The sequence below is a fragment of the Bradyrhizobium sp. genome (assembly GCF_035652035.1).
In the GTDB taxonomy this organism is placed as follows: Bacteria; Pseudomonadota; Alphaproteobacteria; order Rhizobiales; family Xanthobacteraceae; genus Bradyrhizobium.
Genome location: NZ_DASREO010000097.1, coordinates 1 through 56,497 on the forward strand (window position 1 = coordinate 1; position 56,497 = coordinate 56,497).

The 56,497-nt window shown below is 61.6% G+C and carries 56 protein-coding genes and 3 tRNA genes (1 of these 59 cut by a window edge); 13 read left to right on the forward strand and 46 right to left on the reverse strand.

Going from position 1 to position 56,497, the window contains the following annotated elements:
• From uppS to VFB05_RS26195, 16 genes are all read right to left on the reverse strand, one after another.
• Positions 1-545: polyprenyl diphosphate synthase (gene uppS, locus VFB05_RS26120; RefSeq protein WP_325017797.1), on the reverse strand; the 545-nt coding region annotated here is incomplete at its 3' end.
• Positions 546-610: 65 nt separating this feature from the next.
• The gene (gene frr, locus VFB05_RS26125) at positions 611-1,174 is read right to left on the reverse strand and encodes a ribosome recycling factor (RefSeq protein ID WP_325017799.1); all 564 of its coding nucleotides are present in this window, start codon (positions 1,172-1,174) and stop codon (positions 611-613) included.
• Positions 1,175-1,247: 73 nt separating this feature from the next.
• Entirely contained in the window at positions 1,248-1,964 is a 717-nt protein-coding gene (pyrH, locus tag VFB05_RS26130) for a UMP kinase (RefSeq protein ID WP_325017801.1), read from the reverse strand.
• 236 nt (positions 1,965-2,200) lie between these two features.
• A complete protein-coding gene (gene tsf / locus VFB05_RS26135; RefSeq protein ID WP_325017804.1) occupies positions 2,201-3,124 on the reverse strand; it encodes a translation elongation factor Ts in 924 nt (307 codons plus the stop codon).
• 124 nt (positions 3,125-3,248) lie between these two features.
• Positions 3,249-4,244, reverse strand: coding sequence for a 30S ribosomal protein S2 (locus VFB05_RS26140; RefSeq protein ID WP_325017806.1), 996 nt, complete (start codon positions 4,242-4,244; stop codon positions 3,249-3,251).
• A gap of 250 nt (positions 4,245-4,494) precedes the next feature.
• Entirely contained in the window at positions 4,495-5,022 is a 528-nt protein-coding gene (locus VFB05_RS26145; protein ID WP_325017809.1) for a DUF2846 domain-containing protein, read from the reverse strand.
• Positions 5,023-5,136: 114 nt separating this feature from the next.
• Positions 5,137-6,099 (reverse strand): FHA domain-containing protein, encoded by a 963-nt coding sequence (locus tag VFB05_RS26150; protein WP_325017811.1) that lies wholly within the window; start codon positions 6,097-6,099, stop codon positions 5,137-5,139.
• Complete coding sequence (locus VFB05_RS26155; RefSeq protein ID WP_325017813.1) at positions 6,096-7,418, reverse strand: serine protease; 1,323 nt, start codon at positions 7,416-7,418, stop codon at positions 6,096-6,098. Before VFB05_RS26155 ends, VFB05_RS26150 begins: the two co-directional genes overlap by 4 nt.
• Before the next feature lie 160 nt (positions 7,419-7,578).
• The gene (locus VFB05_RS26160; RefSeq protein ID WP_325017815.1) at positions 7,579-8,310 is read right to left on the reverse strand and encodes a carbonic anhydrase; all 732 of its coding nucleotides are present in this window, start codon (positions 8,308-8,310) and stop codon (positions 7,579-7,581) included.
• Between the two features lie 76 nt (positions 8,311-8,386).
• Positions 8,387-11,863: a DNA polymerase III subunit alpha gene (gene dnaE / locus VFB05_RS26165; protein ID WP_325017818.1), complete on the reverse strand. Its 3,477-nt coding sequence runs from the start codon at positions 11,861-11,863 to the stop codon at positions 8,387-8,389.
• Between the two features lie 475 nt (positions 11,864-12,338).
• On the reverse strand, positions 12,339-13,070 hold the full coding sequence (locus VFB05_RS26170; protein ID WP_325017820.1) for an outer membrane protein: 732 nt from the start codon (positions 13,068-13,070) through the stop codon (positions 12,339-12,341).
• A 290-nt stretch (positions 13,071-13,360) separates the two neighbouring features.
• Entirely contained in the window at positions 13,361-13,564 is a 204-nt protein-coding gene (locus VFB05_RS26175; protein ID WP_325017822.1) for a hypothetical protein, read from the reverse strand.
• Positions 13,565-13,715: 151 nt separating this feature from the next.
• A complete protein-coding gene (locus tag VFB05_RS26180) occupies positions 13,716-14,414 on the reverse strand; it encodes an ABC transporter ATP-binding protein (RefSeq protein ID WP_325017824.1) in 699 nt (232 codons plus the stop codon).
• Positions 14,415-14,422: 8 nt separating this feature from the next.
• The gene (locus tag VFB05_RS26185; protein WP_325017826.1) at positions 14,423-15,703 is read right to left on the reverse strand and encodes a lipoprotein-releasing ABC transporter permease subunit; all 1,281 of its coding nucleotides are present in this window, start codon (positions 15,701-15,703) and stop codon (positions 14,423-14,425) included.
• Positions 15,704-15,786: 83 nt separating this feature from the next.
• Positions 15,787-17,103 (reverse strand): proline--tRNA ligase, encoded by a 1,317-nt coding sequence (gene proS, locus VFB05_RS26190; protein ID WP_325017828.1) that lies wholly within the window; start codon positions 17,101-17,103, stop codon positions 15,787-15,789.
• A gap of 140 nt (positions 17,104-17,243) precedes the next feature.
• Positions 17,244-17,768, reverse strand: coding sequence for a copper chaperone PCu(A)C (locus VFB05_RS26195; RefSeq protein ID WP_325017830.1), 525 nt, complete (start codon positions 17,766-17,768; stop codon positions 17,244-17,246).
• A 170-nt stretch (positions 17,769-17,938) separates the two neighbouring features.
• Here VFB05_RS26195 and VFB05_RS26200 point away from each other — a divergent pair, with 170 nt between their 5' ends.
• The 5 genes from VFB05_RS26200 (at position 17,939) to VFB05_RS26220 (ending at position 21,390) form a co-directional block, all read left to right on the forward strand.
• Complete coding sequence (locus VFB05_RS26200) at positions 17,939-18,322, forward strand: hypothetical protein (RefSeq protein ID WP_325017832.1); 384 nt, start codon at positions 17,939-17,941, stop codon at positions 18,320-18,322.
• A 63-nt stretch (positions 18,323-18,385) separates the two neighbouring features.
• Entirely contained in the window at positions 18,386-19,342 is a 957-nt protein-coding gene (locus VFB05_RS26205; RefSeq protein ID WP_325017834.1) for a hypothetical protein, read from the forward strand.
• A gap of 9 nt (positions 19,343-19,351) precedes the next feature.
• A complete protein-coding gene (locus VFB05_RS26210; protein ID WP_325017836.1) occupies positions 19,352-19,705 on the forward strand; it encodes a copper resistance CopC family protein in 354 nt (117 codons plus the stop codon).
• Between the two features lie 86 nt (positions 19,706-19,791).
• Positions 19,792-20,778 (forward strand): copper homeostasis membrane protein CopD, encoded by a 987-nt coding sequence (gene copD, locus VFB05_RS26215; RefSeq protein WP_325017838.1) that lies wholly within the window; start codon positions 19,792-19,794, stop codon positions 20,776-20,778.
• Positions 20,779-20,994: 216 nt separating this feature from the next.
• Entirely contained in the window at positions 20,995-21,390 is a 396-nt protein-coding gene (locus tag VFB05_RS26220; RefSeq protein ID WP_325017840.1) for a c-type cytochrome, read from the forward strand.
• Between the two features lie 512 nt (positions 21,391-21,902).
• On the opposite strand, the gene VFB05_RS26225 is transcribed toward VFB05_RS26220, so the two are convergent.
• From VFB05_RS26225 to mce, 3 genes are read right to left on the reverse strand one after another with little or no spacing between them, the layout of a single operon-like run.
• Complete coding sequence (locus tag VFB05_RS26225) at positions 21,903-22,250, reverse strand: hypothetical protein (RefSeq protein ID WP_325017842.1); 348 nt, start codon at positions 22,248-22,250, stop codon at positions 21,903-21,905.
• A gap of 28 nt (positions 22,251-22,278) precedes the next feature.
• Positions 22,279-22,554 (reverse strand): DUF1467 family protein, encoded by a 276-nt coding sequence (locus VFB05_RS26230; protein ID WP_325017844.1) that lies wholly within the window; start codon positions 22,552-22,554, stop codon positions 22,279-22,281.
• A gap of 7 nt (positions 22,555-22,561) precedes the next feature.
• The gene (mce, locus tag VFB05_RS26235) at positions 22,562-22,963 is read right to left on the reverse strand and encodes a methylmalonyl-CoA epimerase (protein WP_325017846.1); all 402 of its coding nucleotides are present in this window, start codon (positions 22,961-22,963) and stop codon (positions 22,562-22,564) included.
• 239 nt (positions 22,964-23,202) lie between these two features.
• Here mce and VFB05_RS26240 point away from each other — a divergent pair, with 239 nt between their 5' ends.
• A complete protein-coding gene (locus VFB05_RS26240) occupies positions 23,203-24,291 on the forward strand; it encodes an IS630 family transposase (RefSeq protein ID WP_325017848.1) in 1,089 nt (362 codons plus the stop codon).
• 40 nt (positions 24,292-24,331) lie between these two features.
• Here VFB05_RS26240 and VFB05_RS26245 read toward each other — a convergent pair whose 3' ends face one another.
• From VFB05_RS26245 to VFB05_RS26330, 18 genes are read right to left on the reverse strand one after another with little or no spacing between them, the layout of a single operon-like run.
• On the reverse strand, positions 24,332-26,002 hold the full coding sequence (locus VFB05_RS26245) for a ribonuclease J (protein WP_325017850.1): 1,671 nt from the start codon (positions 26,000-26,002) through the stop codon (positions 24,332-24,334).
• Positions 26,002-26,814: a biotin--[acetyl-CoA-carboxylase] ligase gene (locus VFB05_RS26250; RefSeq protein ID WP_325017853.1), complete on the reverse strand. Its 813-nt coding sequence runs from the start codon at positions 26,812-26,814 to the stop codon at positions 26,002-26,004. Before VFB05_RS26250 ends, VFB05_RS26245 begins: the two co-directional genes overlap by 1 nt.
• The gene (gene nuoN / locus VFB05_RS26255) at positions 26,815-28,251 is read right to left on the reverse strand and encodes an NADH-quinone oxidoreductase subunit NuoN (protein ID WP_325017855.1); all 1,437 of its coding nucleotides are present in this window, start codon (positions 28,249-28,251) and stop codon (positions 26,815-26,817) included. It abuts the gene before it with no gap.
• A 16-nt stretch (positions 28,252-28,267) separates the two neighbouring features.
• Positions 28,268-29,776 (reverse strand): NADH-quinone oxidoreductase subunit M, encoded by a 1,509-nt coding sequence (locus tag VFB05_RS26260; protein WP_325017857.1) that lies wholly within the window; start codon positions 29,774-29,776, stop codon positions 28,268-28,270.
• Between the two features lie 3 nt (positions 29,777-29,779).
• Positions 29,780-31,837, reverse strand: coding sequence for an NADH-quinone oxidoreductase subunit L (gene nuoL / locus VFB05_RS26265; protein ID WP_325017859.1), 2,058 nt, complete (start codon positions 31,835-31,837; stop codon positions 29,780-29,782).
• An 8-nt stretch (positions 31,838-31,845) separates the two neighbouring features.
• Positions 31,846-32,154, reverse strand: coding sequence for an NADH-quinone oxidoreductase subunit NuoK (gene nuoK / locus VFB05_RS26270; protein ID WP_325017861.1), 309 nt, complete (start codon positions 32,152-32,154; stop codon positions 31,846-31,848).
• Positions 32,151-32,789, reverse strand: coding sequence for an NADH-quinone oxidoreductase subunit J (locus tag VFB05_RS26275; RefSeq protein WP_325017863.1), 639 nt, complete (start codon positions 32,787-32,789; stop codon positions 32,151-32,153). Before VFB05_RS26275 ends, nuoK begins: the two co-directional genes overlap by 4 nt.
• Positions 32,790-32,799: 10 nt before the next feature.
• Positions 32,800-33,288, reverse strand: coding sequence for an NADH-quinone oxidoreductase subunit NuoI (gene nuoI, locus VFB05_RS26280; protein ID WP_325017974.1), 489 nt, complete (start codon positions 33,286-33,288; stop codon positions 32,800-32,802).
• A 13-nt stretch (positions 33,289-33,301) separates the two neighbouring features.
• Positions 33,302-34,360: an NADH-quinone oxidoreductase subunit NuoH gene (nuoH, locus tag VFB05_RS26285; RefSeq protein WP_325017866.1), complete on the reverse strand. Its 1,059-nt coding sequence runs from the start codon at positions 34,358-34,360 to the stop codon at positions 33,302-33,304.
• A gap of 4 nt (positions 34,361-34,364) precedes the next feature.
• Positions 34,365-36,440 carry an NADH-quinone oxidoreductase subunit NuoG gene (gene nuoG, locus VFB05_RS26290; protein ID WP_325017868.1) on the reverse strand — a complete coding sequence of 692 codons (2,076 nt, stop codon included), beginning with the start codon at positions 36,438-36,440 and terminating at the stop codon, positions 34,365-34,367.
• Positions 36,441-36,447: 7 nt separating this feature from the next.
• A complete protein-coding gene (locus tag VFB05_RS26295) occupies positions 36,448-36,936 on the reverse strand; it encodes a hypothetical protein (RefSeq protein ID WP_325017870.1) in 489 nt (162 codons plus the stop codon).
• Between the two features lie 5 nt (positions 36,937-36,941).
• Entirely contained in the window at positions 36,942-38,267 is a 1,326-nt protein-coding gene (gene nuoF, locus VFB05_RS26300) for an NADH-quinone oxidoreductase subunit NuoF (RefSeq protein ID WP_325017872.1), read from the reverse strand.
• Positions 38,267-38,878 carry an NADH-quinone oxidoreductase subunit NuoE gene (nuoE, locus tag VFB05_RS26305; protein ID WP_325017874.1) on the reverse strand — a complete coding sequence of 204 codons (612 nt, stop codon included), beginning with the start codon at positions 38,876-38,878 and terminating at the stop codon, positions 38,267-38,269. Before nuoE ends, nuoF begins: the two co-directional genes overlap by 1 nt.
• A gap of 13 nt (positions 38,879-38,891) precedes the next feature.
• Complete coding sequence (locus VFB05_RS26310; RefSeq protein WP_325017976.1) at positions 38,892-39,854, reverse strand: FkbM family methyltransferase; 963 nt, start codon at positions 39,852-39,854, stop codon at positions 38,892-38,894.
• Positions 39,854-41,050 (reverse strand): NADH-quinone oxidoreductase subunit D, encoded by a 1,197-nt coding sequence (locus VFB05_RS26315; protein ID WP_325017876.1) that lies wholly within the window; start codon positions 41,048-41,050, stop codon positions 39,854-39,856. Before VFB05_RS26315 ends, VFB05_RS26310 begins: the two co-directional genes overlap by 1 nt.
• Positions 41,047-41,664 carry an NADH-quinone oxidoreductase subunit C gene (locus tag VFB05_RS26320; protein WP_325017878.1) on the reverse strand — a complete coding sequence of 206 codons (618 nt, stop codon included), beginning with the start codon at positions 41,662-41,664 and terminating at the stop codon, positions 41,047-41,049. Before VFB05_RS26320 ends, VFB05_RS26315 begins: the two co-directional genes overlap by 4 nt.
• A gap of 13 nt (positions 41,665-41,677) precedes the next feature.
• Positions 41,678-42,274: an NADH-quinone oxidoreductase subunit B family protein gene (locus tag VFB05_RS26325; RefSeq protein ID WP_325017880.1), complete on the reverse strand. Its 597-nt coding sequence runs from the start codon at positions 42,272-42,274 to the stop codon at positions 41,678-41,680.
• Positions 42,265-42,630, reverse strand: coding sequence for an NADH-quinone oxidoreductase subunit A (locus VFB05_RS26330; RefSeq protein WP_325017978.1), 366 nt, complete (start codon positions 42,628-42,630; stop codon positions 42,265-42,267). Before VFB05_RS26330 ends, VFB05_RS26325 begins: the two co-directional genes overlap by 10 nt.
• A 337-nt stretch (positions 42,631-42,967) precedes the next feature.
• Between VFB05_RS26330 and VFB05_RS26335 the strand changes: the two genes are divergently transcribed.
• Entirely contained in the window at positions 42,968-43,162 is a 195-nt protein-coding gene (locus VFB05_RS26335; RefSeq protein ID WP_325017882.1) for a hypothetical protein, read from the forward strand.
• A gap of 173 nt (positions 43,163-43,335) precedes the next feature.
• On the opposite strand, the gene VFB05_RS26340 is transcribed toward VFB05_RS26335, so the two are convergent.
• Positions 43,336-43,635 carry an HU family DNA-binding protein gene (locus VFB05_RS26340; protein WP_325017885.1) on the reverse strand — a complete coding sequence of 100 codons (300 nt, stop codon included), beginning with the start codon at positions 43,633-43,635 and terminating at the stop codon, positions 43,336-43,338.
• A gap of 229 nt (positions 43,636-43,864) precedes the next feature.
• On the opposite strand from VFB05_RS26340, the gene VFB05_RS26345 reads away from it, so the two are divergent.
• The 3 genes from VFB05_RS26345 to VFB05_RS26355 all read left to right on the forward strand — a co-directional run bounded on the left by VFB05_RS26345 (position 43,865) and on the right by VFB05_RS26355 (position 46,771).
• Positions 43,865-43,941: transfer RNA gene (locus VFB05_RS26345), tRNA-Asp, on the forward strand.
• A gap of 641 nt (positions 43,942-44,582) precedes the next feature.
• Positions 44,583-45,842 (forward strand): peptidase T, encoded by a 1,260-nt coding sequence (gene pepT, locus VFB05_RS26350; protein WP_325017887.1) that lies wholly within the window; start codon positions 44,583-44,585, stop codon positions 45,840-45,842.
• Between the two features lie 29 nt (positions 45,843-45,871).
• Positions 45,872-46,771, forward strand: a complete 900-nt coding sequence (locus tag VFB05_RS26355) for a cobaltochelatase CobT-related protein (protein WP_325017890.1) — start codon at positions 45,872-45,874, stop codon at positions 46,769-46,771.
• 21 nt (positions 46,772-46,792) lie between these two features.
• On the opposite strand, the gene VFB05_RS26360 is transcribed toward VFB05_RS26355, so the two are convergent.
• On the reverse strand, positions 46,793-47,650 hold the full coding sequence (locus tag VFB05_RS26360) for a class I SAM-dependent methyltransferase (protein ID WP_325017891.1): 858 nt from the start codon (positions 47,648-47,650) through the stop codon (positions 46,793-46,795).
• A gap of 81 nt (positions 47,651-47,731) precedes the next feature.
• Positions 47,732-49,114: a cytochrome P450 gene (locus VFB05_RS26365; protein ID WP_325017893.1), complete on the reverse strand. Its 1,383-nt coding sequence runs from the start codon at positions 49,112-49,114 to the stop codon at positions 47,732-47,734.
• Positions 49,115-49,431: 317 nt separating this feature from the next.
• On the opposite strand from VFB05_RS26365, the gene VFB05_RS26370 reads away from it, so the two are divergent.
• Positions 49,432-50,286 carry a transporter gene (locus tag VFB05_RS26370; protein WP_325017896.1) on the forward strand — a complete coding sequence of 285 codons (855 nt, stop codon included), beginning with the start codon at positions 49,432-49,434 and terminating at the stop codon, positions 50,284-50,286.
• Between the two features lie 161 nt (positions 50,287-50,447).
• Complete coding sequence (locus tag VFB05_RS26375) at positions 50,448-50,696, forward strand: hypothetical protein (protein ID WP_325017898.1); 249 nt, start codon at positions 50,448-50,450, stop codon at positions 50,694-50,696.
• A gap of 64 nt (positions 50,697-50,760) precedes the next feature.
• Here VFB05_RS26375 and VFB05_RS26380 read toward each other — a convergent pair whose 3' ends face one another.
• The 4 genes from VFB05_RS26380 to VFB05_RS26395 form a co-directional block, all read right to left on the reverse strand.
• Positions 50,761-51,012, reverse strand: a complete 252-nt coding sequence (locus VFB05_RS26380; RefSeq protein WP_325017900.1) for a hypothetical protein — start codon at positions 51,010-51,012, stop codon at positions 50,761-50,763.
• A 344-nt stretch (positions 51,013-51,356) separates the two neighbouring features.
• A tRNA-Val gene (locus VFB05_RS26385) sits at positions 51,357-51,427 on the reverse strand.
• 7 nt (positions 51,428-51,434) lie between these two features.
• On the reverse strand, positions 51,435-52,556 hold the full coding sequence (locus tag VFB05_RS26390) for a hypothetical protein (RefSeq protein ID WP_325017902.1): 1,122 nt from the start codon (positions 52,554-52,556) through the stop codon (positions 51,435-51,437).
• 112 nt (positions 52,557-52,668) lie between these two features.
• Positions 52,669-54,162 (reverse strand): cache domain-containing protein, encoded by a 1,494-nt coding sequence (locus VFB05_RS26395; RefSeq protein WP_325017904.1) that lies wholly within the window; start codon positions 54,160-54,162, stop codon positions 52,669-52,671.
• Between the two features lie 369 nt (positions 54,163-54,531).
• Here VFB05_RS26395 and VFB05_RS26400 point away from each other — a divergent pair, with 369 nt between their 5' ends.
• On the forward strand, positions 54,532-54,735 hold the full coding sequence (locus VFB05_RS26400; RefSeq protein WP_325017906.1) for a hypothetical protein: 204 nt from the start codon (positions 54,532-54,534) through the stop codon (positions 54,733-54,735).
• 48 nt (positions 54,736-54,783) lie between these two features.
• Here VFB05_RS26400 and VFB05_RS26405 read toward each other — a convergent pair.
• Positions 54,784-54,860: transfer RNA gene (locus VFB05_RS26405), tRNA-Val, on the reverse strand.
• A gap of 137 nt (positions 54,861-54,997) precedes the next feature.
• Positions 54,998-56,497, reverse strand: partial view of an endopeptidase La gene (gene lon, locus VFB05_RS26410; protein ID WP_325017908.1) — the 3' portion only. It continues 930 nt past the right edge of the window; 1,500 of the gene's 2,430 nt are visible here — the last part of the coding sequence; the start codon falls outside the window, past its right edge; the stop codon is at positions 54,998-55,000.

The following is a 56,497-nucleotide window of genomic DNA, read 5'->3' on the forward strand; positions in this document are numbered from 1 at the left end:
TCGAGATAGCGGCCGAGCGCATCGGCATCGATTGACGATGCATCGCGCTTGCCTTCCGCCACTTCGACAGCGAGGCGCTGCGCGGCGCGGGCGATTTCCTGCCGCGATCCATAATTGAACGCGACGATCAGATGCATGCGATCATTGCCGCGCGTCAGATCCTCGGCCTCCTTGAGAAGCGCGCAAATATCCGGCTCAAGGCCCTCGCGCTCGCCGACCACGCGGACGCGGACGCCGTCGCGATGCAACGTCGCGAGGTCATTGCGAATAAATCGCCGCAACAACCCGAACAGGTCGCCGATTTCGGAAGCCGGCCGCGACCAGTTTTCCGAGCTGAAGGAGAAAATGGTCAGATAACGAATGCCGAGTTCGCCGGCGGCGCGGACGACATGACGCAAGGCCTCGACGCCGCGGCGATGACCTTCCACGCGGGGAAGGCCGCGCGCCGCGGCCCATCGTCCGTTGCCATCCATGATGATCGCAACGTGCAAGGGAGCGCCCCCTCGATCCGGTCCTTCTGTCACGGGCGCTGCGGCATTCGACATCAATCAATCCCTCAAGGCGCGACTTCTAACATGAATGTTTTGGCCGATCGCACCCGAACAAAAGGCTAAACGGTAAGGATTTCTTTTTCCTTTGCCGCCAGCAGCTGATCGATTTCCGAGACCGTGCTGTCGGTCGCCTTCTGCACCTCGTTTGCATGGCGCTCCTGATCGTCTTCGGACATCTCGTGATTCTTTTCGAGCTTCTTGAGCACGTCGAGACCGTCGCGCCGCACGTGCCTGACCGCGACCTTGGCGGCCTCCGCATATTTGTGAGCGACTTTGACCAGTTCCTTGCGGCGATCCTCGTTCAGTTCGGGAATCCGCAAGCGAAGCACCTGCCCCTCGGTTGCCGGACTGAGTCCGAGATTGGAATCGACGATCGCCTTTTCCACCGCCTTGACCATCGATTTGTCCCACACCTGCACCGACAACAGGCGCGGCTCGGGCACGCTGATGGTCGCCAGCTGATTGAGCGGCATGTGCGAGCCATAAGCCTCGACCTGGACCGGTTCCAGCATGGAGGCGGCGGCGCGCCCCGTTCGCAGGCCGCCGAGTTCGTGCTTGAGCGATTGCGTGGCGCCCTGCATGCGGCGCTTCAGTTCATTGATGTCAAAATTACCGGCGGACATGACGCTCTCCTCCTGAATACGATTGCCGTGGCGCTGGGCCTGCCTGTTTTGCGCTGCAAAACAACAAAGACGGCTAACCGGCGACGATCGTGCCGCGACCGGTACCACTCAGAATGGCGCCGATTGAACCCGGTTCGGCAATCGAAAACACGATGATAGGCAGCGACGTCTCCCGGGCAAGCGCAAATGCGGTCGCATCCATGACCTTATAACCGCCGCCGATGGCCTCCGAATGGGTCAGGCGATCAAATCGCTTGGCGGACGGGTCCTTTTTCGGATCGGCGCTGTAGACGCCATCGACGTTGGTGGCTTTCAGCACCGCCTCCGCGCCGATTTCGGCCGCGCGCAACACCGCGGTGGTGTCGGTCGTAAAAAACGGGTTTCCGGTTCCACCGCCGAGCAGGACGATACGTCCCTCGGCGAGGTACTTGTGCGTCGCACTGCGGGTGAAAAGCTCGGCAACCTGCGGCATGACATGCGCCGAGAGAGCGCGCGCCGGCGCGCCCTGGCGCTCGATCGCAGCCTCCAGCGCCAGGCAGTTCATCACGGTTGCCAGCATGCCCATGGTGTCGCCGGTTGGCCGCGAGACACCACGCGAGGATACGTCCACGCCGCGCACGAGGTTGCCGCCACCAACGACGACGGCAATTTCGACCCCGAGACCCTTGGCCGCGATCAGGTCTTTGGCAACACGGTCAATCGTCGGTTGGTCGAACCCCGACGGGTTCGCCCCGGCAAAATATTCGCCGGACAGTTTGATCACGACGCGACGATAGACCGGCCCTGCCATCTGCTAATCGCTTTCCCTATCCCGCCTAGAACTCCGATTCCGAAGTTCGCAAACTATCATGGCGACCTCCGATGCGAACTTCGGAATCAAAGGAGCTCTAGCAAGTCAATCACTTCTAGTGCGGCTTTGAATTTGAAGTTCCTGCGACGAGCTCGCTGTGAAACTGATTTGAACTTCAAATTCGCCGCACTAACAGCTCCCGGCGCAAACAGGCCGCAAGCACTATTCCCAGGCGGTTATTTCTGGCCGCTGGCGGCCGCAACTTCGGCCGCGAAGTCGGTTTCCTGCTTCTCGATTCCTTCACCGAGAGCATAGCGCAAAAATCCGGCAACCTTGACCGGGCCGCCGACCTTACCCTCAGCTTCCTTCAGCGCCTGGGCAACCGACTTGCCGCTGTCGTGAATGAAGGCCTGCTCGAGGAGGCAAACCTCCTTGTAGTAGGTCTTCAAGCCGGACTCGACGATCTTTTCGATCACGTTTTCCGGCTTGCCCTGCTGACGATATTTGTCCGCGAGCACGTCCTTCTCGCGCTTGACCGTCGCCGGATCGAGCCCGGCCGGCTCGATAGCAAGCGGGTTGGCGGCTGCGACATGCATCGCAAGCTGCTTGCCGAGCACGGCGAGTTCGTCGGTCTTGCCGGACGATTCCAGCGCGACGATCACACCCATCTTGCCGGCGCCTTCGACCACCGCATTGTGCACGTAGCTCGACACAACGCCCTTGGCGACTTCGAGCGAAGCGGCACGGCGCAGCGTCATGTTCTCGCCAATGGTGGCGATCGCATCCGAGATCGCCTGTTCGACCGTGACGGCGCCGACCTTGGCCGCCTTGATCTTTTCGACATCAGCGCCGACGTCGAGCGCAACCTGCGCGACCATCTTGACAAGGCCCTGGAAGTGCTCGTTGCGAGCGACGAAGTCGGTCTCCGAGTTGACCTCGACGACGACGCCCTTGGTGCCTTTGGTGACGGCTGCAATCAGCCCCTCGGCTGCGACGCGGCCTGCTTTCTTGGCAGCTTTCGACAGGCCCTTCTTGCGCAGCCAATCCTGCGCGGCCTGCATGTCGCCACCCGTCTCAGTCAGTGCCGCCTTGCAATCCATCATGCCCGCGCCGGTGGATTCGCGCAGGTCCTTCACCATCGCCGCCGAGATTGTCGCCATGTCGCTATCGTCCTTTGCCTGTGACGGCGGTGGCAGTCGGATCGACCTCCGCTACCTACCGTCACCGATGCCGTAAACTGGAATATGCCTGTCATGCCGGCCGGTTTTTCCGGCCGGCATCTTGTTATTCCGCTTCAGCGGTCAGGGCCTTGGCCTGGGAAACCCAAGCGTCGGCACGGGCCGGAAGACCGACCTCTTCGCCGATCTTGTGGGCCGTATCGTGATCGAGCTCGGCAAGCTGCCAGTAGTGGAAGATGCCGAGATCGTTCAGCTTCTTCTCGATGGTGCCGGACACGCCGGTGAGCTTCTTGAGATTGTCCGGCGCGCCGCGCGGACCGGCCAGGCCCTGGAAACCAGCCGGCGCAGCAGCCGGAGTTTCCTCACGTGCCGGATGAGCCGAAGCGCCGATATCGATGCCGGCATCGCCCTGTGCACGGGAAATGCCGTCGATCGCCGCGCGTGCCACCAGATCGCAATAGAGCGAGATCGCACGCCCAGCGTCGTCGTTGCCGGGCACGACATAGGTGATGCCCTTCGGATCGGAATTGGTATCGACGATCGCCGCCACCGGAATGTTCAGCCGCTGGGCTTCCTGGATCGCGATGTCTTCCTTGTTGGTGTCGATCACGAAGATCATGTCCGGCAGGCCGCCCATGTCCTTGATGCCGCCGAGCGAGCGGTCGAGCTTGTCGCGCTCGCGCTGCAACGTCAGCCGCTCCTTCTTGGTGTAGGCGTTGGCATCGCCGGAATTGAGCACCTCGTCGAGGTGCCGCAGGCGCTTGATCGAGGCGGAAATCGTCTTCCAGTTGGTCAGCGTGCCGCCGAGCCAGCGCGAGTTGACGAAATACTGCGCCGAACGCTTCGCAGCCTCGGCAACACCGTCCTGGGCCTGCCGCTTGGTGCCGACGAACAGGATGCGGCCGCCCTTGGCGACGGTGTCGCTCACGGCCTGCAACGCGCGATGCATCATCGGCACGGTCTGCGCGAGGTCGATGATGTGGATGTTGTTGCGCGCACCAAAAATGTAGTCGGCCATTTTCGGATTCCAGCGGTGCGACTGGTGGCCAAAGTGGACGCCAGCCTCAAGCAGCTGACGCATAGAAAAATCGGGTAGTGCCATGACTTAAGTTCTCCGGTTGGTTCCTCCGGAAACGTGTGAGCAGGCGAGCCTAATGGCCCGGCTGCCACCGGACGGCCTTGTGAGCCATGTTTCCGTGTGAGATGGCGCGCTATATAGCCGGATTTTCGCGAGAAGCAAGGAAATACGGGGCTTTTCGAACCCAAATCGGCGGCCAAACGGCCGGAAACCGCCCAATTGGCATTTCACCGCCTAAATCGGGCCGAAACCGCCCTTGGCGCCGTTCGTCAGCTCAAGAAGACCCCGGCTCGAGCTCAGCAAGCGCGGTTCTCGCCGTGGATTCGTCCAGCGGAATGAGCTGGGCCGGCCCCTGCCCCTCCTTGTCGGAGGTCGCCACGGTCGTCACCAGCATCCCCGCCAACCCCGCCACGACAGCGCCGCCGGTCACCGCATCGTGCCGCTCGCTCGACCGCACGAGGAAATAGTAGGTGCGGCCGGGAGCCGTCATGATCTCGCGTCTGGTCTCACCCGGAAACAGAGCCTCGGTAGCAACCAGCTGATGCCGGCCCGCCGGACGGTCAGCGTAGACGTAGGTGCCGACGATCACCTTCCCGATCGGATTTCCATCGATTGCGATTTGGCAGGCACAAAGCGCCATACTAAGCCCCTGGCGCTTCTCCTGAAACACCACGACCCGCGATTGCCCTGCGCGCGGCGGTCCCACCTTCTGGGCGACGGACATATAGTCGGTGCCAACGCCATCGCTCACACAGCCCGACAGGAGCACCGTTCCTGCCAACATCACCGCACGTCTCAACATCACGCCCCCGAAACATCACCCCCTAGCAAATAAGCAGATGCTCCTTCTGGTTGCAACCGCTTCGAGCACACCGTGGACCCCGCGCAACTACGGAGCAGGCTGTAAGGTCAAAAATCAGCGCGTCGTTTCGCTCGGCTTGATTTGACGGCGGTCCGCATCGAGATCGGCCCTGAGGCCGGCAACGTTTTTGAAAAAGACGTCCGGCGTGCGCAGCGGCACGGTGCGAAACTCCGGCGGCAGCATGAGGCGGGCCGTGGTTTGCCGCCCAATGTCGGAGAAGGCCTCGGAGCGCTGCAGCGTCTGCGCGCCGATCGCGAGAACGAGAACGACCACCACGATGGTGGCCTTCAGCCAGGCCCCCCGCGCACTGATGGCGCGCAAATGCAGGAAGCATGCGGCAGCCAGGATCGTCCATGTCGCCGCATACTCGTAGTCGCCCGGCACCGGCAAGGTCAGTCCGAAGGCGGCGTATTTGGCAAACTCGTTGTAGAGCAGCGAAACCAGCACGGCCACGAGCGCGATCATGAGGTTGCGCAGAAACTGCGAGCGCCCGGCAAGCAACCGTGAGACCAGCGCCCAGATGCCGACCCAGACCAGCAGCACGCCGGCCATCGTCAGCATTGGCGTCATGTAATTCGACAACCGCGGCTCGCCCGTCTGGGCGAGCCAGACCCGCAGCACGATGAATGCAAACACGATCACCGTCATGGCGGCGACCATGACCGTCGACAGCGCGCCGCGCTCTGCGATCACCTTGCGTTCGGGCTCGACGGCATGATCGCGGTCGCGAACTCGCAGCAGCGTCTGGCCAATCCGGAACGGCGCATCCCCGTCGATCGCAAGGCGCGTGAGCGGACCTTTGCCGCCGTCGAGGAAAATGCCGTTGGCGGTCCCTAGGTCCTCTGCGGTCAATTGTCCCGCCTCGTCGCGCGATATACGCAGATGACGGGCGGCGACATAGGGGTCGTCGATGATGACATCGTTGTCATAGCCGCGGCCGATGCTGGCCGCCTCGCCAGCAATCCGGGTTCGGCTGACGACGTCGCGATGACGAGAGAGAATTTCGACCCAGATCATTTGTTCACCCGAACCGCGTCGAGGAACCGCCGGCCGATGTCCATCGCATCGTCGTAGGCGACGGCCTGCATGCTCAGCCGCGAGACCAGCGCCTCGTTGCCGTCGTCCTGGGTGACGGCGACCAGCGCCACGTCGTAGAGGCCGTCGAACTCGCGATAGGCTTGGGCGCACCACATCACCCGCAGCGCCGGACGATCCGGCGCCGCAGCGCTGCCAACGAAATCCTCACGGCAGCGCTCCGGCGTGTACCATTTCCGGTAAGGCCCACCACCCACCAGACTGGGTTGGCTGAGTCGGGCGAGATAAGTTGCAAACTGAAACTCGTTGAGCTCGGTAGAACTGACATATGAGTGCTTGGTCTGAATTGACCCGGTGTTCAGGTCGGAAGCAACGAACAGGCTGGTCTCGCTGGCACAGCTCGTTGACTTCTCGGCAAAGCGCGGCTTGGGCGCGACGCCGGAATTGGTCTGCGACCAGCAATTGAACCACGGCGCGTCCGTCTCCGGTCCCCGGTACGGACCGAGCGCAACCGAACGGAATCCCCGTTCTCGGAGGGATTTGTAGAGCGCCGTGCGCTCATCGGTGATTTGCCGACCGATCTCGGCGCGGAAATCCGGCGTTACCTTCTGATCGCGGACCCGCGCGAGCAGCGCTTCGGCGAACCGCGCAGGCACGAGAAAGCTGATGAGCTGTCCGCCGCGGCGCGTCGCGACATTGACGCCGACGACCGCGCCGTCGACGGTGACCGCAGGCCCGCCACTCATTCCGGGATTGAGCGCGCCGGTGAAATGGATGCGATCGATGTAGCTGTGTTCGACCAGACCGTTATAGGTCCCCTCGACGATCGTGAACCCGAGCTCGAGCGGATTGCCCATGGCGTAGAGCCGCTCGCCCTTCGACACCTCGCCGCGGATCGCCGCGGGATCGAACGCGAAGAACGGCGCATCGTGCTTGTCGATCCGCACGATCGCGAGGTCGTTGGGAAGATCGACGCCGAGGAGATGCACTTCGCCATGCGTGCCGTCCGCCGCGGTGTATTCGAGGCGGTAGGTGTTCGGCTCAAGCACGACCTGGGAGACGACGTGATAGTTGGTGACGGCAAGGCCGTCGGCGGAGACGAGGAATGCGGAGCCGTTGGAGGTCTGCTGGCCGGCACCCGTCACCAGCGTGCGAATTTGCAACAGCCGTGGCGGCGCGCTGGCATAGACCGCTTCCGCGCCCGGAATCTGACCGGGCGCCGCATCCGCAGCAGCGCAGCCAAGCGCTGCTGATATCAAGAACCAGAGCACGCGCATCGGGATTGCAAACCAAGCCGTCACAACGTCACCGCAATCCATTCAGGCTGAATAGCGCCCATTGCTGTCTGCTGGCAGCCGTTTAGCCAAAACACCGTTTGGTTGCAACAATCCGGCCCGAGCGCCGCGCCGAGCCAGCGAGAAGGAAACGAATGGCGGCGCGAAACGCTCCCTTTTCGATCGCTTACGCGACCATATCGACCTTGCCGTCCTTCAGCCGGTAGATGCCGCCAACCACCTTGAGTTTGTTCTGTTCGACTGCCGCGCTGAGGATGGGCGTCGCCGCTTTCAGCTTGGCGACATTGTCCAGGACGTTCTGACGGATCGCATTGTCGAGCACATTCCCCGCCTGGCCTGTAACCGCCTTGACCGATGGGCTGAGGCCGGTCACCAGCGAGGGCATGTGGCCCGGCAGTGGCTTGTCGTCCTTGAGAGATTTGATGGTTGCATCCACCGCGCCGCAGGCATCGTGGCCGAGGACGAGGATCAGCGGCGCCGCCAGGATCGCGACGGCGTATTCGAGGCTCGCCACGGTTTCCTCGGTGGCAAAATTGCCGGCGACGCGGCAGACGAAGAGATCGCCCCTCCCGCTGTCGAAGGCGTATTCGGGGGCGATGCGCGAGTCGGCGCAGCTCAGGATCGCGGCGTAGGGATTCTGGCCGCCCGCAAGCGCTTCGCGCTCATGTCTGAAATCGTGGCGCCGTGCGATGCCTTCAACATAGCGGTGATTGCCTTCCATCAGACGCTTCAAGGACGCATCCGGCGAGATCACGTTTTCGGGCTTGGGCGGCGCCTTGGTTTCCTTGGCGTCAGTGGCGCTGGCCCAGAACAAACCCGCGGCCGCAGCACCCAGCAGTAAATTTCGTCGCGTCGGCGCGAACGAATGATACGAGTCCTTCCGGCACATCTGGCACATCGAAAAGCTCCGTCGTTTGTCTGCCCAGCTTCCGATTTTCCGATATCTCTGGGAAGCCTCCTTGATACTCTCTTGCCTAGAGCGTCTCCACCATTTCCACGCCGGCGACCGCCTTGATGGCGCCGGCAATCTGCGGCGACACCTGGAAACGGCCTTCCAGCTTGAACTCGATCTCGGTTTGCATATCGAGCCGCAGCACCAGCGCGATATCGCCGCTGCCCGACTGACCGGCCGGCGGCGAAAGCCGCCGCGCGATCGACTCCAGCGGTTTGGTATCGCGCAGGAAAATGCGCAGACCTTTTTGGGTCTTTGCGGCGGCAGCATCGAGCGCTTCGGCATGCAGCACACGCGCGCGCACGTCCTCGCCCTGCAATTCCGCTCCCAGTTGCAGAAGCACGGCTGCGCCTGGCTCCAGAATATCCCGGTACTGAGCGAGGCCTTCGGAGAACAACACCGCCTCGAAATGACCGGTCGGGTCCGACAGCCCAATGATGCCCATCTTGTTGCCGGTCTTGGTGCGCCGTTCCATGCGCGAGACCACCGTCGCGGCGACCTTGCCGGCGGTCGCGCCCGTCTTCACCGCGCGCGAGAACTCAGCCCAGGATTGTACGCGCAGCCGCTTGAGCACCGTCGCGTAGTCGTCGAGCGGATGGCCTGACAGGAAGAAGCCGATCGCATCATATTCGCGACGCAGCCGCTCGGCCGGCAGCCATGGCTCGACCTGCGGCAGTATGATCGTTGGCGCATCGGCCGCCCCGCCAAACATGTCGTTCTGGCCAGAGGTTGCGGCTTCATGGCTGCGCTGGCAGGCGGCGAGGATCGCATCGGCGCCGGCAAAGACCCGCGCGCGGTTCGGCTCGAGCGTGTCGAACGCACCGGCGGCGGCAAGGCTCTCGATGATGCGCTTGTTGATCGCGCGCGGGTTCACGCGGGAGGCAAAATCCGCAAGCGACGTGAATTGCCCGTCGCGGCGCGCTTCGATGATCAGTTCGACGGCCTGCTGGCCGACGCCCTTGAGCGCCGCAAGCGCATAAAAGATCGTGCCGTTTGCGACCTCGAACACGGCGCCGGAGCGGTTGATATTCGGGGCCTCGACCTTGATGCCGAGCCGCTGCGCCTCGGCGCGAAATTCGGAGAGCTTGTCAGTGTTGTTGAGATCGAGCGTCATCGACGCTGCGATGAATTCGACTGGATAATGCGCCTTCATATAGGCGGTGTGATACGAGACGAGCGCGTAGGCCGCCGCGTGGCTCTTGTTGAAGCCGTAGTCGGCAAATTTCGCGAGCAATTCGAAGATCGTTTCCGCCTGCCCTTTCGGCACGCCGGTCTTGACCGAACCGGCGACAAAGACCGCGCGTTGCTTCTCCATCTCGGCGCGGATCTTCTTGCCCATCGCGCGGCGCAGCAGGTCGGCGTCGCCGAGCGAATAGCCGGCCATCACCTGCGCGATCTGCATCACCTGTTCCTGGTAGATGATGACGCCGAACGTTTCTTTCAGGATCGGCTCGAGCAGCGGATGCAGATATTCCGGCTCCTCGTCGCCATGCTTGCGCGCGCAATAGGTCGGGATGTTCGCCATCGGGCCGGGGCGATAAAGCGCGACCAGCGCGATGATGTCCTCGAAACGGTCCGGCCGCATGTCGACGAGCGCCCGCCGCATGCCCTGACTTTCCACCTGGAACACGCCGACCACGTCGCCACGCGCCAGCATCTGGTAACTCGGCGCGTCATCGAGCGGCAGCGTCGGCAGGTCGACTTCGACGTTGCGCTGCTTGAGCAGTTTGACGGCGACGTCGAGCACGGTGAGCGTCTTCAAACCCAGAAAGTCGAATTTGACGAGGCCCGCGGGTTCGACCCACTTCATGTTGAACTGGGTGACCGGCATGTCGGATTTCGGATCGCGGTAGAGCGGCACGAGTTCGCTGAGCGGACGATCGCCGATCACGATGCCGGCGGCGTGGGTCGATGCATGCCGCGTCAGGCCTTCGAGGCGCTGGGCGATGTCGAAGGCGCGCGCAACCACCGGATCCTCGTCGCGGAACGCCTGGAGTTTTGGTTCACTTTCGATCGCGGCGGCCAGCGTAACGGGAGCGGCCGGGTTTTGCGGCACGAGCTTGGTCAGCTTGTCGACCTGCCCGTAGGGCATTTGCAGCACGCGCCCGACGTCGCGAAGCACGCCGCGCGCCTGAAGCGTTCCGAAGGTGATGATCTGCGCGACCTGATCGCGGCCGTAGCGCTGCTGGACGTAGTTGATTACTTCGCCGCGGCGGTCCTGGCAGAAGTCGATGTCGAAGTCCGGCATCGAGACGCGTTCCGGATTGAGGAAGCGCTCGAACAGCAGCCCAAAGCGGATCGGATCGAGATCGGTGATGGTGAGTGCATAGGCGACCAGCGAGCCGGCGCCGGAGCCGCGGCCAGGGCCAACCGGAATGCCGTGCGCCTTGGCCCATTTAATGAAGTCGGCAACGATCAGGAAATAGCCCGCATAGTTCATGCGGGTGATGACGTCGAGTTCGAAGGCAAGCCGCGCGCGGTAGTCCTCGTCGGAGCTGCCTTGCGACATGCCGTGAACGGAAAGCCGGCGCGACAGCCCCTCCTCGGCCTGGCGGCGCAACTCGGCGGCCTCCTCCTTGGCCGCATCGTCGGCATGGGAGCCGGCGCCAACCGTGAAGCGCGGCAAAATCGGCTTGCGCGTTTTGGGACGAAACGCGCAGCGTTCGGCGATCTCGATCGTCGAGCTCAGCGCTTCCGGTATGTCGGCGAACAGCACCGCCATTTCCGCGCGCGTCTTGAAACGATGATCTGGCGTGAGCTGCTCGCGCTCGGTTTCGGCGATCAGTCGTCCGCCGGCGATACAGAGCAGCGCATCGTGCGCCTCGTAGTCGTCCGACGTCGCGAAGTACGGCTCGTTGGTTGCGACCAGTGGCAGGCCCTTCGCATAGGCAAGGTCGATCAACCCGGCTTCGATGCGACGTTCCTTGTCGATGCTATGCCGCTGCAATTCGACATAGAGCCGATCGCCAAACAAGCTCGCAAGACGCTCGCAGCGCGAGGTCGCGAGCGCGGCTTGATCGGCGGCGAAGGCCAGCGAGATCGGACCGTCCGGACCACCTGTGAGCACGATCAAGTCTTCGGCTTGTCGCTCCAGCCAATCGAACTTGATGTGTGGCGTCTGGTGAACCGGCGTCTCCAGAAACGCCCGGGAATTGAGGTTCATCAGGCTGCGGTAGCCGCGCTCACGCGCCGCGAGCAGCACGATCCGGCTTGGCGCCGCCGCCAGCGCGTTGCGGGCGTTCGGATCCTGGTCGCCGAAGTCGACGGCAAGCTCGCAGCCCACGATTGGCTGGATGCCGTAGCCCGCCATCTTGTCGGAGAATTCCAGCGCCCCGAACATGTTGTCGGTGTCGGTGAGCGCCAGTGCCGGCTGGCGATCGGCCTTGGCCAGCTCGCCCAGCCGCGCGATCTTGATCGAGCCCTTCAGCAGCGAATAGGCAGAATGGACGTGGAGATGGACGAATCCAGGATTGGAGGATGGCGCCACGGGCTTTGACATATCGCTATTGGCACTTCACGGGCTTTGAGAGGGAAAGCGCGGCGCTCGGTCAGCGACTCGCGTCTGCCTCATGGTGAAGGCTTGCAGCAGCCAAGTCCACGGCTCTGGCCAGCCCGCCCACCGCTGTCAGGCTTTTCCCCAGGGGGACGCGGCTCGATCGCCCGGCATCGCTGGAAAGGCGCGCCAAAGCCTACAATTGGGGAATCAATTGCGCCCATACCGCGATCATCCCGACGAACAGCCCGATCGATGCCAGCGCCGCTGCTTCCTCAACAAAAACCCTCAACATGACAGCCTCCCTTCACCAGAACGTAAAGAGAACATAGTTCCTCTTTTGTTCTATGGCAAGCGGCGTGTCGCCGGGCAGTCCGGAAACAGGGATCGTTGGTTAATCGGGCTCCGGGGCAGTGCCCGCCACAAACAAAAACCCCGGCCAATCGGGCCGGGGTTTTCGGAAGTATCGGGAGGATAGAACTCAGTAACGCGCGACGACCGGTCCGCCGAACTTGTAGTTCACGCGAGCCGTGAAGAGGTCGACGTCTTCCTTGATGTGGTCGGCGATGAAGCCAGCGTTCGAGACGACGTCGTTATTGCCCATGAACAGGTGATCGTACTCGAGGCCGAACGACCAGCTCGGAGCAAAGGCATATTCGAAGCCGACACCGACCGCGGCACCCCAGCGGGTTTCGTTGGCCGTATCGATCCCTCCGCCGACACCTGTCGTAATGGAGGTGTACTTGTTGTCGGTAACCGCGGCGCCGCCCTTCACGTAGAACAATGCGCGGTCCCAGGCATAGCCAATCTGGCCAGTGAACAGGCCGAAGGAATCGACCTTGGTTGAATTGGTTGTGTTGAGGAATTGCAGGCTGGAGTTGCTGCCCGTGAAGTCTGCCCAGTTGCCCTGCGCTTCCAGGCCGAACACCCAGGACGCCATCTGCCAGCGATAGCCGATCTGGCCACCGACCGTGCCGCCAGAAAGATTGTGGCTTCCTTCATCACCGAAGCCGTCAGCATTCCAATCAACGCGGCCGGTCGCGCCACCGCCGTTGATACCGACGTAGAAACCGCTCCAGTCATAGGCGGCTTGAACGATCGCCGGCGCCTTTGTGTAAGTCGCAGGCGCTTGAGCGGGAAGGTCCGCGGCGACCGCCGGTGCAGCGGCGCCAACCGCGATCGCTGCCGCCGCGAGAATGGTTGCTCTTTTCATTTCCGATATCCCTGCTTTCGAAGCTGTCTGTGCCCCAGTGCCCCTGTACCGACTCTTAGCAGCGTTCCGTCGAAATGCTGTAACTCGGACGCCACATCTGAGCGGAAATCCACATTACAAAAGTTTTAGAAACCCTTGTTCCACAAGGGTTTCTCGAAACATTTGGTTACAAATAAGCGCCACATTTTCGCCCAAGAATCCGCGCGCCCCGGTTCCGTAAAACCGAGGCGCGCAATCAAAACTTTCTTCGCGTGATTCGAAGCAGTCGGGCAGCTGCCCAGCCGCGATCGCTAGTTGGACCTGAGCGACGTTTCGAAGGTTTTTTCCGGCTGAACCGTCAGACGAATCGCAACATCGGTCGAACCATCGAACGTCTCGAGGACCTCGTTGCAGAGCAAGCAGCGATACTCGCCCTTGGCGCCACGCTGGGTCGTCAGCTCGATACGCCGATAGCCGGCATGACACACGGGACAGGTGAGATCTGATTTTTTCATGCGGAGATACTGTGGCTTGTGGGTCCCTCCCAGGATAATGCCCCGCGCCGAGGAAGCTTTCCAGCCCCCGGCCACATCACATTTCCTTCTTGGAACATTCATCCCGCGTGGGAACATCTTTGGAAGCGGTTTCGCCGCTGATCTGATGTCCTCAGTCGAGTTCGACGACCTCGCCGTTGACGAGCGACACGCGGCGGTCCATGCGGCCGGCCAGTTCCATGTTGTGGGTCGCGATCAGCATCGCCACCCGCGTTGCCTTGACGAGCTGCATCAAGGCCTGGAACACGTGATCGGCGGTATGCGGGTCCAGGTTGCCGGTGGGCTCGTCAGCCAGAAGCGCTCGCGGCGCATTGGCCACGGCGCGGGCAATCGCCACCCGCTGCTGCTCGCCGCCGGACAGTTCCGCCGGCCGATGTTTGATCCGGTCGCCGAGCCCGAGATAGGACAGAATCTCCGTCGCGCGCTTGACGGTCTCGGATCGCTTCAAGCCGCGGATCATCTGCGGCAGCATGACGTTTTCCAGCGCCGAAAACTCCGGCAGCAGCCGATGCGACTGATAGACAAAGCCGATTTCGGTGCGGCGAATCTGCGTCCGGTCGATATCGGGCAGACCTGAGGTCGGCGTTCCCCCGACATAGACCTCGCCATCGTCGGGCGTCTCAAGCAGGCCCGCAATGTGCAGCAGCGTCGATTTGCCGGTGCCCGAGGGCGCCACCAGCGCAACCGACTGGCCCGCCCACAGTGCGAGTTTGGCACCGTTGAGGATCACCAGCGGCGTTGCGCCTTGCATGTACTGTCGCTTGATCTCGTGGAGATAAACGACCGGTACCTCCTCAGCCCCCTCACCCATCTTGTCCCTCACTCGTACCGCAGCGCTTCGACAGGGTCGAGGCGGGCGGCACGCCAGGATGGATAGAGCGTAGCGAGGAACGACAAGGTCAGCGCCATGATCACGACGGCGCTGGTTTCACCGAAATCGACCTCGGCCGGCAACTTGGAAAGAAAATACAGCGTCGGGTCGAATATTTCGGTCGCGGTGACCCAGGACAGAAATTGCCGGATCGATTCGATGTTGAAGCAAATCAGCATGCCGACAAAAAAGCCGACAACGGTGCCGACCACGCCGATCGATGAGCCCGTAATCAGGAAGATTCGCATGATCGCACCTTGCGAGGCGCCCATGGTGCGCAGGATCGCGATGTCGCTGCCCTTGTCCTTCACCAGCATGATCAGGCCGGAGATGATGTTGAGCGCCGCGACCAAAACGATCAGGCTCAGGATCAGGAACATCACGTTGCGCTCGACCTGCAACGCATTGAAGAAGGTCGAGTTGCGCTGCCGCCAGTCGACCAGGAATACCGGCCGCCCGGCCGCCTCCGTCACGCTCTTGCGGAAGGCGTCAATTCTGTCGGGGTTGTTGGTGAAGACCTCGATCGCGGTCACGTCGTTGTTGCGGTTGAAGTAGGCCTGCGCCTCCGTCAGCGGCATGAACACGAATCCGGCGTCGTACTCCGACATGCCGATCTCGAAGACGGCCGTGATCCTGTAAGGCTTGATGCGCGGCGTCGTACCCATCGGGGTCACCGCACCGCGCGGCGCGACGAGCGTGATACTGTCGCCGGCATGCAGCGACAGCGTATCGGCGAGCCGGCGGCCGATCGCCACGCCCTGCCCTTCGTCAAATCCTTCCAGCGTGCCTTGCTTGATGTTCTTGGAAATCGAGGTGAGGTTGTTGAGGTCGTCGGCGCGAATACCGCGAACCAGGACGCCCGAGGCGTTGAACGGCGAGGACGCCAACGCCTGCCCGTCCACGACCGGCGCGGCAAGGCGAATGCCCTGCACCTGATTGATGCGGTCGGCGACGTCCTTCCAGTCGGTCAAAGGCGATTCCAGCGGTTGCACCAGAAGATGGCCATTGAGGCCAAGGATCTTGTCGAGCAGTTCCTTGCGAAAGCCGTTCATCACGGCCATCACGATGATCAGCGTCGCCACGCCCAGCATGATGCCAAGGAACGAGAATCCAGCGATGACGGAGATGAAGCCTTCGCGGCGGCGCGCCCGCAAATAGCGTCCTGACAGCAGCCACTCAAAGGGCGCGAAAGGTCGGGTTTGAACTGGCTCGCTCATGGCTTTGTCCATGTCCGATTTTCACACGATTCGGGCCAAATGTGGCCACAACGGGCTAATTTCCCGTGCGGCCTGCGGTGGATAATCTCAATAAACTAAGCCAACCGCGCCAGCACGTCCGCGGCGCTCAGGTTCTCGCGCGTCCCATCGCTTCGGCGCTTGAGCTCGAACTTGCCCTCGGCAAGACCCTTCGGACCTACGAGGATTTGCCAGGGAATGCCAATCAAATCAGCGGCCGCAAACTTCGCGCCGGCTCGCTGGTCGGTGTCGTCGTAGAGCACCTCGACGCCCCTGACGGTCAGCTCACGATAGAGCTGCTCGCAAGCGCCGTCGGTATCTTCGGAACCCTGCTTCAAATTCAGGATCACCGCCTTGAACGGGGCCACGGCTTCCGGCCACTTGATGCCGGCGTCGTCATGGCAGGCTTCGATGATGGCGCCCAGGAGCCGTGAGACGCCGACGCCGTACGAGCCGCTGTGAACAGCGACCTCGGCGCCATCGGGACCCGCCACCAGCGCCTTCATCGGCTCGGAATATTTGGTGCCGAAATAGAAGATCTGGCCGACCTCGATGCCGCGTGTGTGCACGCGCTTCTCCGCCGGCACTTCATGCTCGAAGCGCGCCGCATCGTGAACGTCCTCGGTCGCCGCATAGACCGACGTCCACTGCTTGATGATCGGCGTGAGGTCGCCGTCGTAATCGACACTCTCGTCGGGCACCGGAAGATCGAGCACATCGCGGTCGCAGTAGACGCCGGATTCGCCGGTCTCCGCCAGCACGATGAATTCGTGGGAAAGATCGCCGCCGATCGGCCCGGTCTCGGCGCGCATCGGGATCGCCTTCAACCCCATGCGCGCAAACGTGCGCAGGTAAGCCACGAACATCCGGTTATAGGCGCGACGCGCGCCGGCCTCGTCGAGGTCGAACGAATAGGCGTCCTTCATCAGGAATTCGCGCCCGCGCATGACGCCGAAACGCGGCCGCTGCTCGTCGCGGAATTTCCACTGGATGTGATAGAGGTTGAGCGGAAGGTTGCGGTACGACTTGATGTAGGCGCGAAAAATCTCGGTGATCATTTCCTCATTGGTCGGCCCGTAGAGCAATTCGCGCTTGTGCCGGTCGGCGATGCGCAGCATCTCGGGGCCATAGGCGTCGTAACGGCCGCTCTCGCGCCAGAGATCGGCAAGCTGCAACGTCGGCATCAGAAGCTCGAGCGCGCCGGCACGGTTCTGTTCCTCTCGAACGATCTGTTCGATCTTCTTCAGCACCCGCAAACCCAGCGGCAGCCACGCATAAATGCCGGCCGCTTCCTGCCGGATCATGCCCGCGCGGAGCATCAGGCGATGCGACACGATCTCCGCCTCTTTCGGATTCTCCTTCAGGATCGGGAGAAAAAAACGTGACAGTCGCATGAGCCTTGCCTCAGAGGAATCAGCCGAAGTTACAGGAGTTTGCGGCAGTCAAACCGGATCGGTCGCCAAAACACAAGGGCGCGAACGGGCGAAAGCTGCGATTTGGAGCGGATTTCCGGCCGTTTTGCAGCTCGATCATCCTACATCTTCATGCCGGAATGATCCGGCATCTTCTTCATGTCCATCTGGCCTGCACCCGCAGGGCCCATCGCGCCGATGCCTCCGACGTCGAACGTCACCGAAACCTTGCCGGCCTTTTCAAAGTCCAGCGTGACCGGCAGCTTTTCGCCCTGTTTCAGCGGGCCCTTGAGATCGAGCAGCATCAGGTGGAAGCCCCCCGGAGTCAGCTTCACGGTCTTGCCTGGCTCGATCACCAGGCCTCCGTCGACCGGGCGCATCGTCATGACGCCGTTGTTCATGCTCATCTCGTGCACCTGCACCTTGGCGGCGATGTCGGCCGAGCCGCCGAGCAAGCGGTCCGGCACGGTCCCCTTGTTCTCAATGGTGAGATAGCCACCGCCGACCTTGGCGCCGCCGGGCGTCGCGCGGCTCCAGGCCTGGCTGATGACGAGGTCGCCGGCCTTGACGTCCTCAGCGCACGCCGGCGTCGCCGCGACGATCGCCACGAAGGCAAGACTCGAGAGCGCAGTGATGATCCGTTTCATGAGGTATTCCATGTCTGCCGATTTTTCTTTTGGTTTGCGCTACCGCAAAGAGCGTTGTAGCCGGGGTTGCTACGTTGACCCCGCCTACTATACTGACGCGCGGGAACCGATCCACGTCCTGACCATCAAATACGCTTGTGAGCACGCCAACCGGATCAAATCAAGGATGTGTGAGGCTGCGCCTGTTCTGGCGCAGGCTGGTTGGCGCGCTTGCGATCTATGCCTTGGTCATGCAGCCGCTGCTGCTGACGGTCGCGGGAAGCCAGCTCGCTCAAGCGTCGGTCCTGGACGAATTAACGCTCTCCCAGCTTTGCCTGCATGAGGCGGACGGCAGCCCGGTTGCGCCCGCCGACCAGCAAAAGCACCCTGCACATCAGCATTGTCTGCAATGCTTCTCCGGCGCCTTTGTCCTTCTCGGCGCCCCACAATCCGTAACGGTTGCGTTCGCCGATCGGGAGTTCCGCAAGCTGCGGCTGTCCGGACGCGACTTGCGCCTTTCTCCGGCTTCCAGATATTCGGTCGCCCGTCCGAGAGGTCCTCCACTCAGCGTGTGATGCAATGCAGCCCTTTGGGCTGTCCTCATCTTGCGTTCACATTTTCTGACCGGAGAAATCCCGATGTCTCGGCTCTTGCCGTACACCGTCGCGGTTGCAGGCGTTATGGCGCTGACCTGCACCTCGCAAGCCCTTGCACACTGCTTCGTCGGCGCCCGTTTCTTTCCTGCGACGCTCGCGACCGACGACCCCTGCGTCGCCGACGAGCTGTCCTTGCCAACCGTTTCCTGGTCCAAAACTGGCGACTTCCCGCCTGCCACCCAATGGGACGTTTCCGGTGAACTGTCCAAGCGTATCACCGAGAATTTCGGCGTATCGATCGGACAGGACTGGACCTCCATTCGGCAGGCCAACGGAACGCTGACGCAGGGTTTCGATAACTTCGAGACCACGTTCCAGTATCAAATCCTCAAGAACCGCGAACATGAGCTCGCGATCCTCGCGGGCCTGATCGTCGATTGGGGACGCACCGGTTCCACGGGCTCTGGGCTCGCGACCGATTACAGTCTTGTGACGCCAACGGTCTATGTCGGGAAAGGCTTTGGCGATCTGCCGTCCGACTTTGGCTGGTTCCGTGCGTTCGCCGTGACAGGTCAGGCCGGCTATCAGATTCCGACCAGCTCGTTCGACTTCACCCAGAACGCCTTCATTCCGCAGCAACTGGTTTACGGCGCCTCACTGCAATACAGCATGCCGTACCTGAAATCTGAGATCGTCGATCTCGGACTGCCTGACTTCATCAACCATTTGATACCGATCGTCGAGTTGAGCCTGACGACGCCAGTCGCCAACAATTTCGGCAATCCCTACACGACCACCGGCACCGTTAATCCCGGCCTCATCTATGTTGGAAGCTCGTTTCAGGTTGGGCTTGAGGCCATGATACCCGTCAACCGCGCGAGCGGAACAGGCGTCGGCGTTCTCGGTCAATTGCACATCTATCTCGACGACATGTTCCCGACGACCATCGGTCAGCCGCTGTTCGGCGGAACGGCAACGACGACTCCCCGTAAACTCTGAGGTCACACCATGCGCATCCCACTCCTTGCTAGCGCGGCTTTCCTCGCCGTGTTCGCGGCTTCTGCCGCCTACGCTCACGCCTTTCTCGACCACGCTGAGCCGCGGGTCGGAAGCACGGTATCGACAGCACCGAAAGAGGTGGTGCTTACCTTCAGTCAGAAAATCGAGCCGGCGTTCAGCTCGGTCGAGGTGAGCGATGGCAATGGCGCACGGGTAGACCAGGGCAAACCGAACGTCAGCGCGACCACCATGCGGGTCGGCCTCAAACCATTGCAGCCGGGAACCTACAGGGTCCGTTGGCAAGTTCTGTCGACCGACACCCATTCGACCGAAGGCAATTTCACCTTTCAGGTCGGGAAGTAGATTGATCGTACGATTGGGGTTGCCATGAGCACGCCGGCCGCTTTTCGTTCGAAGCTGCCGGCTCGCCTCTGCCCTCGATGGAGAGCATGTTGATCGATCCGCTTGTCATTGTGCGGGATATTCACCTGGCGTCGACGCTGATCGTCGCGGGCATGATCTTTTTTGATCTCTTTATCGTCGCGCCGATCTGGAAAACGCTGCCGCCCTCCGGGGTGGCGCAGAAATGCTTTCAATCATCCAGCCACAAGATTCTTTGGGCCAGCCTTGCATTGTCGATCGCATCCGCGCTCGCGTGGCTGAGCCTGCTGTCGATGCGGATCAGTGGAAAGGGCTTAGGCGACATCGTCACCGATGGCACGCTCTGGCGCGTGTTGTCGCAGACGCAATTTGGGTTCGCCTGGCAAATACGCCTGTTGCTCGGCGGCCTCCTCGCGCTGTGCCTGTGGTTGCGCAGGGCAAATGCCGGCGTGTTTGGCCAACTTGGCTACCTTGGCCTGACCATCCTCGCCGCCTTGCTCGTGGCCGCCTATCTGGGCTCCCTTGCCTTTGCAGGTCATGGCGCTGAGGGGCTGGACGCGGCGCAGAACATCCATCTGGTCGCGGATTTTCTGCACCTCAATGCAGCCGGCCTGTGGCTCGGCGCTCTCGTTCCCCTCGTGCTGCTGCTCGTCTATCTCGCGCGCTTTCGGGAAGACGGCTGGGCGCTGGCCGCTGCGGGGGCGGCAAGCCGCTTCTCCACATCCGGCATCCTCGCCGTCGGGGCTCTGCTGGTCAGCGGAACCATCAACGCCGCATTCCTGCTGGGCGGAATGCACAGTCTGATCGATACGGCCTACGGCCGTCTGCTGTTGCTCAAGATCGTGCTGTTCGCCGCCATGGCGGCGCTGGCCGGCTTCAACCGGCAATACCTGTTGCCGCGCCTTCACGCTGGAACGGACCAGACATCCCTGACGGTCCGAAAGCTCATTCGCAGCACGCTGGCCGAAATCGCGTTGGGACTTGCTGTCGTTTGCATCGTCGGCCTGCTCGGCATCATGCCGCCGGCGACCGAGATGATCGGCCACGCGCACTGACGAGAGGCTGGTTTTCGCGTTGGCTGCGCCCGCATCGGTGCCGAGCCACGGGTCCATCAGGGTTAACGCGCGGGTCGCAGGATTATTCCGGACCCCCATCACGTTTTCGCGTCAATCATGTGAGCGGCGGATCGGCGTCACCGGCCGATCGCCGGGAATATTGCTCCGCCGCGCTGGGTCTGACCTGCAGCAGTTCAACAGTGGCAGGAGATCCCGGTGCGACCCGACAAAACCAACATCATCATTTTAGTGTTTACGGCCGCCCTGGCTTTGTCGTGCGATGCGAGCTTTGCACAATCCGGTCCGACCATGTTGCAAGGTGATCCCGCGCGTGGGCAAGTCCTCTATCAGGGCTGCATGGACTGCCACTCCATCGACAAGGATGATGTGGGACCGAGACACCGTGGCGTCGTTGGCCGCCGCGCCGGAAGCATCCCGGATTTCGACTATTCGAAGGCGCTCAAAAATTCCGGGCTCGTCTGGGACGAAGCGACACTGGATCGCTGGCTGATCGACCCCAGTGCCTTGGTGCCGGGCACGCGGATGTTCTACGCCGTCGACAAAGCGCAGGATCGCGCAGACCTCATCGCTTATCTGAAGGAACAGAAATAGCCGTCATTGAAGCGACGAATGTTCGCCCCTCTTCCAGTCCGAGCTCACACCTGAGGTCGGTCGGCAAGCCCTTCAATAGACTACTGAAATACCACTATTTGAGTTTCAAATGCCGAAATTCCATTCATTTCACAGCGTGCAGCAATTTTGAACATTCGTTGCCGGAATAGATGACAGGGCCAGAATTATAGTCTAGGAATGCAGCCCTCAGACCGGCTGAAAGGTCGACGTCTGGTGGTCCAAGTCTCGGGAGGAGCCCTGGCGCGCAAAAAGCAGCGTCGCCCCGTCAATCAAGATCAATCACGGATACGGGAAAATAGGGACGACACAATTTTAGGAGCAGGACTTGGTCCTGCTCCTTTTTTATTCGCCACGTTTTGTTTTCCGCGCGCCGGTTTTCTATTTCCACGGGCTGGAAATCTCACGCGCGACAAGCAAACGCGATGGGTTCGCGCTGTCGCGACAAACGCAAGGGCGCAGACGCGACAAACGCCAATGCGTTTGCGCTGAGATCAGTCGCGCTCGAGAAAATTCGATCCGATGTTCGCCTTTTTCCTGATCGGATCGAAATCGCAAAACACGCCATCGGCGAACAACGTGTAGCTCGGGACAATGTTGTATTTGTCGAGCTTCACCGCGTTCAGGCCAACCACCCGCGTACTGGCGCCGCCATTCCACTTGAAAGGCGTCGAACTCTCGGCCTTTTCACAGGCCGCAACGGCGTCAGCGAACACATAGCCTTCGACAAAACTCTTCATGGTCTGAAGCTGGGTGTTGAGCTTCCAGTCGATATAGGCCGTAACGCCCAAGCCAATGATGGCGAGCACCAACAACCCGGCAATGATCCGCTGAAACCACATCTCTTCCCCCGATGCCAGCGCTGAAATCTCAGAACGGCAAGCCCATCATCTTCGACAATCGATCGATATTCAGAAAACCTTCGTAGTAGGCGGCCATGCCAACGGCATAGATCACAGCCGACAGCAGTGTGGTCCAGATCAGCTTGCGGCCCATGCGGCTTGCGACCGGCGCGCCTGGATCGGTGCCCGGAGTGCCACCGCCGTCTTCGTGCTGGCTGCGCACGCCGAACGGCAGTGTCACAAACAGCGTGACCCACCAGAGGACGAAGTAGATCGCAAAGCCTGTTGAGATCGTATAGGCCATCGTGGGTTCAAGCCTGTTCGATTTCGACAAGTGCGCCCGAAAAATCCTTCGGATGCAGGAACAGCACCGGCTTGCCGTGCGCGCCGATCCTGGGAACGCCATCGCCAAGCACGCGCGCGCCTTCCTTGATCAGCCGGTCACGCGCGGCAACGATATCGGGCACGTCGTAGCAGATGTGATGGATGCCGCCGTCGGCGTTTCGCTCCAGGAACTTTGCGATCGGCGACGTATCGCCGAGCGGCTGAATGAACTCGATCTTGGTGTTCGGCAAGGTGACGAAGACGGTGATGACGCCGTGTTCCGGCAACGGCACCGCGGCCGACACCTCCGCGCCGAGCGCGCCATAGATTTGGGCCGCCTTTTCGGCGTCCTTGACTGCAATTGCGACGTGATTAAGCCGGCCGAGCATCCTAGTGTCCCGATTCCGAAGTTCGTATCCTCTTGCGGCCCCACGATTACGAACTTCGGAATCGAAGGGACGCTAGCAAACCTATTGATCCAGTGTGGCTTTGGTTCAGCAGTCCCGCATGATGAACTCGCCGCGACGATGATGCGGACTTCTGAACCGCCACACTAGTGTTCTGTCCCGTAAGTTCGTAGCATAATTATTGCATCGGTTTCGGGTATCCTTATCGAAGGAGATACCCGATGCGCACCGGACGGCCGAAGGCGACGCTGACGATTTCGAGTGACGAACGTACGCAACTCATGGCCATCACACGGTCGCGCTCGCTCCCTGCGGCGCTGACGCTGCGGGCAAAGATGGTGCTGGCCTGCGAACGTGAACCGAGCAATGCCATCGTGGCGACGCGGCTCGGTGTCGGCCCTCATACGATCGGCAAATGGCGCAATCGCTTCGTCGCAGATCGGATCGAGGGGCTCTACGACGAGATGCGTACCGGCAGGCCTCGCACGGTTGAGGATGAGGCTGTGGCCGAGATGATCACCAAGACACTCGCTCGCAAGCCCAAAGCCGCAACCCATTGGAGCGTGCGCGCCATCGCCAAAGAGACGGGCATTGCCAAAAGCACCGTTCATCGCTTGTTCCAACTCTTCGGGCTGCAGCCTCACCGCACCCGCAGCTTCAAACTCTCGACCGATCCCTTCTTTGTCGAGAAGCTGCGCGACGTGGTCGGGCTCTATCTCAATCCGCCTGACAAGGCCGTGGTGCTTTGCGTCGATGAGAAGAGCCAAATTCAGGCCCTCGAACGAACCCAGCCCATGCTTCCTATGGGGTTCGGCTACATCGAAGGCGTCACCCACGACTACGAGCGTCATGGCACAACCACTCTGTTCGCCGCCCTTAACGTGCTCGACGGCGCAATCATCGCTCAATGCAAACCCCGCCATCGTCACCAGGAGTTCCTCGCCTTCCTGCGTCACATCGAAGCTAACGTGCCGCCCCAACTGGACATCCATCTCGTCGTCGATAACTACGCCACCCACAAGCATCCCAAGGTTAGGATCTGGCTCGCCCGACGCCCGCGTTGGCACATTCACTTCACGCCAACCTACGCCTCCTGGCTCAACCAGGTCGAACGCTTCTTCGCGCTCATCACCCAGCGTGCGATCCGGCGGGGATCGTTCGATTCCACCGCCGACCTCGTCAAAAAAATCGACCGCTTTATCCGCACCCACAATGCAGACGCTCGTCCCTTCGTCTGGACCGCAACTGCCGACTCCATTCTCCAGAAACTCGCGCGACTTTGTCAGCGAATTTGCGGGACAGAACACTAGCGCCTCCCGCGTTCGTTATAGCTTGGGGCTACCGCTCCGCCTAGACCATGAGCACGTGGACGAAGCACAGCGGCTTCTTGCCCCAATGCTCGTTCACGGACGCGCGAACCGCCCTGCGCACCGATTCCGCCAGTGCATCCGGATCGCGCCGCCGCGCCCGCGGCAGGCCTTCCACCGTCGAGACGATGACGTCGAACACGATGTCGTCGAGGACCTCGCCCGCTGCGTTCTTTTCGGGAATACCGATCAGCTCGATCTCGGGGTCATCGGCAAGCTCGCCCTTTTCGTCCATCGCCAGCGCCACGAAGGCGCAGCCGGCAAACGCCATGCGCCGCCTTTCGACGACGGCGCGTGATTTGGAATCCTCCAGGATCGTGCCGTCCTTGTAGAGCCGCCCCGACGGCACCTCATCGATGATGCCGGGCTCGCCGGGTCCAAGCTTGACCTGGTCGCCGTTGCGGCAAATCAGCACCTTTGGAACGCCGGCAGCGCGCGCCAGCTTCGCGTGCTCGAACAGATGCAACGCCTCGCCGTGAACCGGAATGAGCAGTTGCGGGCGCACCCAGCCGATCAGGTCGCGCAACTCGTCGCGGCGCGGATGACCCGATACATGCACGAGATGGGTTCGGTCGGTAATGACTTCAACGCCTTGCGTGATCAGGCCGTTGATGATCGACCCGACAGCCTTCTCGTTACCGGGGATCGTTCGCGAGGAAAAGATCACGCAGTCGCCCTTGTTGAGGGTCACCTGCGGATGATCGTCATTGGCGATGCGGGCGAGCGCCGCGCGCGGCTCGCCCTGGCTTCCCGTGCACAGCGCCAGCACCTTGTCCGGCGGGAAATGACCGTAAAGCTCGGCGCTGCGGAAATTCTGCACGCCGTCGAGATAACCGGTTTCGCGCGCAACCTGGACGACGCGATCCATGGCGCGCCCGACCACCACGACCTCGCGTCCCGATGCGCGCGCGGCATCCGCGACCGCGCGAATGCGGGCGACGTTGGAGGCAAAGGTCGTCACGGCAACCCGGCCTTTGGCGGCCTTCACGAGCTCGATAATGGTCTTGGCGACTTCGGTCTCTGACGGCGAGCGGCCATCGCGGACCGCATTGGTGGAATCGCCGACCAGCGCTAGCACGCCGGCGTCGCCCAGCTCGCGCAGCCGCCGCTCATCGGTCGGCGGCCCCGTCACCGGCGTCGGATCGAGCTTCCAGTCACCCGTATGCAGCGCCGTTCCCGCAGCCGTGTGAATGGCAAGCGCATGCGATTCCGGAATCGAGTGTGCGACTGGGATGAACTCGACGCCGAACGGCCCGAGTTCGATCCGGCCGCCCGAGGGCACGACGGTGACCGGAATCTTCGGCGGATTGCGCTCGGCGGCGCATTTCGCCTCGAACAACGCGGCTGAGAATTTGGTCGCATAGATCGGGCATTTCAGCCGCGGCCAGAGATCGATGATGGCGCCGAAATGATCTTCGTGGGCATGCGTCAGCACGAGCCCAACCAGATTCTTCCGCTCTTTCACCAGAAAGCTGATGTCGGGCATGATGGTGTCGATGCCCGGAAGGTGTTCCTCATCGCCGAAGGACACACCGAGATCCACCGCCAGCCACGATCGCTGCCGCGGGTTGGCGAAACCATAGACCGACAGGTTCATGCCGATCTCGCCGACACCGCCCAGCGGAGCAAAGGTGAACTCGCCTGCCTCTGCCATCAACCGGCCCCTGCGGACGCGGCTGCGCCGAAATGCACGTCGCCGGCTGAAATCGAAACCCTCTCTCCGGTGGACGTTTTGACGATCATGCAGCCCGTGTCATCGATGGTGTCAAAGATGCCCGACACCGTGGCATTGCCGGTATGGACCGCGACAGGCTGTCCGAGTCCGGTCGCGAACGCCAGCCAGCGCCGGCGGATTTCGCCAAATCCCTTGCCCTGATCCCAAATCGCGCGGCATTCGGCCCAGCTGTCCGATAGCGCCGCAAACAGCGCCTCGGCGCTGGTATCGACGCCAAGTGCCTTGAGCGATATGGCGGGCGTTGGCATGCCCTCGGGCGCGGCAACGACATTGGTGCCGATCCCGACCACGACCGCCAGGCGAGCGCCGCCCACAGCCTCCGCTTCCAGATTGATGCCGACGATCTTCATTCCGTTCGCCAGCACGTCATTGGGCCATTTCAGGGAGAAGTCCGGCTGGCTCAGCCCCGCCGCCTTCGGTCCCGCCTCAGCACTCACCCGGCGAAGCGCCGTCCCGGCGGCGAGACCGGCGGCAAACCCCAGGGTCGCCGCAACCGCCGGCGCGACGTCCATCACTTCCATGATGCTGCTTGCGAGGTTGCCTCGCGGTGCGATCCAGGGGCGATTCCGCCGGCCGCGCCCCGCTGTCTGCTCCGTCGTCACGAACCACATCGGCCCGCACTCGCCCTCACGCGCCCGTGCCATGGCTTCCACATTGGTGGAGCCGGTCTTGTCGAAGGCAGCGAGACGGTAACCTTGAGATGTTGCGCGTGGACCGAGCGTGAATGCCATCTAAAAAAGTGATTTGGCCGCTGCCGAGGCGATGCTCACCAGCGGTCCGGGATAAACGAAGAAAAGCAGATTGAAGAAACCGGCAACCGCCAGCACCGTGCCCACTTCAACGCGGACCGGGTCAAGCTTTGCGAGCGGCTCGTCGAAATACATGACCTTGACGATCGAGAGATAGTAATAGGCACCGATCACGCTGGTGATCACGCCGATGACCGCAAGCGTAAACAGGCCCGCCTTGATGGCGGCGACGAACACGTAAAATTTGCCGAAGAAGCCCGCGAGCGGCGGAACGCCGGCCAGCGAGAACAACAGCATCGCAAACAGGAAGGCCAGCAAGGGATTGGTGCGGGACAGTCCGGCAAAGTCCGAGATGTTCTCGACGTGCTGACCGTTGCGTTTCATCGCCAGGATGACCGCGAAGCTGCCGAGCGTCATCGCAACATAGATGGCCACATAGACCAGAACGCCTTGAGCGCCCTCAGCCGTGCCCGAAGCGAGGCCCACCAGCGCAAAACCCATGTGACCGATCGACGAATAGGCCATCAGGCGCTTGATGTTCTTTTGGCCGATCGCAGCAAACGAGCCGAGCGCCATCGAGGCGATCGAAACGAACACCACGATCTGCTGCCATTGCGGAACGATGCCGGGAAACGCGGTCAGCGTCACGCGGGTGAACACCGCCATGGCCGCGACCTTCGGGGCGGAGGCGAAGAAGGCCGTCACCGGGGTCGGCGCACCCTCATAGACGTCGGGCGTCCACATATGGAACGGAACGGCCGAGACCTTGAAGCAAAGCCCGGCGAGCAGGAACACGATGCCGAAAACAATGCCGATCGAGCCGGTTTTTGCGGCCGCCGCGATGCCGGCAAAGCTGACCGTGCCGGTGAAGCCATAGATCAGCGAGGCGCCATAGAGCAGCATGCCGGAGGAGAGCGCGCCCAGCACGAAATATTTCAGTCCCGCTTCGGTTGATTTGGCGTTGTCGCGGTTGGAGGCCGCGACCACGTAAAGCGCAAGGCTCATCAGCTCGAGGCCGAGATAGAGCATGATCAAGTCGCCGGCCGAGATCAGCACCATCATGCCGAGCGTCGAAAGCAGCACCAGAATGGAATATTCGAAGATGCGCCGGGACGGGTCGGCGAGAAACTCGGTCGACAGGACAAGCGTCGCGCCCGAACCGATAATGGCGAGAACCTTCAGGAAGCGGGCGAAGTCGTCGACGATGAAGCTGCCGTTGAAGGTGACGAGCTTTCCGGCCGGCAGCGTCAGCTCCAGCACGGCGACGATGACGAGAAGAACGAGCGCGAGGCCATTGATCAGGCCGGTGGTGCGGATGCCCTGATAGGCTCCGACCATCAGCAGCACCATGGCCCCGACCGCCAGAACGAGTTCCGGCAGTACCGGCAGCAACTGATAACCTGCGCTTTCAAAGCTCATCGTACGTCGTCCAGTTTTATGGCGCGAGCGACGCCGCCTTCACGGCGGTCACTGCGGTATTGTAGTTGTTGACCAGTTGCTGCACCGAGGTCGCCGACATATCGAGCACCGGCTTCGGATAGAAGCCGAACAGGATGGTGAGGGCCACCAGCGGCACCAGCGTCAGGCTCTCGCGGAACGTCAGATCCTTGATGGTGGCGAGCGACGGCTTGACCAGCGCGCCGAACACCATCTTGCGATAGAGCCAGAGCGCATAAGCCGCCGACAGGATCACGCCTGATGTTGCGAACACTGTGGTCGGCAGCGACACCTTGAAGGTGCCGATCAGGGTCATGAACTCGCCGACGAAGCCTGACGTTCCGGGCAGACCGACATTGGCCATGGTGAAGACCATGAACACCAGCGCATAAAGCGGCATGCGGTTGACCAGCCCGCCATAAGCGGCGATCTCGCGGGTATGCATGCGGTCATAGACGATGCCGACGCAGAGGAACAGCGCACCCGACACGATGCCGTGCGAAATCATCTGGAACACGCCACCGGCAACGCCCTGGGTGGTGCCGGCGAAGATTCCCATGGTGACGAAGCCCATGTGCGCCACGGAGGAATAGGCGATCAGCTTCTTCATGTCCTCCTGCATCAGCGCGACCAGCGAGGTGTAGATGATCGCGATCACCGACAGCGAGAAGATCAGCGGCGCAAAATACTGCGAAGCCAGCGGGAACATCGGCAACGAGAAGCGCAGGAAACCGTAGCCGCCCATCTTCAGCAGGATCGCCGCCAGGATCACCGAGCCTGCGGTCGGCGCCTCGACGTGCGCGTCCGGCAGCCAGGTATGCACCGGCCACATCGGCATCTTCACCGCGAAGGAGGCAAAGAATGCCAGCCACGCCCAGGTCTGCAGGCTGCGCGGCACGGCCGTATGCATCAGCGTCGGGATGTCGGTCGTTCCGGCGTTCCAGTACAGCGCCATGATTGCGAGCAGCATCAGCACGGAACCGAGGAACGTATAGAGGAAGAACTTGAAGGAGGCGTAGACCCGGCGCGGTCCGCCCCAGATGCCGATGATCAGGAACATCGGGATCAGGCCGCCCTCGAAGAACAGGTAGAACAGCACGAGGTCGAGCGCCGAGAAAGTGCCGACCATCAGCGTTTCCAGGATCAGGAACGCCATCATGTATTCGCGCACGCGCACCTTCACCGACTTCCAGCTCGCCACGATGCAGAACGGCATCAAGGCGGTGGTCAGGATCACGAACGGCAGCGAAATGCCGTCCACGCCCATATGGTAGGTGATGGCGTTGGCAAGCCACGGCGCCTTCTCGACGAACTGAAAGTCGGCAACCGACGGATCGAACCGCGCCACCAGGATCAGCGACACCGCGAAGGTCACGACCGTCGTCCACAGCGCGATCCAGCGCGCATTGCGCTGTGCCGCCTCGTCGTCGCCCCTGACGAGATAGACCAGAAGCGCGCCGAGCGTCGGCAGGAAGGTAACGACCGAAAGAATGGGCCAGGTCGTCATCGGTTAGCCTCCCACACCGAACATGAACCAGGTGATGAAGCCGGCGACGCCGATCAGCATGGCGAAGGCATAGTGATAGAGATAGCCGGTCTGCAGTTTGATCGCGTTACGCGTGACGTCGAGCACCCGCGCCGACACTCCGTCCGGGCCCAGGCCGTCGATGATCTTGCCGTCGCCGACCTTCCACAGCGTGTAGCCGATCCACTTCGTCGGGCGGACGAGGATGAGGTCGTAGAGCTCGTCGAAGTACCACTTGTTGAGCAGGAACTGGTAGAGCAGCGGCTGCTGCCTCGCCAGATCAACCGGCAGATAAGGCCGGCTGATATAGAACAGCCACGCCACGAGGAATCCTCCAGCCATCATGAGCGTCGGCAGTTGTCCCAGGAGCGCCGGCATATGCTCCATATCTTCGAGGATATGAGGGTTCATCTTGAGCGATTCGCGGAAGAACTCCTCGACGCCGTGCGGGCCGGTGAAGATTTCCTTGAAGGGAAGACCGGCCGCGATCGATCCGAATGCCAGCAGGCCGATCGGAATCAGCATCGTCAGCGGCGCTTCATGCGCGGCCTCGTAGTGCTCCTGATCGTGCGGCTCGCCATGGAAGGTCTTGAAGATGAGGCGCCAGGAATAGAACGAGGTCAGCCCGGCCGCGACCACGGTCGCGAGGTAGCCATAGGTCGCGAACGGATTGTGCGAGGCAAAGGCGGATTCGATGATCGCATCCTTCGAGAAGTAGCCTGCGGTGAGCGGAAATCCCGTCAACGCCAGCGTGCCGATCACCATCACCAGATAGGTGTAGGGAATCCGGTGCCGCAGGCCGCCCATGTTGCGGATATCCTGCTCGTGATGCATCGCGTAGATCACCGAGCCCGAACCCAGGAACAGCAGCGCCTTGAAGAAAGCGTGGGTGAACAGGTGGAACATGCCGACCGAATAAGCGCCCGCACCCATCGCGACGAACATGTAGCCGAGCTGCGAACAGGTCGAATAGGCGACGATGCGCTTGATGTCGTTCTGGACGAGGCCAATGGTCGCCGCGAAGAATGCGGTGGTGCCGCCGATGAACATCACAAAGGCCTGCGCGGTCGGCGCGAGCTCGAACAACGGTGAGAGGCGCGCCACCATGAAGACACCAGCGGTGACCATGGTCGCGGCGTGGATCAGCGCGGAGACCGGCGTCGGACCTTCCATCGCATCGGGCAACCAGGTGTGCAGCAGGAACTGCGCCGATTTGCCCATCGCGCCCATGAACAAGAGCAGGCAGGTCAGGGTCAGCGCATCCGGATGCCAGCCAAACAAGTTGATCGTTTTTCCGGTCAGGCCGGGCGCTGCGCCAAAGATGGTTTCGAAATCGGTCGACCCGATCAGCATGAACACAGCGAAGATGCCGAGCGCGAAACCAAAGTCGCCGACGCGGTTGACCACAAAGGCCTTGATGGCGGCCGCGTTCGCCGACGGCTTCTGGTACCAGAACCCGATCAGCAGATAGCTGGCGAGACCCACGCCCTCCCAGCCGAAGAACAGCTGCACGAGGTTGTCCGATGTCACCAGCATCAGCATCGCGAAGGTGAACAGCGAGAGATAGCCGAAGAACCGCGGCCGGTACGGGTCTTCGTCCATGTAACCCATCGAATAAAGATGGACGAGCGAGGACACCGTATTGACCACGACCAGCATCACGGCGGTCAGCGTGTCGACCCGGAGCGCCCAGGACACCTGAAGATCCCCGGAATTGATCCACGGGAACAGCGCGATGCGGGCATCGTGGTGCTCGAAACCGACTTCGATCAGCGTCCACCACGACAGGATCGCAGCGACAATCAAGAAACCGGTCGTGATCCATTCGGCGGCGGCCGATCCGGCGGCCGGTGGCTCGGCGGCGTGATGATCGTCATGGCCATGATCGTCGTGAGCGTCCGCCGCATGCACCTCCGCGCCGTGAGCGTCACTGTGATGCTCGACTTCGTCGCCGCTCGGGTTGCGCCCATGCGCGCCGACGATCGAGATGGCTCCCGCAATGATGGCGCCGATCAGCGGCAGAAAAACGATTGCCTGAATCATGTCGCGCGCTAGCCCTTCATCAGATTGACGTCTTCAACCGCGATCGAGCCGCGATTGCGGAAATAGACCACCAGAACCGCAAGGCCAATCGCGGCTTCAGCGGCCGCCACCGTCAGCACCAGCAGCGCGAACACCTGGCCGACGATGTCGCCGATGAACGTCGAGAACGCTACCAGATTGACGTTGACAGCGAGCAGGATCAGCTCGATCGACATCAAGATGATGATGATGTTCTTGCGGTTCAGGAAAATGCCGAGAATCCCGAGCGTGAACAGGATAGCGCCGACCGCGAGATAGTGCCCCAGACCGATGGTCATTTCACCCACTCCGCCGCGTCCGCGTCCTGCAGGCCCTGGCCCGAAGCGACCTTGCGCACGGCCATCGCCAATTCAGGCGTCCGCGCATTCTGCACGTTGATGTCCTGCCGCTTGACGCTCGCCTTGTGGCGCAGCGTCAGCACGATCGCACCGATCATCGCGACCAGAAGCACCATGCCGGCAAGCTGGAAGTAGTGGATGTACTTCGTATAGAGCACGAGGCCCAACGCTTCGGTGTTGCTGACATTGGTCGGGATCGCCGAGGTGATCGACTTGGCGACGTTGGGGCTGATCACCCAGCTGCCCCCGATCAGAAGCAGCTCGACCAGGAAGATGCCGCCGATCACGATACCGACCGGCAGATATTCGATGAAGCCCTCGCGCAGCTCGGCGAAATCGACGTCGAGCATCATGATCACGAACAGGAACAGCACCGCGACCGCGCCGACATAGACGACGACCAGGATCATCGCTAGGAACTCGGCGCCCATCAGCACGAACAGGCCTGACGCGTTCACGAAAGCGAGGATCAGAAACAGCACGGAATGCACGGGATTGCGCGAGACAATCACCATGACGGCGGAGGCCACGCAGACCCCTGCAAACAGATAGAAGAACAGAGCCGGAAGGATCATCCCCTTAACCTCACCGGTATGGCGCGTCTTGCGCGATCGACTTGGCTATCTCGCGCTCCCAGCGGTCGCCGTTCGCGAGCAGTTTTGCCTTGTCATAATAGAGCTCTTCGCGCGTCTCGGTCGCGAATTCGAAATTCGGCCCCTCGACGATCGCATCGACCGGGCATGCTTCCTGGCAAAGCCCGCAATAGATGCACTTCACCATGTCGATGTCGTAGCGCACCGTGCGGCGCGTGCCGTCGTTGCGCCGCGGACCGGCTTCGATCGTGATCGCCTGCGCCGGACAGATCGCCTCGCAGAGCTTGCAGGCGATGCAGCGCTCTTCGCCGTTCGGATAACGGCGCAGCGCATGCTCGCCGCGAAAGCGCGGTGAGATCGGGTTCTTCTCGAACGGATAATTGATGGTCGGCTTCGGCTTGAAGAAATAGCGCATGGCGAGAAAGAACGCCGAGACGAATTCCGTCAGCAGAAGCGAGCGCGCGGTGGCGTTGATATTGATGCTCATAGCGACCTCATTTCGGCGCGATCCCCGCGAGTTGCAGCACGCCCGCCACGATCACCACCATCGCGAGCGACAATGGCAGGAACACCTTCCAGCCAAGCCTCATCAACTGGTCGTAGCGGTAGCGTGGGACGATGGCCTTGGCCATCGCGAACAGGAAGAACATGAAAAACAGTTTGAGTCCGAACCAGATGATGCCGAGCGGCGCCCAATTAAGGGGAAAGATGTCGATCGGCGAGGTCCAGCCGCCGAGGAACAGGATCGTCGCCATCGCGCACATCGTGGTGATCGCGACATATTCGCCAAGCATGAACAGGAGGTAGGGCGTTGAGCCGTACTCGACCATGAAGCCGGCGACGAGTTCGGATTCGGCTTCCACCAGATCGAACGGCGGACGGTTGGTCTCTGCCAGCGAGGAGACGTAGAACACCACAAACATCGGAAACAGCGGCCACACATACCAGTTCAGGATGGTCAGCCGCGGCAGTCCGATCAGAGAGGCGAAGCCGTGCAGCTTCTGCGCTTCCACGACGCCGGAGAGATTGAGCGTGCCGGCGCACAAGAGAACGGTGATGATCACAAAGCCGATCGAGACCTCGTAGCTCACCATCTGCGCCGCCGATCGGAGCGCCGCGAGGAACGGATATTTCGAATTCGACGACCAGCCGGCCATGATGATGCCGTAGATCGACAGCGAGGAAATCGCGAAGATGTAGAGAATGCCCACATTGATGTCGGCAATCGCCCAGCCGAGATTGGTTGGGATCACCGCCCAAGCGGCGAGCGCGAGCACGCAGCTGACGAGCGGCGCAAGGAGAAACACGCCCTTGTTGGCTCCGGCGGGAATGGTCGGCTCCTTCAGCACGAACTTGAGAAGATCGGCGAAGGATTGCAGCAGGCCCCACGGCCCGACCACGTTCGGGCCGCGGCGGATCTGCACCGCCGCCCAGATCTTGCGGTCGGCGAGCAGGATGTAAGCAATCGCAATCAGGAGAACGACGAGCAGCAGCAGGCTCTCGGCGACCATGATGATCAGCGGCAGCAGGGTACTGTTCCAGAATTCGACCATCACGTCACTCCGCCGCCGTCAGCATGTGCCCGTGGGCAAGCCGCGAGCACTCCGCCATCACGGCAGAGGCCCGCGCGATCGGGTTGGTCAGATAAAAGTCTTCGACCTGCGCCTTGAACGGCACCTTTTCAAGATTGCCGCTCTTGCCCGCAAGCGTCTTGATGCTCGCCGCATCGCCGGCTGCGATCTGGTCAAGCCGCATCAGGTGCGGCACCGCCTTGAAGATCGCCTGCCGCAGGCTGGCAAGGCTGTCGTAAGGCAGTTTCTTGCCGAGAACTTCCGAGAGCGCCCGAATGATCGCCCAATCCTCGCGGGCCTCGCCCGGCGGGAAGCCGGCGCGGTTCGCCATCTGCGCCCTGCCCTCGGTATTGACGAAGATGCCGGACTTTTCGGTGTAAGCGGCGCCGGGCAGGATCACGTCGGCGCGGTGCGCGCCGGCATCGCCATGGGTACCGATATAGACCACGAACGTCCCATCCGGCACCTTCACCTCGTCGGCGCCGAGCAGAAACAAGACATCCAGCGTTCCAAACGTCGTCATCTGCGCCGCGTTCAGACCGCCCGCTCCGGCCGTAAAGCTGATATCGAGGGCACCGGCGCGCGACGCCGTATCCTGCAACACGGCAAAGCCGTTCCAGCCATCCTTGACCGCACCGACGTCGAGCGCGAGTTTCGCGGCCGTCGCCAGCACTGCGGCACCATCATGGCGGCCAAATGCGCCGGCGCCGACCAGCACGATCGGGTTCTTGGCGTTCTTCAGGACATCGGCAAAGGAGTGCTTGCCGCTAGCGAGATCGGCTAGCGAGTCCGGCCCCGCACCGACATAGTCGTAGTCATAGGTCAGATCGGGCTTGGCGCCGACGACGCCGACCTTGAGTTGACCGGTGCGCCAGCGCTTGCGAATGCGGGCGTTGAGAACGGCCGCTTCCTTGCGCGGGTTCGACCCCACGATCAGAAGCGCATCGGCTTGATCAATGCCTGATATCGTCGGGTTGAAGATGTACGACGCGCGGCCGGCTTTCGGATCGAAGGCGTCGCCGCCCTGCACGGCGAGATTGACTGAACCGAACTTCGCCAGCAGCTCCTTCAGCGCGAACATCTCTTCAACCGCGGCAAGATCACCCGCAATCGCGCCCATGCGTTTGCCGTCGGTCCGCGAGACCTTGGCGGCAATCGCGGCAAAGGCCTGCTGCCATGACGCCGCCTGGAGCTTGCCGTTTTCGCGGATATAGGGACGGTCCAGCCGCTGCGTGCGCAGGCCGTCGACCACGTGTCGGGTCTTGTCGGATATCCATTCCTCGTTCACCGCCTCGTTGACGCGCGGCAGGATCCGCATCACCTCGCGGCCACGCGTATCGACACGGATCGCCGATCCGACGCCATCCATCACGTCGACCGACTGGGTCTTGCCCAGTTCCCACGGCCGCGCGGCGAACGCATAAGGCTTCGAGGTCAGCGCGCCGACCGGGCAGATGTCGACGAGATTGCCCTGCAACTCCGAAGTCAGTGCGCTCTCGAGATAGGTCGTGATCTCCATGTCCTCGCCGCGGCCGGTTGCGCCCATTTCCGGCGCGCCGCAGATTTCGGCGGAGAAGCGGACGCAGCGCGTGCACTGGATGCAGCGGTTCATCGAGGTCTTGACCAGCGCGCCGAGATACTTGTCCTCGACCGCGCGCTTGTTTTCGGCAAAGCGCGAGGTGTCGACGCCGTAGCCCATGGCCTGATCTTGCAGGTCGCACTCGCCGCCCTGGTCGCAGATCGGGCAATCGAGGGGATGGTTGATCAAAAGGAATTCCATCACACCTTCGCGGGCCTTCTTCACCATCGGCGAGCGGGTGGAGATTTCCGGCGGCTCGCCCTTCGGGCCCGGACGGCAATCGCGCACGCCCCAGGCGCAGCTTGCCACCGGCTTCGGACCGCCCTTCACCTCGACGAGGCACATCCGGCAATTGCCGGCGATCGAAAGCCGCTCGTGGTAGCAGAAGCGCGGAATTTCGGCGCCCGCGGCCTCGCACGCCTGCAACAGCGTGTATTCGGCAGGCACATCGATTTCTTTGCCATCGACAATGAGTTTGGTCATTGCTGTCTCAAGTCTTTCCCAGCTTGCAGTCCGGCGGCGTGACGCTGGCGGTTTTCAAGGATGTCTTCACCCATTCCTGGGTGACGGTGCCATAGGTCGCGAGATAGCCGGGCGCAGCCTGGTTTTTCTCGCAGAGAAACGGCAGATGCGGCTTCAGGTCGTAGTCGCAGGAAGCGAGCCACTCGCGCTTGTCGGCAAATGCGCCCATCGCTTCTTCGCAGGCATTGAGGAAATACGAGACGAAGCTTTCGTACTGCACCACAACCTCGCGGCCGCCGGCCTTGATTGCCTCGTAGTCCGGCGACGAGAACTTCGGATTTTTGAATGCGAGATCGGTATAGGCGAGATAGGCTTGCCGCGCGGCGACGGCACGATTGTTGGAGCGGATTTCGCTGACCTGGAACAGGATCGCCAAAAAGCCGAGCAGCGCTACGCTCGCCTGCGCCATCTGCGCGAGCGTTCCGAACTTCTGCCAGAATGTAGCGGGCAGCGCCATCAATCCTACTCCGCCGCGACCATGTGTGCGGGATCGAGAACACCCTGATCGTCGAGATCCGCCTGGCGTGAATACTGATCGATGCGTTCTTCGATCTCATGACGGAAATGCGCGATCAGGCCCTGGATCGGCCAGGCGGCAGCATCGCCGAGCGCGCAGATGGTGTGGCCTTCGACCTGCTTGGTGACTTCCAGCAGCATGTCGATCTCGCGCTTGTGGGCGCGGCCTTCCGCCATACGGGTCAATACCCGCCACATCCACCCGGTTCCTTCACGACAGGGGGTACATTGGCCGCAGCTCTCATGCTTGTAGAAATAGGAGATGCGGGCGATCGCGCGGATCAGGTCGGTCGACTTGTCCATCACGATCACCGCCGCCGTTCCGAGGCCGGAACGCAGCTTGCCGAGGCTGTCGAAATCCATCGGCGTGTCGATGATCTGCTCCGCCGGCACCATGCGCACCGACGATCCACCGGGGATCACGGCCTTCAGATTGTCCCAGCCGCCGCGAATGCCGCCGCAATGCTTCTCGATCAATTCGCGAAACGGAATGCCCATGGCTTCTTCGACGTTGCAGGGGCGCTGGACGTGGCCGGACACACAAAACAGCTTGGTGCCGACATTGTTCGGCCGGCCGATCGCCGCAAACCAGGACGCGCCACGGCGCAGGATGTCGGGCGCGACGGCGATGGATTCCACGTTGTTGACGGTGGTTGGGCAGCCGAACAGGCCGACATTGGCCGGGAATGGCGGCTTCAGCCGCGGCTGGCCCTTCTTGCCTTCGAGGCTTTCCAGCAGCGCGGTCTCCTCGCCGCAGATATAGGCGCCGGCGCCGTGGGTGACGTAGAGGTCGAACGGCCAGCCGTTGACATTGTCCTTGCCGATCAGCTTGGCCTCATAGGCCTGATCGACCGCGGCCTGAAGATGCTCGCGCTCACGGATGAACTCACCGCGCACATAGATGTAACAGGCATGCGCGCCCATCGCGAAGCTTGCGAGCAGGCAACCCTCGACGAGCAGATGCGGATCGTGCCGCATGATCTCGCGATCCTTGCAGGTGCCGGGCTCGGACTCGTCGGCGTTGACCACGAGATAACTCGGACGCCCGTCCTTGGATTCCTTCGGCATAAAGGACCACTTCATGCCGGTCGGGAATCCCGCGCCGCCGCGGCCGCGCAGGCCTGAGGCCTTCATCTCGTTGATGATCCAGTCCCGCCCCTTATCGATGATCGTCTTGGTGCCGTCCCAGGCGCCGCGACGCCGCGCGCCCTCGAGGCCCCAATCATGCAGGCCATAGAGGTTTTTGAAGATGCGGTCCTTGTCCTCGAGCATCAGGTCACTTCCTTCAGCGTCGTCGGTCCGCCGACAGGCGCGGAGAACTGGCGATCGATTTGCGGTCCTGGCTTCGGCGGATTGCCGGAGGCAAAGCCGTCCAGCACCTTGCCGAAACTGTCCTTGGTCAGGTCCTCGTAGGTGTCCTTCCAGATCAGGACCATCGGCGCGTTCACGCAGGCCCCCAAACACTCGACCTCTTCCCAGGAAAAATTGCCGTCCTTCGACAGCTGGAAGGGATCGTGGTGAATGCGGCTCTGGCAGACCTCGATCAGATCGGCCGCGCCACGCAGACGGCACGGCGTGGTGCCGCAGACCTGCACATGCGCCTTCTTGCCGACCGGCGCCAGCTGAAACATCGTGTAGAACGTCGCGATCTCCAGCACGCGGATGTGGGGCATATCGAGGAGGTCAGCGACCGCACGGATTGCGGCTTCCGACACCCAGCCCTCATGCTGCTCCTGGACCCGCCACAGGATCGCAATCGCGGCCGAGGCCTGACGGCCTTCCGGATATTTGGCGATCTCTTTCTTGGCCCACGCCAGATTTTCCGGCGTGAACGCAAAACTCGCTGGCTGGACTTCCTTGGGTGCAAGGCGGCGAACGGACATCGTATTCAGTCTCTCATTGCATGCGGCGGCCGGCGCTCGCGTTCATGGCAGCAATCCGCTGCTGCCAGAAGCTACTTGCCGTGCCGAAGACGTTGTAGCCGATGTGGGTTGAAACCTTGATGCGATCGAGGATCGAGAGCTCGGTCACGGTTTCAAAACGGTTGGAGCGGGGATCATAGACGATAAGTTTGAGCGGCGTCTGGTCGAGAATGTAGCGCGAGACGGTATGATCCGGATCGTTGCCGTGCTCCTCGCACATGATCACGCTGTCGCCGGCCAAGAGCCCGGCGCCGCCCTTGATGGCCTCGATCTCGACACCCTCGACGTCGAGCTTGATCAAATACTTTCCACCGGACGAAATCTTTCCCTCGCTGAGAAGATCGTCGAGCGCCATGACCGGCACGTCCTCGCCGCCACCAGCCGTGCCGCCGGCGATGCTGAACGCTTCGTGCTTGGTCCCCGACAGTCGGGCGGTGCCCTTGGCGGAGCCGATCGCGCATTTCAACGTCTCGAAGCGATTGCCGTTGACGCGCGCGTTATTGGCGAGCTTGGAAAAGTTTTCCGACGACGGCTCGATCGCGATCGCACGGTGCGCGCCAAATGGCTTGCTTGTCACCAGCACCGACCAGTAGCCGAAGTTGGCCCCGCAATCGAGCAGCATGTAGTCGACGTCACTGGAATGACGAAACAGCAATTCGAGTTCGTCTTCGTAATGGTAGGAGCGATCGAGCAATTTGCTCCAGTAGCCCTCGCCATAGGGAAACTCGAACGTCGCATCTTCATTCAGTTTGATCGCGATATTGCGCTCGGGCAGCGTCTTGCGCAGCAAGTTGGCGCAACCGATGTAGCCGCGGTGCGAAAAATGCGACGATACTTTTGCTCCCGTCGCCAGCGCCAGCGCAGCCGTCCGCTCCCACAGGTTGGCCCCTTCCAGGGCCCCCGAGGCGCGGTCAAACTGGATTGGCGGCGGTGCGATCACCGATCGACCTCTCCGAACACGATGTCGAGCGAGCCGAGAATGGCCGACACGTCGGCGAGCAGGTGGCCGCGGCAGATGAAGTCCATTGCCTGCAGATGCGCAAAGCCCGGCGCGCGGATCTTGCACTTGTAGGGCTTGTTGGAGCCGTCGGAGACGAGATAGACGCCGAATTCGCCCTTTGGTGCTTCCACCGCGGCATAGACTTCGCCGGCCGGCACATGGAAACCTTCGGTGTAGAGCTTGAAGTGATGGATGAGAGCTTCCATCGAGCGCTTCATCTCGCCACGGCGCGGCGGGAAGATCTTGTTGTCCTGGATTGCAACCGGGCCCTGCCCGTCAGGCGCGCGAAGCTTGGCGATGCACTGCTTCATGATCTTCACCGACTGCCGCATCTCTTCCATACGGATGCAGTAGCGGTCGTAGCAGTCGCCGTTCTTGCCGATCGGAATGTCGAAATCCATCTCGGCGTAGCATTCATAAGGTTGCGCCTTGCGCAAATCCCACGCCGCACCGGAGCCGCGCACCATCACGCCCGAGAAACCCCACTCCCAGGCCTGCTGCAACGTCACGACGCCAATATCGACATTGCGCTGCTTGAAAATGCGATTGCCCGTGAGCAGCGTTTCGAGATCGTCGACCACCCTGGGGAAAGCATCGCACCAGGTGTCGATATCGTCGATCAGTTTCGGCGGCAGGTCCTGATGCACGCCGCCGATGCGGAAATAGGCCGCATGCATGCGCGAGCCCGAGGCGCGCTCATAAAACATCATCAGCTTCTCGCGCTCTTCAAAGCCCCACAGCGGCGGGGTGAGCGCACCGACGTCCATCGCCTGCGTCGTGACATTGAGAAGATGCGAGAGAATGCGGCCGATCTCGCAATAAAGCACGCGGATCAGCTGTCCGCGGCGCGGCACCTCGATGCCGAGCAGCTTTTCAGCCGCCAGACAAAACGCGTGCTCCTGATTCATCGGCGCGACATAGTCGAGCCGGTCGAAATACGGGATCGCCTGCAAGTACGTCTTGTGCTCGATCAGCTTTTCCGTGCCGCGGTGAAGCAGGCCGATATGCGGATCGACGCGGGCGACCACCTCGCCGTCAAGCTCCAGCACCAGACGCAGCACGCCGTGCGCCGCTGGATGTTGCGGGCCAAAGTTGATGGTGAAGTTGCGAAGGTTTTGCGGTTGCTCGTTCATGGCTTCGGCTCCGCTTTTGCTTTTTCATCGCCCGGCAGCGGATAGTCGGCGCCCTCCCAGGGTGACATGAAGTCGAACTTCCGGAATTCCTGGTTGAGCCGCACAGGCTCGTACAGCACGCGCTTTTCCTGGTCGTCGTAGCGGACCTCGACGAAGCCGGTGAGCGGGAAATCCTTGCGCAGCGGATGGCCGTCGAAACCGTAGTCGGTCAGAAGGCGCCGCATGTCCGGATGGCCGACAAAGATCACGCCGTAGAGATCGTAGGTCTCGCGCTCGAACCAGTCGCAGCCCGGAAACACAGAGATGATCGACGGCACCTGCGTGGTCTCGTCGGCCTCGCCGCGCAGACGGATGCGCGTGTTCAGCGTCGGCGACAGCATGTGATAGACCACGTCGAACCGCTTCTCGCGGCCCGGATAATCCACCGCCGTCACGTCGGTCAGGTTGACGAAGCGGCACGCGGGATCGTCGCGGAGATAGCGGACCACATCGACGATGCGTTCGAGCTTCACATCCACCGTGAGCTGGTTGAACGCCACCGCATGGCCCGTCGCCGCGCCGGCCAGCGCGCCAACGATCGTGTGCCCCAAAGCGTCAAGCTTGCCGTCGTCCATCCCAAAACCCTAGCTAGCGTTCGATGGTTCCGGTGCGCCGGATCTTCTTCTGCAACAAGAGGACGCCGTAGAGCAGCGCCTCCGCCGTGGGCGGGCAGCCGGGCACGTAGATGTCGATGGGCACGATGCGGTCGCAGCCGCGCACCACCGAATAGGAGTAGTGGTAATAACCGCCGCCGTTGGCGCATGATCCCATCGAGATCACGTAGCGCGGTTCCGGCATCTGGTCGTAAACCTTGCGCAGCGCCGGCGCCATCTTGTTGGTGAGCGTGCCCGCCACGATCATCACGTCGGATTGCCGCGGCGAAGCGCGCGGCGCAAAGCCGAAGCGCTCGACGTCATAGCGCGGCATCGACACCTGCATCATCTCGACCGCACAGCAGGCAAGACCGAAGGTCATCCACATCAGCGAACCCGTGCGCGCCCAGGTGATCAGGTCATCGGCGGCCGCAACGAAGAAGCCCTTGTCGGAAAGCTCGTGGTTGACCTCGAGAAAAAAGGGATCGTTGGCGCCGACCGGCTTTCCCGTGGACGGGTCGATGATGCCGGCCGCGGCGGGGGCAACCGCCGGCGCGAACCCTGGCTTGACGGGAGCTGGGCTCAATCCCATTCGAGAGCGCCTTTCTTCCATTCGTAGGCAAACCCGACCGTAAGCACGGCCAGAAATACAAACATCGACCAGAAGCCGGTCCCGCCCAGCTTTCCGTAGGCGACCGCCCACGGAAACAGGAAAGCAACTTCGAGATCGAAGATGATGAAGAGGATGGCGACGAGATAGAAGCGGACGTCGAACTTCATGCGGGCGTCGTCGAAGGCGTTGAAGCCGCACTCGTAGGCCGACAGCTTTTCCGGGTCCGGCTGCTGGAACGCGACCAGGAACGGCGCGATCAAGAGCACCAGACCGATCAGGCCGGCGACGGCGATAAACACCACAAGGGGAAGATAATTCTGCAGGATGCCGGTCATCGGCGGGGCCTTATTTTTGCTGCGGTCATCGGGGTCCGCAGATTCGTTCATGAGAATTGTTCCGAGGCTTAGCGCAGCGCACCAAGGGGCGCAAGACAAGGTATCTTGACGCCCTTTCCGGCCCCTCGCGGCGTGGAAAACCGCCCTCGTGTCTCACCGACCGCGCCCGAATTTCGCGGCTCAAAAATCCCTTGAAGGCCGGCCACACCGGCGGGGCCGCTCCGGGCATCCGAGACGGGAATGAAACCATTTTCCGGAGTCGACGAAACCAGCTGGAAACAATTGGAGGGTACATCGGGAACCAACAGACGGCGCCAAAGACGCCTCGGAGGCTTCCATGAACCACTCCATTCACTCGGCTGACCGTGCGACCCACCTGAAGATCGTGGTGGTGGCGCTGATCGCCGGGATCGCCGTTGCCGCGTTTGGCATTTCAGCCCGCGTGAGCGCCGACTACAGCCAGACCGCCGGGGTCATGAAGGCCGGCAAGCCGGTCGTCCTGACCAGCTCGGACACCGTGACCGTTCGCTAGTCCCCCCTCGTCCCCCCACGAGGACCTCGTCCCCCCAACGAGGATGTGAAAGGGCCGCTTCCCCCAGCGGCCCTTTTGCTTTTCTGCAGGCAGAAAGCGCGCCGGGACCGGACGCGCCCGGTCCGCAGTGTCGTCAATATGCTGAAAAGCCAACCCCTTAGGCCGGTTTCCGGTCAAACCGCTTCCTTCAGCTCCTTGGCTGCGCGGAAGGCGACTTTCTTGCTTGCCTTGATCTGGATCTCCTCGCCCGTGGCGGGGTTGCGGCCCATGCGGGCGGCGCGCTTGCGAACCTGGAGGATGCCGAGGCCAACGATGCGGACCCGCTCTCCCTTCTTCAGATGCTTGGCAATGCGGTCCACGAGGTCGGTCAGGATGGTTTCCGCCTGCTTCTTGGACAACTCCTGCGCCTCGGCGATGTCAGCGGCGAGGTGTTTGAGCGTAATGGTCGTCGGGGTCGCTGCCTTCGTCGCCATGTCTGGCCCTCCTTGTTGTTGGTGACCTCTTAGAAACCAGCAAGCCGCAGGCCTTAGATGATTCGAGCTTCGGCTGCCTATGTCGTTTTGCCTGAAAATAGCGCCTTTTTTGCATCGAGATTGAAAAAACCGCTGCGAGACAAGGGGATTCGCAACACCTTGACTAAAGAGAGGCGCACCTTTAATCCCTGCTCTCGTTGCGGACCGGTCCTCATCGATCGAAGCATCCGCGGGAGTAGCTCAGTTGGTTAGAGCGCCGCCCTGTCACGGCGGAGGCCGCGGGTTCGAGTCCCGTCTCTCGCGCCATCACTTCAATAATTTAGCCCACCCTCCATTTTGAGATCTTGCGCTGCTGCCCGTTGCGATGGGCCGTATTGGCCATCTCGTTTCTGATCCCGTCCCGAACAGCTAGCGTCGCCCACGACCGGCCGGACCTTCGCCCCGCCTTGCCGTTGACGCTTCTTGTCCGTGCCAAGCGCCAGGTCGCGCCCGGCACGCAAGTTCGGCTTCGGTGAACTCTTGGTCCGTTTCTCCGTTAAATCTCAGCTTTGTATTTTACCTGCAACGCGAACCCCTCTGGTTCGGGCAGGAGGTTGCCGTGGGCAAACCCGTCTTGGCTCTGAGAGCCGGCATTGTCGGATCACTCCTGGTGTTCGGTTCGACTGCCAATGCGGCTCGGCTCGATGTCGGTCCGAGGACATGCAGCAATCAGCGTGACCGATGTGTTGCCTATCGGTTTCAATACGGTCCAGAAGGATCCGAGGGAGCTTGCTTTCACGTCTTTCGCGTCTGCATGAGGTCTGGCGTTTGGGACGGAACCACCGCATTTCCCTACGGCGGCGGGCGTATGGCGGGAATGATCCGTCGGTAGTCCAGGTCAAGCCGGGCTGACTCCCCTCTCTCGCGCCATCTCCCCTGACGAGGGAATTTCTGGTACCTCGCGGGCCATGACCGCGAACACACCCCTCGCCTTTACGCACACCGTGACCGAGCGCTTCCTGCGTTATGTCGTGATCGACACCCAGTCCGATCCGGCGTCGGAAACTTGCCCTTCGACCGAGAAACAGAAGAATCTTGGGCGGCTGCTCGCGGCCGAGCTGCGCGAGATGGGGCTCTCCGACGCCCATCTCGATGACAACGGCTATGTCTATGCAACGTTGGCGGCGAATACCGACAAGCCCGTGCCTGTCATCTGTTTCTGCTCGCATATGGACACCTCGCCGGATTGCACCGGCGCCAATGTCCGGCCACAGGTCGTGAAGAACTATCGGGGCGGCGACATCACCCTGCCGGGCGATCCCTCGCAGGTGATCCGCTTTGCCGAGCACCCGGCGCTCGCGAGCCAGATCGGCCACGACATCATCACGACCGACGGCACGACATTGCTCGGCGCCGACAACAAGGCCGGCGTCGCCGAGATCATGGACGCGGTGCATTTCCTTAAGAAGAACCCGCAAGTGAAGCACGGCACGATCAAGGTCCTGTTCACGCCCGACGAGGAGATCGGCCGCGGCGTCGACAAGGCCGATCTGAAAAAGCTCGGCGCGAAGTTCGCCTATACGATCGACGGTGAAAGTGCAGGGCAAATCGAGGACGAGACCTTTTCCGCGGACGCGGCCACCATCACCATCCAGGGCGTGTCCACTCATCCCGGGTTTGCCAAGGGCAAGATGGAGCACGCGATCAAGATCGCATCCGCCATTATCGATCGCCTGCCGAAGGACACCTGCTCGCCCGAGACCGCCGAAGGGCGGGAAGGATTTGTGCATCCGGTCAGCGTGTCCGGTACGCTGGAGGCCGCGACGCTGGGCTTCATCGTGCGCGACTTCACCGAACAGGGCCTGCGCGACAAGGAAGCGCTGCTGGAAAACATCGTCAAAGACGTGATGAAAGACTTTCCGCGGTCGAGCTACCAGATCGACATCAAGCAGCAATACCGCAACATGAAAGAGGTGATCGACCGTTACCCGCAGACCGTCGAATACGCGGTCGAGGCGATCCGGCGCGCCGGTTTGAAACCGCTCCGGACCGCGATCCGCGGCGGCACCGACGGTTCGCGGCTGTCGTTCATGGGCCTGCCCTGCCCCAACATCTTTGCGGGTGAGCATGCTTTCCACTCCCGCCTCGAATGGGTCAGCCGCCAGGACATGGAAAAGGCCGTGCAGACCATCGTGCACCTCGCGATGATCTGGGAAGAGCGGGCTTAGTTCACCACCATGAATCCGCAGATCCTCCCATGATCGACGCGTCGTCCACCGAGGCCGGAGGCGCTGCCGTCCTGGGTGCTTATCGCATCTATACGACCCAGTTCGACATCGAAGTTGCTGCGGATCGCCTCGACGCCGTTCTGGGTCCGCTCTCCCCCGCGGACCAAAAAGCGCTCGATGAAGCATGGCACGCCCTGCAGACCGGCTTGTTGCCGTGGAAAACTCGTCTGCTCATCCTCGCCGCCGAGACAAGCGCGCGAATTAGGGAGCAGCTCGGGGAAACCGAACGCGGCGACACGGCGGTATCACTCTTGATCGACCAATCGGGATCCATGCGCGGCCAAAAAATGCTGTTTGCCACGGCAACGGCCGATATCGCGCAAGAGTTTCTGAAAACCTTGGGTCTCACCTGCGAGGTGCTTGGTTTCACCACTTCGCAGTGGCGTGGCGGCCGTTCCCGGAGGCGATGGAAATGGCGCTTAAGGCCACATCACCCGGGCCGGCTCAACGATATCCTCCATATCGTCTACAAAAATGCAAAAGACGACCGTGCGAGCATCGGTGGTTATGACTTCCGGTCGATGCTCCGACCTGATTTGCCCAAAGAGAATATCGATGGCGAGGCGCTGCTGTGGGCAGCCAAGCGGCTTCGAGCCCTGCCTCAGTCAAGGAAGCACCTGATCATCCTTTCGGACGGTGCCCCGGTGGACGACTCCACCCTGCAAGCCAACGGTTTGACGTGTCTTTTCAACCACCTCCGGCTCGTTGCGGACGGCATCGTAAAGGCTGGCGATATCGTTCTCAGCGCCATCAGCATCGGTCACGAGACCGACGACATTTACCCTGTCATCAAACACGTCGAGGCGCCCGATGAGCTGGGCGCGGCCACGTTGGCTCATCTCGAACAGGTAATAACCGGGAAAAAGTAGACTGCTTGCCTGACGTGACGATCAGGTATTCGCCGTGACGATCCAGATGGCGGCATCGAGCGGGACAGTTTGTCCCTTCGCATATGGCGCCAGTGCTTCGCGGACCGATTGGGCGGCGGCGGCAACGGTTTCCGGCGGGTGATCAGCCAATGCGCGGGCGGCCGGTCCGATTTCCAGCGCGCTTTTCACCGCGGCATCCATCCCGCGCCCGACCGCGACGTCGAGCGCCAGATTGCAAGGCTCCATCGCAATGTCCGAAAAGCCTGCCGCCTTCAGGATGCGGTTGACGCGCTCTTGTGAGGCAAAGGCGAACGGGCCGGGATCTTCAGGTCCAACCGGCGGCATTTTGGGAACGTGCTTATAGACGGCCTGCAACGCGGTCATGAAGAACGGGTTTTCCCGCGGCTCGCGCCAGCAGGCGAAGGCAAGCCGGCCCGACCGCCGCATCGCGCGGCGCATGTTGCTAAATGACAATGCGGGATCGGCGAAGAACATCACGCCAAAGCGCGAGGCCAGCAGATCGAAACTGTCAGGCGCAAAGGGATAAACGGTCGCGTCCGCCAGAATGAACTCGACCGGCGCACCCTTGGGCGTATTCTCTTTCGCGCGGGAAAGCATCGGGGCCGAGATATCGACGCCAGTGATATGGCCGGTGGAACCCACCGCTTTCGCAAAGCTAAAACTCGTCGACCCGCTGCCGCAGCCGACATCGAGAATGCGCTCGCCCGGCTTGATCTTCGCGCGCTCGATCAGGAGATCGGCGACCGGCTGAAGCAAAATGTCCTGCACCGGCTGCCGATCGGCCCAGCGCTGGCCGCCGGCGCCGTTCCAGTACGCAATCTGATCGGTGTTCTTCTCGTGGCCCTGGGGTGCGTCCATCCTGGTCCCACCATCGTTTGCAAGGAGTTTTGCGCAATGTTCATGGAATCGACCGGCTTGGCAATCGCTGAACGCCCCATGTCAGGCATTTGATCGGGGCGTGATGCGCATCGGCAGGCCGTTTGCGGGCCGCAAGGTGATCTTTTGCACGGGCCAGACCTTCGTGGCCGGTGCGAGCTGCATCTCGAACTGCTGGACGAGTTTCGCGAGCACAAGCGTAGCTTCCTGTAACGCGAAGGACGATCCGATGCAGGTTCGCGGGCCGGCTCCGAACGGCAAATAGGCATAGCGGGGAATGCCCGTCCTTGCCGGCGCGAGAAACCGTGCCGGATCGAACAGATCGGGCTCATTCCACAAGCAGCGGTGCCGATGCAGGACATAGGGGGCAATCACGATCAGCGATCCCGGGTGCACGTTGATCTCGCCGATGGCGTCAGTGCATTCGGGCACGCGGCTGAGCGCAGCGATAGACGGGTAAAGCCGCAATGCTTCTTCGATCACGGCTCTGGTGAGGACGAGCTGCTCCAACAGCCCGTTACGGTCGCCATCGAGCGCCACATCCGCTTCTGCGCGCACCCGCTCATACCAATGTGGCGATTGCGACAACAGGAATGTTGCCCACGTCAAGGCATTGGCCGTCGTCTCATGTCCGGCCGAAAGAAATGTCAGGATGTTCGCGCGCACTTCTTTAGGGCTCAGCGGCCGCCCTGTCGCCGGGTCGGGCACGCGCAAAAGCAGGGTCAGGAGATCGTTCGGCGCCTCGGTATCGTTCACACGATCGAGCCGCCGCCGCCTCACCGCGATGATCTCGTCGATGACCTCTTCGAAATAAGCCAGGGCTTTCCGCAAGCGCTTGCGGCCAGGCCGCGGCACATAATCGGGCGCGCCCAACAGATCGAGCACCCCGATCCGCCCCAGGGCGTCGAAATAGTCGTTCATGGCAGCACTAAATGCGTTGAAATCGCTGCCAATGCCGTCCGAGAAGATGGTCACCGCGAGCATGTTGAGCGTCAACAGGGTGAACTCTTGCGCGACATCGACGGTGCCGTGGGCCTTGAGGCCGCGCCAACGATCGCAAAGTGCATCGGCGACCCTCAGCATGACGTCGCTGAACGACGACACCGTGCGGCGCGCGAACAGCGGCGCAAGCGTTCGGCGCTGCAGCTCCCACTGCTGCCCTTCGACGCTGAGCAGGCCGTCGCCCAGTCCAGCCGCCAGAATGCGGCGCTGGATCGGGTCCTTGCGATAACTTTCGGCGTTGTCCACCAGCACGTGCTTGATCGCAACGGGATCGTGAACCAGCACGGCTTCGAGAAAAGGCAGCCTTATCCGGACGATCGGTTGCTCGAAAAACTCCTTGCTCCAGCATTCCAGGGGATTGCGGTGCAACGTCCGCAGAAGCTGGACGAGGCCCGGCATGGTCGGCAGCGGCGTTGGCGCCGGGGGCCGGAAAACCGTTCTCACATCGGTTTCATCGTGAGACAACATCTTGGTCAATATGTTTCAATTGAAACGTACGAAAACGCGATAATGGAACTGAAGTTCCTCACGGCCACGTGCATTCACGTTCAGGGCTAAAGCTCCGATAACGGACGCCCCTGAAAATAGACGGAGCGAGCCGTTCGTGCTCTCGCACGACCTCCATCATGGCGGATCTTTCGCTCGCCGCATTCGCGAAGCGGATTGAAATGGCCTTCCGGCCGTGGCGTTCTGGCACCCCGTTTGCAGTGCGCCATGCAGCATTTCGCAGCTTCACGACGAACAAGCCGAAGGTTAACGCAATGATCATCCGGCTTGTGGCCTTGGCTTCGCTCGCCGTCCTGATACTTGGCCGGGCGAAGGCCGAGGAGCCAGACAAAAGCGGCTACACGCTCTTCGACCCCGTGCCCGACGATCTCATGCGGAAGTTTGCACCGGACCGGCCGACCAAGGGCTTTTCGGTGCGGACGATCGACGCCGGTCATGTCGAGATCGAGACAGACCTCGTCAACACCACCACCTCAAACTCTCCCGGCGGCGTCACGCACAGCATTCAGGGGCTCGATCCAACGGTGAAATTGGGCCTGACCAACTGGATGGATGTCGAGGTTCAGTTCAACGGATTGCAATATTCGGAATCGTTTGACGGAACCTCGCCCTTCAATTTCCAGAATGCGACCGGTTTCGGCGATGTGTTCCTGCGGACCAAGATGAATCTGCTCGGCAACGACGACGGCCCGGTCGGATTTGCGCTGATCCCCTATGTCAAGCTGCCGTCATCGACGCCGCTCATCAGCAACGGCGCGGTCGAAGGCGGACTGATCGCGCCGCTCGCGCTCCGGCCCGGCGATTTCATCGTCACCCTGATGACTGAGGTCGACGATCTGAAAAGCACAGCCGGCAACAACCGCTATGCCAACTTCGTCAACCTCGTCAGCGTCAGCCACGGCGTGCCGGGACTCGAGGGCGTCAATGCCATGGTTGAGCTTTATTCATCGGTTGGAACAGATCCGGCGACGGCGCCGATCTACACGCTCGACTTCGGCATGAATTTCCGTCTGGACCAGCACATCATTCTCGATATCGGGGTGAACCTTGGCCTCAACAGCGCCGCTCCCAAGGCGCAGATCTATACGGGAATATCGGCCCGGTTCTGAGCGGCCAACAGCCATTACGCTTGCGCAGTGAGCCGGCGAGAATATTTCGTTCGATGCATCTCACAGGAGGTGTACGATCGTCAGCGCTGCCGATTGCCAAGCAAGCCACACGTTTCGCTGGTCCGGCTGGGGTCAAAAAGCACTGGCATAAGAGACGGCCTATGGCCCAAGAGCAAGAGTACTGGTTTCCCGCAAAACGCTACGGCTGGGGATGGGGCCCGCCCGCAACCTGGCAAGGCTGGGCGGTCCTCGCCGCTTTTGTCATTCTGGTAATTGTCGCCGCCATCGCCTTCCCGCCGCATCGCTCAACCCCGATATTCATCGGCTGCGTCGTGATCCTCAGCGTCGCATTGACGGGCGTGTGCTGGTGGAAAGGCGAGCCGCCGCGCTGGCGCTGGGGCGATGATTAGCCATCGTTGGAGACCCCGAACAGATACGTTCCGCTTTTTCGCGGGCGATGTCGCGGCTGAAAGGCTAGTTCTTCTCCAGTACGCCAAGCATCGTGTTGCAGGCGCCTTCGGCGTCCGTGAAGGTATTAAACGGTGAACCGATGACCTTGACCGCGCCCGTTCTCGAATGGATCGGTCGCCACGATGCAAGGAAGCCACGACGTCCGTGAAAGCCGGGACCGTTCGGACTTTCGAATGTGATGACGAACGAAATGTCAGCGCCGTTCGCGCTCCATACGTCCATGTTTTCGACGGCCTGACGGAATTGCAGAGACATCTTCGAGAACCTCGCTGAATCCCAAACCCCGCCCGACGCTTACATTCCCTCTGATTCCTGCGGTAATTTTCAGGGTCAAAGTCCGGTTTTTTCCTGACCAAATGTGACGTTTTTGGATTCGTGATTTCCGCAACCCGGCAGGACCTGCCCTCACGACAATGCCTCATCCCTCTCGACCGCGACGCTCCAGGGATGCCGCGATCATCCTTGCGGGAGGCTTTCCCGATTCCGGTCTCATCGGCTCCAACCCGTGGTCCGGCGACATCGCGAACCGCTCGAAGGTCGATACGACGACGAAGAGCCGCCGACTTTGGCCGAGTTCTTGAATAGTGATGTGGAGATGATGGTGGGCGGCTACGGATTCGAACCGCAGACCCTCTTGGTGTAAACGAGATGCTCTAACCAGTCGACCTCCGCTGGTGTCAATGAGCAGCCGATTGTTGCAGCCGCTGCCTCGGCTCCGACGATTCGAGTTCGGTCGCCTTTGAATACCAGGCTCGGGCCTTCACCGGGTCCGCACGCACGCCGACAACTCCAAGGTTCGCCAGTACGGCGGCGTCATATGTGCCGGCCAGCTTGCGACAAGCCTCGGCGCTGCCCGCTTCGGCGAGATGGGTAAGCAACAGGCGCCCGCTCGAAATATCACCCGCTGCAATCAAGTCCTGGCTGCGCTTCAGCAAGGACGTGATCTCATCGGGCGTATACGAAGGCAATGCGCGGGGTTCGGAGGCCGGAGCTGCCGGAGCCGGACTGACGTCCGCCTGGGCCGGCAAGGCAGGGGGAGACGCCAACGGCTGCACCGCCGCCAATGGCGTCGGCGCCGCGACTGCGTCCGTCTGAGTGGATGCAACAACTATTGGCTCAGCTGGCACCGGCGCGGCCGGCACCACCGGCGCGGCCGGTACTGGCGCGGCGGGTACCGGCGGCACCAAGGTTGCCATCGCAACGGCGGTGGTCTGAGTGGATGCGACCGTCGGATCGGTGGGCACTGGCGCGGCTGGCATAGCCGCCGCCTCCGCCGGTTCGATGCTGGCCTGCGGCGGCTCGACCCTTGATGTCTTTACCCGGACAGGCACGACGTGGACGGGCGTGGGAGCAGACTGGCTCGCGATCGCCGTAGCTTCGCTGAGAACCGCCGTGTTGGCCGTCGGGATCTTGACGTAATTGGCGATGACCAAGGCAACGGCGGCCGCTACGCCGACCGCGCCCACGATCAATCCCAGGCCCGGCAAACCCCTTTCCACTTGAGGTGGCGGAAGCATCGGCTCGGGATTGAGAGGCGCCCAAATTGCCAACTCGTCGGAGCCGTGCTCTCGGCTTGCGGGCGCTTCTGCGAACCGCAAAGTCACCGGTCGCCGTATCACGGTTTGAACAGGGGGTCGGGAAGTTGCCTCGCTCGACACGCGCTCAAGCCGTTGCGCTGCGGCTACAGCCTCGTCCAGGAGACGACTTGTCTCATCCTGGCGCTGTGGCTCGCTCGCCAAGGGCGAGGCATCGGGGATCTTCTTGTCGGCATCCTCATCGTCGTTGGCCAGGGAACTCATCAACACTCTCCTGTCGGCCAAAACGGTATACAGAGAGCACTTAAGCTCTCGCCTCCCTCGCAATGGCCTTTCAATCCACCATTCAGACTGCTCGCACGGGTGCGTGCCGTTGTTACTGCGAACGCGCCCGCTGATCACGCCACTTCAAGAACTCCTTCCAAAGGTTCTCCTGCTCCTCCGGACTCTGATGGGGATACGCTTCGCGGATCCGGCGTAGCACCGCCGGCGTGTCAGACTGCGCTCGTGCTTCCGCCGCCAGCTTGGCAGCGCTGACGTTGAGCCATGTCTCCGCCGCTTCCAGCCTCTTCCAGCCAGGCAGCTGACTCGCCAGGTTGACCTCTCGCCATTTCACATGGTGCGGCGGCTCAAAGAATTCATCGATTCTTGGAAACAAGGCATTCACAAACATTTCGACGCGCCTGTAGCGGTCGGAATTCTTCGGCCAATTGTAGGCAATCAACACGGCCGTATCCGCAATGGTCTCGACGCTCTGACCCGCCGGGATCATGTTGGGGTAGTCGTCATTGGTGAGGGCCGTCGGCAGGAAATCGTTATTGAGTGACTTGGCGTATGGGATCGACAGAAATTTGAGACCATCGGACTGCTTCAGCAGTGACAACGAATCCGTCGGCTTCCCGGCGACCAGCGTCGTGGCCGCGATCTCACCACGCTTCAGCTTCTCCAAAGCCACCGTTTGGGGCAGGTTCACTTCCTGAATGTTTATCCCCAGGCGCTTGAAGACGTCGCGCATCGTGTAGTTGGTGCCGCTGCCCAACTCATCGAGATTGACTTTTTGCCCCTGCAGTTGATCCAGGGAAGCGATATCGGAGCGCACGACGATATGAACTTCCAGGTTAAAGAGCTTGGTGATGTAGACAATCTTGTCGTCATTCAATCCGAGCGTCTCGTTCGCTCGCCGATAGTTGTTGAGGGTACTGGTCTGCGTGAGACCGATATCGATGCCTTTCAGGTTGCGCACATCGCGAATGTTTTGCGGGCCGCCGATTCCAACGACCGGAAGGATACGAAGAGTTTCGCCGTTGTTGAGAACAGATGCGAGATCATAGGCGGCCTGAAGATACGTCGCATCGGATCCCGGGCTGCCCGATATGATCGATACGGTGTTTTGATTGATCTGTTCGTCCTTGTAGATGCCGACCCCGACCGCGAAATTGTCGCCCAGTTTCTCAACATAGGTCGACTTTGCTTCCACGAGACCGGTCTTGGGATTGGTCCAGCGATAGTCGGTCCAGCCGCTGCCTTTGGTTTTGGCAACTTCAACAGTGTTGCGCGCCGGATAGATGCCGTCCTGATCCCTGAATTCCCAAAGGCTCTTGCCAACCAATTCCTGCCGGGCAGCGTGGGCCTGGATCACGCAATCGTAGTTCATGATGTAGACGTAAAGGTCGCGATCGCGAAACGCCTTCTGCTGCGCCGTTACCGCAGCAAATGTCTTCGCAGCACCCTCAAGTCGAAAGCGCTCCTGGACGCGCTTCACCATGGCGACCGCCTCGTCCCGGGTGCCGAATTGAGCGGCAGAGGCTGGGTATGCGACCAGAACGAGTATAAAAAATACGACAATCGCAGATACAAAGCGCCGCAGCATAATCGCGGTCCTTACGCACAATGACTTTTCTAGTTACAAACACAAGTTGCAAAAACATTTGGGGCTTTTTGTGGTCGAATTTGGGGTTTTCTATTCAACAATGAGGTGGGCAACGGACAAGGTGAGCCCACCTTCGATCTGCGAATAGAGACGCGGATGACACTTCGATGACATGTCGATGATATGGCGCCGGAGCGCGCACCCCTGCGGCATGAAACAGGATTGGTTATGGTTAAGATCTCCTAAGGCGCTGTGGCGAGATTGCTCGATGATGATTTACCCCAACTTGATACTGTCGCGAGAGGACTAGCCCGGCTTAAGCAGTTGAACAGCAGCGGCGGCCCATGATCGGCGAAAAGGACATGGGACATGCCAGATTCAAGCTCCTGCGCTGTTAGCGAAATCCATACCCGCGCCATTTGCGACGAGATCGGCGAACGTCTCCGGTTCATGCTCGACCGATCACAGGCACCACCACCGCCGCGGATACTGGCCTTGCTGTTGCAGCTTCAACTCGCCGAACTGAAAGCGCCGCTTGCGGAAGGGGTGACGCAAGCTTCCGCTGCCGCGTGAAAACGCCAGCGACCTCAAATCAGCAGAGCGGAGTGGAGCGGAGAATGATGGTGGGCGGCTACGGATTCGAACCGCAGACCCTCTCGGTGTAAACGAGATGCTCTAACCAGCTGAGCTAGCCGCCCACGTACCGTGACATTCGCGTGCGGTTTTTAGCCTTGGGAGCCCCTTTGGCGCAAGGTCGGATGGGGTCGCAGTGTGCGGGATAGCGGGCAAAAAAACGGCGCCCGAAGGCGCCGTTTTCATTAACGTATTAACTGCCTCAGTGAGCGGTCAGACCGCCAGAGGCCTCGTCGCCGGCTTCAGGCGTCACCGGCACCTTGGCGGAGTCTTCCTCCCAGACGATCGGCACAGGAGGCCGCACCAGGGCCTTGGCAACGACTTCGTCGAGCCGGGCCACCGGAATGATGTCCATCCCGCCCTTGATCGCATCGGAAATCTCCGTGAGATCCTTGGCGTTCTCGTCGGGGATCAGCACCGTCTTGATGCCACCGCGCGCAGCGGCGAGCAGCTTCTCTTTCAGCCCGCCGATCGGCAGCACCCGTCCGCGCAGCGTGATTTCGCCGGTCATGGCGACATCATGCCGAACCGGGATACCGGTCATCACCGAGATGATCGCGGTCGCCATCGCAACACCCGCCGACGGTCCGTCCTTCGGGGTCGCCCCCTCCGGCACGTGGACGTGGATATCACGCCTGTCGAACAACGGCGGCTCGATGCCGAAGCCGACAGCGCGCGAGCGGACAAACGAGGCCGCCGCCGAAATCGACTCCTTCATCACGTCGCGCAAATTGCCCGTGACCGTCATCTTGCCCTTGCCGGGCATCATGACGCCTTCGATCGTCAGGAGCTCGCCGCCGACATCGGTCCACGCAAGACCGGTGACAATGCCGACCTGGTCGTCGGTCTCGATCTCGCCGTAACGATACTTCGGCACGCCGAGGAAGTCTTCGAGCGTCTTCTCGGTGACCTTGACCGACTTCTTCTTCGAGATCATCAACTCCTTCACCGCCTTGCGGGCGAGTGTCGAAAGCTCACGCTCGAGGTTACGCACGCCCGCTTCGCGGGTGTAGCGACGGATCATCAAGAGCAGCGCTTCGTCGTCGATCGACCATTCCTTGGTGTCCAGACCGTGCTTGGAGAGCGCGTTCGGGATCAGGTGCTTGCGCGCGATCTCGACCTTCTCGTTCTCGGTGTAGCCGGCGATCCGGATGATCTCCATGCGGTCCATCAGCGGTCCGGGAATATTGAGCGTATTCGCGGTCGTGATGAACATGACATTGGAGAGGCCGTAATCGACCTCGAGATAGTGGTCGTTGAAGGTCGAGTTCTGCTCGGGGTCCAGAACCTCAAGCAGGGCCGACGACGGATCGCCGCGGAAGTCGGCGCCCATCTTGTCGATCTCGTCCAACAGGAACAGCGGATTCGAGGTCTTCGCTTTGCGCATCGACTGGATGATCTTGCCCGGCATCGACCCGATATAGGTCCGCCGGTGGCCGCGGATTTCGGCCTCATCCCGCACGCCGCCGAGCGACACGCGCACGAACTCGCGACCGGTCGCCTTCGCGATCGACTTGCCAAGCGAGGTCTTGCCGACGCCGGGAGGACCGACGAGGCACAGGATCGGCCCGGTCAACTTGTTGGCGCGCGACTGCACGGCCAGATACTCGACGATCCGGTCCTTGACCTTCTCCAAGCCATAGTGATCGCTGTCGAGCACTTCCTGCGCGGCAACGAGGTCCTTCTTGACTTTGGACTTCTT

Coding starts and splice junctions, on each gene's coding strand:
- frr (WP_325017799.1), bottom strand. CDS start 1,174: ATGTCCGCCGGTAATTTTGACATCAATGAACTGAAGCGCCGCATGCAG.
- pyrH (WP_325017801.1), bottom strand. CDS start 1,964: ATGGCAGGGCCGGTCTATCGTCGCGTCGTGATCAAACTGTCCGGCGAA.
- tsf (WP_325017804.1), bottom strand. CDS start 3,124: ATGGCGACAATCTCGGCGGCGATGGTGAAGGACCTGCGCGAATCCACC.
- VFB05_RS26140 (WP_325017806.1), bottom strand. CDS start 4,244: ATGGCACTACCCGATTTTTCTATGCGTCAGCTGCTTGAGGCTGGCGTC.
- VFB05_RS26145 (WP_325017809.1), bottom strand. CDS start 5,022: ATGTTGAGACGTGCGGTGATGTTGGCAGGAACGGTGCTCCTGTCGGGC.
- VFB05_RS26150 (WP_325017811.1), bottom strand. CDS start 6,099: ATGATCTGGGTCGAAATTCTCTCTCGTCATCGCGACGTCGTCAGCCGA.
- VFB05_RS26160 (WP_325017815.1), bottom strand. CDS start 8,310: ATGTGCCAGATGTGCCGGAAGGACTCGTATCATTCGTTCGCGCCGACG.
- dnaE (WP_325017818.1), bottom strand. CDS start 11,863: ATGTCAAAGCCCGTGGCGCCATCCTCCAATCCTGGATTCGTCCATCTC.
- VFB05_RS26170 (WP_325017820.1), bottom strand. CDS start 13,070: ATGAAAAGAGCAACCATTCTCGCGGCGGCAGCGATCGCGGTTGGCGCC.
- VFB05_RS26175 (WP_325017822.1), bottom strand. CDS start 13,564: ATGAAAAAATCAGATCTCACCTGTCCCGTGTGTCATGCCGGCTATCGG.
- VFB05_RS26180 (WP_325017824.1), bottom strand. CDS start 14,414: ATGGGTGAGGGGGCTGAGGAGGTACCGGTCGTTTATCTCCACGAGATC.
- VFB05_RS26185 (WP_325017826.1), bottom strand. CDS start 15,703: ATGGACAAAGCCATGAGCGAGCCAGTTCAAACCCGACCTTTCGCGCCC.
- proS (WP_325017828.1), bottom strand. CDS start 17,103: ATGCGACTGTCACGTTTTTTTCTCCCGATCCTGAAGGAGAATCCGAAA.
- VFB05_RS26195 (WP_325017830.1), bottom strand. CDS start 17,768: ATGAAACGGATCATCACTGCGCTCTCGAGTCTTGCCTTCGTGGCGATC.
- VFB05_RS26205 (WP_325017834.1), top strand. CDS start 18,386: ATGTCTCGGCTCTTGCCGTACACCGTCGCGGTTGCAGGCGTTATGGCG.
- VFB05_RS26210 (WP_325017836.1), top strand. CDS start 19,352: ATGCGCATCCCACTCCTTGCTAGCGCGGCTTTCCTCGCCGTGTTCGCG.
- copD (WP_325017838.1), top strand. CDS start 19,792: ATGTTGATCGATCCGCTTGTCATTGTGCGGGATATTCACCTGGCGTCG.
- VFB05_RS26225 (WP_325017842.1), bottom strand. CDS start 22,250: ATGTGGTTTCAGCGGATCATTGCCGGGTTGTTGGTGCTCGCCATCATT.
- VFB05_RS26230 (WP_325017844.1), bottom strand. CDS start 22,554: ATGGCCTATACGATCTCAACAGGCTTTGCGATCTACTTCGTCCTCTGG.
- mce (WP_325017846.1), bottom strand. CDS start 22,963: ATGCTCGGCCGGCTTAATCACGTCGCAATTGCAGTCAAGGACGCCGAA.
- VFB05_RS26240 (WP_325017848.1), top strand. CDS start 23,203: ATGCGCACCGGACGGCCGAAGGCGACGCTGACGATTTCGAGTGACGAA.
- VFB05_RS26245 (WP_325017850.1), bottom strand. CDS start 26,002: ATGGCAGAGGCAGGCGAGTTCACCTTTGCTCCGCTGGGCGGTGTCGGC.
- VFB05_RS26250 (WP_325017853.1), bottom strand. CDS start 26,814: ATGGCATTCACGCTCGGTCCACGCGCAACATCTCAAGGTTACCGTCTC.
- nuoN (WP_325017855.1), bottom strand. CDS start 28,251: ATGAGCTTTGAAAGCGCAGGTTATCAGTTGCTGCCGGTACTGCCGGAA.
- VFB05_RS26260 (WP_325017857.1), bottom strand. CDS start 29,776: ATGACGACCTGGCCCATTCTTTCGGTCGTTACCTTCCTGCCGACGCTC.
- nuoL (WP_325017859.1), bottom strand. CDS start 31,837: ATGATTCAGGCAATCGTTTTTCTGCCGCTGATCGGCGCCATCATTGCG.
- nuoK (WP_325017861.1), bottom strand. CDS start 32,154: ATGACCATCGGTCTGGGGCACTATCTCGCGGTCGGCGCTATCCTGTTC.
- VFB05_RS26275 (WP_325017863.1), bottom strand. CDS start 32,789: ATGATCCTTCCGGCTCTGTTCTTCTATCTGTTTGCAGGGGTCTGCGTG.
- nuoH (WP_325017866.1), bottom strand. CDS start 34,360: ATGGTCGAATTCTGGAACAGTACCCTGCTGCCGCTGATCATCATGGTC.
- nuoG (WP_325017868.1), bottom strand. CDS start 36,440: ATGACCAAACTCATTGTCGATGGCAAAGAAATCGATGTGCCTGCCGAA.
- VFB05_RS26295 (WP_325017870.1), bottom strand. CDS start 36,936: ATGGCGCTGCCCGCTACATTCTGGCAGAAGTTCGGAACGCTCGCGCAG.
- nuoF (WP_325017872.1), bottom strand. CDS start 38,267: ATGCTCGAGGACAAGGACCGCATCTTCAAAAACCTCTATGGCCTGCAT.
- nuoE (WP_325017874.1), bottom strand. CDS start 38,878: ATGTCCGTTCGCCGCCTTGCACCCAAGGAAGTCCAGCCAGCGAGTTTT.
- VFB05_RS26315 (WP_325017876.1), bottom strand. CDS start 41,050: ATGAACGAGCAACCGCAAAACCTTCGCAACTTCACCATCAACTTTGGC.
- VFB05_RS26320 (WP_325017878.1), bottom strand. CDS start 41,664: ATGGACGACGGCAAGCTTGACGCTTTGGGGCACACGATCGTTGGCGCG.
- VFB05_RS26325 (WP_325017880.1), bottom strand. CDS start 42,274: ATGGGATTGAGCCCAGCTCCCGTCAAGCCAGGGTTCGCGCCGGCGGTT.
- VFB05_RS26330 (WP_325017978.1), bottom strand. CDS start 42,630: ATGACCGGCATCCTGCAGAATTATCTTCCCCTTGTGGTGTTTATCGCC.
- VFB05_RS26335 (WP_325017882.1), top strand. CDS start 42,968: ATGAACCACTCCATTCACTCGGCTGACCGTGCGACCCACCTGAAGATC.
- VFB05_RS26340 (WP_325017885.1), bottom strand. CDS start 43,635: ATGGCGACGAAGGCAGCGACCCCGACGACCATTACGCTCAAACACCTC.
- pepT (WP_325017887.1), top strand. CDS start 44,583: ATGACCGCGAACACACCCCTCGCCTTTACGCACACCGTGACCGAGCGC.
- VFB05_RS26355 (WP_325017890.1), top strand. CDS start 45,872: ATGATCGACGCGTCGTCCACCGAGGCCGGAGGCGCTGCCGTCCTGGGT.
- VFB05_RS26360 (WP_325017891.1), bottom strand. CDS start 47,650: ATGGACGCACCCCAGGGCCACGAGAAGAACACCGATCAGATTGCGTAC.
- VFB05_RS26370 (WP_325017896.1), top strand. CDS start 49,432: ATGATCATCCGGCTTGTGGCCTTGGCTTCGCTCGCCGTCCTGATACTT.
- VFB05_RS26375 (WP_325017898.1), top strand. CDS start 50,448: ATGGCCCAAGAGCAAGAGTACTGGTTTCCCGCAAAACGCTACGGCTGG.
- VFB05_RS26380 (WP_325017900.1), bottom strand. CDS start 51,012: ATGTCTCTGCAATTCCGTCAGGCCGTCGAAAACATGGACGTATGGAGC.
- VFB05_RS26390 (WP_325017902.1), bottom strand. CDS start 52,556: ATGAGTTCCCTGGCCAACGACGATGAGGATGCCGACAAGAAGATCCCC.
- VFB05_RS26395 (WP_325017904.1), bottom strand. CDS start 54,162: ATGCTGCGGCGCTTTGTATCTGCGATTGTCGTATTTTTTATACTCGTT.
- VFB05_RS26400 (WP_325017906.1), top strand. CDS start 54,532: ATGCCAGATTCAAGCTCCTGCGCTGTTAGCGAAATCCATACCCGCGCC.